General features: G+C 54.9%; 53 protein-coding genes (2 of these 53 running past the window's edge). 22 read left to right on the plus strand and 31 right to left on the minus strand.

The window, feature by feature from the left end; all coding sequences use genetic code 11:
* The 3 genes from KJS42_RS06140 to KJS42_RS06150 all read right to left on the minus strand — a co-directional run.
* Nucleotides 1-143 carry the 5' end (the start) of a heme-copper oxidase family protein gene (locus tag KJS42_RS06140; RefSeq protein ID WP_155604807.1) on the minus strand. Its footprint begins 247 nt before the window's first position, so only the first 143 of its 390 coding nucleotides appear in the window; the start codon lies at nucleotides 141-143; the stop codon falls past the left edge of the window.
* An 89-nt stretch (nucleotides 144-232) separates the two neighbouring features.
* The gene (locus tag KJS42_RS06145; protein ID WP_213622313.1) at nucleotides 233-2,560 is read right to left on the minus strand and encodes an ATP-dependent DNA helicase; all 2,328 of its coding nucleotides are present in this window, start codon (nucleotides 2,558-2,560) and stop codon (nucleotides 233-235) included.
* A 101-nt stretch (nucleotides 2,561-2,661) separates the two neighbouring features.
* Nucleotides 2,662-3,216, minus strand: a complete 555-nt coding sequence (locus KJS42_RS06150) for a GNAT family N-acetyltransferase (protein WP_239483804.1) — start codon at nucleotides 3,214-3,216, stop codon at nucleotides 2,662-2,664.
* Between the two features lie 126 nt (nucleotides 3,217-3,342).
* Between KJS42_RS06150 and pdxR the strand changes: the two genes are divergently transcribed.
* Nucleotides 3,343-4,818 (plus strand): MocR-like pyridoxine biosynthesis transcription factor PdxR, encoded by a 1,476-nt coding sequence (gene pdxR / locus KJS42_RS06155; RefSeq protein ID WP_213622314.1) that lies wholly within the window; start codon nucleotides 3,343-3,345, stop codon nucleotides 4,816-4,818.
* A 13-nt stretch (nucleotides 4,819-4,831) separates the two neighbouring features.
* Here the strand turns inward: pdxR and KJS42_RS06160 are convergent, their stop codons facing one another.
* Together KJS42_RS06160 and KJS42_RS06165 are read right to left on the minus strand one after the other, a co-directional pair.
* Nucleotides 4,832-6,325, minus strand: a complete 1,494-nt coding sequence (locus tag KJS42_RS06160; protein WP_213622315.1) for an FAD-dependent oxidoreductase — start codon at nucleotides 6,323-6,325, stop codon at nucleotides 4,832-4,834.
* A gap of 97 nt (nucleotides 6,326-6,422) precedes the next feature.
* Nucleotides 6,423-7,118, minus strand: coding sequence for a copper homeostasis protein CutC (locus tag KJS42_RS06165; RefSeq protein ID WP_213622316.1), 696 nt, complete (start codon nucleotides 7,116-7,118; stop codon nucleotides 6,423-6,425).
* Nucleotides 7,119-7,273: 155 nt separating this feature from the next.
* Here KJS42_RS06165 and KJS42_RS06170 point away from each other — a divergent pair, with 155 nt between their 5' ends.
* Nucleotides 7,274-8,047, plus strand: a complete 774-nt coding sequence (locus tag KJS42_RS06170) for a sporulation protein (RefSeq protein ID WP_213622317.1) — start codon at nucleotides 7,274-7,276, stop codon at nucleotides 8,045-8,047.
* Between the two features lie 129 nt (nucleotides 8,048-8,176).
* Here KJS42_RS06170 and rlmN read toward each other — a convergent pair whose 3' ends face one another.
* Entirely contained in the window at nucleotides 8,177-9,232 is a 1,056-nt protein-coding gene (gene rlmN, locus KJS42_RS06175) for a dual-specificity RNA methyltransferase RlmN (protein ID WP_213622318.1), read from the minus strand.
* Nucleotides 9,233-9,599: 367 nt separating this feature from the next.
* Here rlmN and KJS42_RS06180 point away from each other — a divergent pair, with 367 nt between their 5' ends.
* From KJS42_RS06180 to KJS42_RS06195, 4 genes are all read left to right on the plus strand, one after another.
* Complete coding sequence (locus KJS42_RS06180; RefSeq protein WP_213622319.1) at nucleotides 9,600-10,745, plus strand: MGDG synthase family glycosyltransferase; 1,146 nt, start codon at nucleotides 9,600-9,602, stop codon at nucleotides 10,743-10,745.
* A gap of 58 nt (nucleotides 10,746-10,803) precedes the next feature.
* Nucleotides 10,804-12,012 carry an MFS transporter gene (locus KJS42_RS06185; protein ID WP_155604799.1) on the plus strand — a complete coding sequence of 403 codons (1,209 nt, stop codon included), beginning with the start codon at nucleotides 10,804-10,806 and terminating at the stop codon, nucleotides 12,010-12,012.
* 103 nt (nucleotides 12,013-12,115) lie between these two features.
* Nucleotides 12,116-12,652: a phosphatase PAP2 family protein gene (locus KJS42_RS06190; RefSeq protein ID WP_155604798.1), complete on the plus strand. Its 537-nt coding sequence runs from the start codon at nucleotides 12,116-12,118 to the stop codon at nucleotides 12,650-12,652.
* A 199-nt stretch (nucleotides 12,653-12,851) separates the two neighbouring features.
* Nucleotides 12,852-13,445, plus strand: coding sequence for a YkoP family protein (locus KJS42_RS06195; protein ID WP_155604797.1), 594 nt, complete (start codon nucleotides 12,852-12,854; stop codon nucleotides 13,443-13,445).
* 5 nt (nucleotides 13,446-13,450) lie between these two features.
* Here KJS42_RS06195 and KJS42_RS06200 read toward each other — a convergent pair whose 3' ends face one another.
* The 7 genes from KJS42_RS06200 to KJS42_RS06230 form a co-directional block, all read right to left on the minus strand.
* The gene (locus KJS42_RS06200) at nucleotides 13,451-14,698 is read right to left on the minus strand and encodes a sn-glycerol-1-phosphate dehydrogenase (protein WP_213622320.1); all 1,248 of its coding nucleotides are present in this window, start codon (nucleotides 14,696-14,698) and stop codon (nucleotides 13,451-13,453) included.
* A gap of 22 nt (nucleotides 14,699-14,720) precedes the next feature.
* Entirely contained in the window at nucleotides 14,721-15,527 is an 807-nt protein-coding gene (locus KJS42_RS06205; protein WP_213622321.1) for an HAD-IIA family hydrolase, read from the minus strand.
* Nucleotides 15,521-16,315: a glycerophosphodiester phosphodiesterase family protein gene (locus KJS42_RS06210; protein ID WP_213622322.1), complete on the minus strand. Its 795-nt coding sequence runs from the start codon at nucleotides 16,313-16,315 to the stop codon at nucleotides 15,521-15,523. The genes KJS42_RS06205 and KJS42_RS06210 overlap by 7 nt, the downstream gene beginning before the upstream one ends.
* Before the next feature lie 17 nt (nucleotides 16,316-16,332).
* The gene (locus tag KJS42_RS06215) at nucleotides 16,333-17,673 is read right to left on the minus strand and encodes an ABC transporter substrate-binding protein (RefSeq protein WP_213622323.1); all 1,341 of its coding nucleotides are present in this window, start codon (nucleotides 17,671-17,673) and stop codon (nucleotides 16,333-16,335) included.
* Nucleotides 17,674-17,736: 63 nt separating this feature from the next.
* Complete coding sequence (locus KJS42_RS06220) at nucleotides 17,737-18,504, minus strand: carbohydrate ABC transporter permease (protein WP_418888780.1); 768 nt, start codon at nucleotides 18,502-18,504, stop codon at nucleotides 17,737-17,739.
* An 83-nt stretch (nucleotides 18,505-18,587) separates the two neighbouring features.
* Nucleotides 18,588-19,466 carry a carbohydrate ABC transporter permease gene (locus KJS42_RS06225; RefSeq protein ID WP_155604791.1) on the minus strand — a complete coding sequence of 293 codons (879 nt, stop codon included), beginning with the start codon at nucleotides 19,464-19,466 and terminating at the stop codon, nucleotides 18,588-18,590.
* Nucleotides 19,459-20,532 carry an ABC transporter ATP-binding protein gene (locus tag KJS42_RS06230; RefSeq protein WP_213622324.1) on the minus strand — a complete coding sequence of 358 codons (1,074 nt, stop codon included), beginning with the start codon at nucleotides 20,530-20,532 and terminating at the stop codon, nucleotides 19,459-19,461. The genes KJS42_RS06225 and KJS42_RS06230 overlap by 8 nt, the downstream gene beginning before the upstream one ends.
* A gap of 432 nt (nucleotides 20,533-20,964) precedes the next feature.
* On the opposite strand from KJS42_RS06230, the gene KJS42_RS06235 reads away from it, so the two are divergent.
* Nucleotides 20,965-21,726 (plus strand): DeoR/GlpR family DNA-binding transcription regulator, encoded by a 762-nt coding sequence (locus KJS42_RS06235; RefSeq protein WP_213622325.1) that lies wholly within the window; start codon nucleotides 20,965-20,967, stop codon nucleotides 21,724-21,726.
* A 134-nt stretch (nucleotides 21,727-21,860) separates the two neighbouring features.
* Here KJS42_RS06235 and KJS42_RS06240 read toward each other — a convergent pair whose 3' ends face one another.
* The 4 genes from KJS42_RS06240 to KJS42_RS06255 all read right to left on the minus strand — a co-directional run bounded on the left by KJS42_RS06240 (nucleotide 21,861) and on the right by KJS42_RS06255 (nucleotide 26,350).
* Nucleotides 21,861-23,555 carry a methyl-accepting chemotaxis protein gene (locus KJS42_RS06240; RefSeq protein WP_213622326.1) on the minus strand — a complete coding sequence of 565 codons (1,695 nt, stop codon included), beginning with the start codon at nucleotides 23,553-23,555 and terminating at the stop codon, nucleotides 21,861-21,863.
* Nucleotides 23,556-23,674: 119 nt separating this feature from the next.
* Nucleotides 23,675-23,953, minus strand: coding sequence for a hypothetical protein (locus KJS42_RS06245; RefSeq protein ID WP_193416981.1), 279 nt, complete (start codon nucleotides 23,951-23,953; stop codon nucleotides 23,675-23,677).
* Nucleotides 23,954-23,991: 38 nt separating this feature from the next.
* Entirely contained in the window at nucleotides 23,992-24,579 is a 588-nt protein-coding gene (locus tag KJS42_RS06250) for a class I SAM-dependent methyltransferase (RefSeq protein WP_213622327.1), read from the minus strand.
* Nucleotides 24,580-24,742: 163 nt separating this feature from the next.
* A complete protein-coding gene (locus KJS42_RS06255) occupies nucleotides 24,743-26,350 on the minus strand; it encodes a bifunctional metallophosphatase/5'-nucleotidase (RefSeq protein ID WP_244868396.1) in 1,608 nt (535 codons plus the stop codon).
* Between the two features lie 179 nt (nucleotides 26,351-26,529).
* Here KJS42_RS06255 and KJS42_RS06260 point away from each other — a divergent pair, with 179 nt between their 5' ends.
* The 4 genes from KJS42_RS06260 (at nucleotide 26,530) to phnE (KJS42_RS06275) (ending at nucleotide 30,116) form a co-directional block, all read left to right on the plus strand.
* Nucleotides 26,530-27,546 (plus strand): phosphate/phosphite/phosphonate ABC transporter substrate-binding protein, encoded by a 1,017-nt coding sequence (locus KJS42_RS06260; protein ID WP_213622329.1) that lies wholly within the window; start codon nucleotides 26,530-26,532, stop codon nucleotides 27,544-27,546.
* Nucleotides 27,547-27,655: 109 nt separating this feature from the next.
* Entirely contained in the window at nucleotides 27,656-28,456 is an 801-nt protein-coding gene (gene phnC, locus KJS42_RS06265; RefSeq protein WP_193416977.1) for a phosphonate ABC transporter ATP-binding protein, read from the plus strand.
* On the plus strand, nucleotides 28,456-29,307 hold the full coding sequence (gene phnE / locus KJS42_RS06270; RefSeq protein ID WP_244868397.1) for a phosphonate ABC transporter, permease protein PhnE: 852 nt from the start codon (nucleotides 28,456-28,458) through the stop codon (nucleotides 29,305-29,307). The genes phnC and phnE (KJS42_RS06270) overlap by 1 nt, the downstream gene beginning before the upstream one ends.
* Complete coding sequence (phnE, locus tag KJS42_RS06275) at nucleotides 29,304-30,116, plus strand: phosphonate ABC transporter, permease protein PhnE (RefSeq protein ID WP_155604784.1); 813 nt, start codon at nucleotides 29,304-29,306, stop codon at nucleotides 30,114-30,116. The genes phnE (KJS42_RS06270) and phnE (KJS42_RS06275) overlap by 4 nt, the downstream gene beginning before the upstream one ends.
* Before the next feature lie 377 nt (nucleotides 30,117-30,493).
* On the opposite strand, the gene KJS42_RS06280 is transcribed toward phnE (KJS42_RS06275), so the two are convergent.
* Nucleotides 30,494-31,168 (minus strand): hypothetical protein, encoded by a 675-nt coding sequence (locus KJS42_RS06280; protein ID WP_213622330.1) that lies wholly within the window; start codon nucleotides 31,166-31,168, stop codon nucleotides 30,494-30,496.
* 272 nt (nucleotides 31,169-31,440) lie between these two features.
* The gene (locus KJS42_RS06285; protein ID WP_213622331.1) at nucleotides 31,441-31,923 is read right to left on the minus strand and encodes a glutathione peroxidase; all 483 of its coding nucleotides are present in this window, start codon (nucleotides 31,921-31,923) and stop codon (nucleotides 31,441-31,443) included.
* Between the two features lie 200 nt (nucleotides 31,924-32,123).
* Here KJS42_RS06285 and KJS42_RS06290 point away from each other — a divergent pair, with 200 nt between their 5' ends.
* From KJS42_RS06290 to KJS42_RS06300, 3 genes are all read left to right on the plus strand, one after another.
* Nucleotides 32,124-32,588: a MarR family winged helix-turn-helix transcriptional regulator gene (locus KJS42_RS06290; RefSeq protein WP_155604781.1), complete on the plus strand. Its 465-nt coding sequence runs from the start codon at nucleotides 32,124-32,126 to the stop codon at nucleotides 32,586-32,588.
* Between the two features lie 62 nt (nucleotides 32,589-32,650).
* Nucleotides 32,651-32,833, plus strand: a complete 183-nt coding sequence (locus KJS42_RS06295) for a DUF2524 domain-containing protein (protein ID WP_155604780.1) — start codon at nucleotides 32,651-32,653, stop codon at nucleotides 32,831-32,833.
* 230 nt (nucleotides 32,834-33,063) lie between these two features.
* Nucleotides 33,064-34,263, plus strand: coding sequence for an MFS transporter (locus KJS42_RS06300; RefSeq protein ID WP_244868413.1), 1,200 nt, complete (start codon nucleotides 33,064-33,066; stop codon nucleotides 34,261-34,263).
* Nucleotides 34,264-34,447: 184 nt separating this feature from the next.
* On the opposite strand, the gene KJS42_RS06305 is transcribed toward KJS42_RS06300, so the two are convergent.
* The 6 genes from KJS42_RS06305 to KJS42_RS06330 form a co-directional block, all read right to left on the minus strand.
* Complete coding sequence (locus KJS42_RS06305; RefSeq protein ID WP_193416971.1) at nucleotides 34,448-35,470, minus strand: potassium channel family protein; 1,023 nt, start codon at nucleotides 35,468-35,470, stop codon at nucleotides 34,448-34,450.
* 277 nt (nucleotides 35,471-35,747) lie between these two features.
* Complete coding sequence (locus KJS42_RS06310; protein ID WP_193416970.1) at nucleotides 35,748-36,140, minus strand: DUF350 domain-containing protein; 393 nt, start codon at nucleotides 36,138-36,140, stop codon at nucleotides 35,748-35,750.
* Nucleotides 36,137-36,778, minus strand: coding sequence for a hypothetical protein (locus KJS42_RS06315; RefSeq protein ID WP_213622333.1), 642 nt, complete (start codon nucleotides 36,776-36,778; stop codon nucleotides 36,137-36,139). The genes KJS42_RS06310 and KJS42_RS06315 overlap by 4 nt, the downstream gene beginning before the upstream one ends.
* The gene (locus KJS42_RS06320; protein ID WP_213622334.1) at nucleotides 36,779-37,981 is read right to left on the minus strand and encodes a glutathionylspermidine synthase family protein; all 1,203 of its coding nucleotides are present in this window, start codon (nucleotides 37,979-37,981) and stop codon (nucleotides 36,779-36,781) included.
* Nucleotides 37,978-38,688 carry a hypothetical protein gene (locus KJS42_RS06325; RefSeq protein WP_193417142.1) on the minus strand — a complete coding sequence of 237 codons (711 nt, stop codon included), beginning with the start codon at nucleotides 38,686-38,688 and terminating at the stop codon, nucleotides 37,978-37,980. The genes KJS42_RS06320 and KJS42_RS06325 overlap by 4 nt, the downstream gene beginning before the upstream one ends.
* Nucleotides 38,689-38,778: 90 nt before the next feature.
* Entirely contained in the window at nucleotides 38,779-38,994 is a 216-nt protein-coding gene (locus KJS42_RS06330) for a hypothetical protein (RefSeq protein WP_155604771.1), read from the minus strand.
* A gap of 481 nt (nucleotides 38,995-39,475) precedes the next feature.
* Between KJS42_RS06330 and KJS42_RS06335 the strand changes: the two genes are divergently transcribed.
* On the plus strand, nucleotides 39,476-40,150 hold the full coding sequence (locus KJS42_RS06335) for a PDDEXK family nuclease (RefSeq protein ID WP_213622335.1): 675 nt from the start codon (nucleotides 39,476-39,478) through the stop codon (nucleotides 40,148-40,150).
* 328 nt (nucleotides 40,151-40,478) lie between these two features.
* Here KJS42_RS06335 and KJS42_RS06340 read toward each other — a convergent pair whose 3' ends face one another.
* Entirely contained in the window at nucleotides 40,479-41,897 is a 1,419-nt protein-coding gene (locus KJS42_RS06340; RefSeq protein ID WP_193417141.1) for a hypothetical protein, read from the minus strand.
* 94 nt (nucleotides 41,898-41,991) lie between these two features.
* Complete coding sequence (locus tag KJS42_RS06345) at nucleotides 41,992-43,806, minus strand: sigma-54 interaction domain-containing protein (protein WP_213622336.1); 1,815 nt, start codon at nucleotides 43,804-43,806, stop codon at nucleotides 41,992-41,994.
* 229 nt (nucleotides 43,807-44,035) lie between these two features.
* Between KJS42_RS06345 and KJS42_RS06350 the strand changes: the two genes are divergently transcribed.
* The 7 genes from KJS42_RS06350 (at nucleotide 44,036) to KJS42_RS06380 (ending at nucleotide 54,324) form a co-directional block, all read left to right on the plus strand.
* The gene (locus tag KJS42_RS06350; RefSeq protein WP_213622337.1) at nucleotides 44,036-44,950 is read left to right on the plus strand and encodes a proline dehydrogenase family protein; all 915 of its coding nucleotides are present in this window, start codon (nucleotides 44,036-44,038) and stop codon (nucleotides 44,948-44,950) included.
* 32 nt (nucleotides 44,951-44,982) lie between these two features.
* Nucleotides 44,983-46,554, plus strand: a complete 1,572-nt coding sequence (gene pruA, locus KJS42_RS06355; RefSeq protein WP_213622338.1) for an L-glutamate gamma-semialdehyde dehydrogenase — start codon at nucleotides 44,983-44,985, stop codon at nucleotides 46,552-46,554.
* Nucleotides 46,555-46,921: 367 nt separating this feature from the next.
* Complete coding sequence (locus tag KJS42_RS06360) at nucleotides 46,922-48,190, plus strand: Glu/Leu/Phe/Val family dehydrogenase (RefSeq protein ID WP_213622339.1); 1,269 nt, start codon at nucleotides 46,922-46,924, stop codon at nucleotides 48,188-48,190.
* Nucleotides 48,191-48,193: 3 nt separating this feature from the next.
* The gene (locus tag KJS42_RS06365; protein ID WP_155604764.1) at nucleotides 48,194-49,597 is read left to right on the plus strand and encodes an NAD-dependent malic enzyme; all 1,404 of its coding nucleotides are present in this window, start codon (nucleotides 48,194-48,196) and stop codon (nucleotides 49,595-49,597) included.
* A gap of 194 nt (nucleotides 49,598-49,791) precedes the next feature.
* A complete protein-coding gene (locus KJS42_RS06370) occupies nucleotides 49,792-51,600 on the plus strand; it encodes an S-layer homology domain-containing protein (protein WP_213622340.1) in 1,809 nt (602 codons plus the stop codon).
* A 133-nt stretch (nucleotides 51,601-51,733) separates the two neighbouring features.
* Nucleotides 51,734-52,945, plus strand: a complete 1,212-nt coding sequence (locus KJS42_RS06375; RefSeq protein WP_213622341.1) for a lysophospholipid acyltransferase family protein — start codon at nucleotides 51,734-51,736, stop codon at nucleotides 52,943-52,945.
* 11 nt (nucleotides 52,946-52,956) lie between these two features.
* Nucleotides 52,957-54,324 carry a sodium/glutamate symporter family protein gene (locus KJS42_RS06380; protein WP_155604761.1) on the plus strand — a complete coding sequence of 456 codons (1,368 nt, stop codon included), beginning with the start codon at nucleotides 52,957-52,959 and terminating at the stop codon, nucleotides 54,322-54,324.
* A 66-nt stretch (nucleotides 54,325-54,390) separates the two neighbouring features.
* On the opposite strand, the gene KJS42_RS06385 is transcribed toward KJS42_RS06380, so the two are convergent.
* The 4 genes from KJS42_RS06385 to KJS42_RS06400 form a co-directional block, all read right to left on the minus strand.
* Nucleotides 54,391-55,413, minus strand: coding sequence for an HAAS signaling domain-containing protein (locus tag KJS42_RS06385; protein WP_213622342.1), 1,023 nt, complete (start codon nucleotides 55,411-55,413; stop codon nucleotides 54,391-54,393).
* On the minus strand, nucleotides 55,391-55,747 hold the full coding sequence (locus tag KJS42_RS06390; protein ID WP_155604759.1) for a PadR family transcriptional regulator: 357 nt from the start codon (nucleotides 55,745-55,747) through the stop codon (nucleotides 55,391-55,393). Before KJS42_RS06390 ends, KJS42_RS06385 begins: the two co-directional genes overlap by 23 nt.
* A gap of 189 nt (nucleotides 55,748-55,936) precedes the next feature.
* Nucleotides 55,937-57,256 carry an ABC transporter substrate-binding protein gene (locus KJS42_RS06395; RefSeq protein WP_213622343.1) on the minus strand — a complete coding sequence of 440 codons (1,320 nt, stop codon included), beginning with the start codon at nucleotides 57,254-57,256 and terminating at the stop codon, nucleotides 55,937-55,939.
* Between the two features lie 24 nt (nucleotides 57,257-57,280).
* A protein-coding gene (locus tag KJS42_RS06400; protein ID WP_213622344.1) for an efflux RND transporter periplasmic adaptor subunit crosses the window boundary here: on the minus strand, nucleotides 57,281-57,671 show its final stretch. The gene runs 770 nt beyond the window's last position; the window shows 391 of its 1,161 coding nt (coding positions 771-1,161); its start codon lies beyond the right edge, outside the window — the gene reads right to left on this strand; its stop codon occupies nucleotides 57,281-57,283.

The following is a 57,671-nucleotide window of genomic DNA, read 5'->3' on the forward strand; positions in this document are numbered from 1 at the left end:
AGTGCGAAGGATGCCCAACCTAATAGATTTACATGGGCATGCACGCCCGCTAATGTATAGTCATGTTGCATGGACATGTACATGCCTAGCAATACACCGATGACAAAATAAACGACTGAAACCTTAAGATACGTAATCCCCATACCCGACGCCCCCTCCAATAGGAACAAGTTATCCTTACATGTTCAAAATATGTCACAATGGAAGGGAATATTCGAAGAGCTTCTAGGTTCTAGCGCCACTCTTCCGGCAGCAATCGCGCATAATGCGGCTGAAGGTAACGGTCGTCGATCAGGGCGAGGCGGCCCTGGTCGGTCTCCGAGCGGATCAGACGTCCTCCGGCCTGAAGCACCTTGTTCATGCCGGGGAATACGTAGGCATAATCAAAGCCGTTTCTCCCGGACGTCTGGAAGTAGTCGCGGATCAAATTACGCTCCGGGCCGATTTGCGGCAACCCGACGCCCACAATCGCTACTCCTGTCAGTCGATCGCCCACAAGATCGATACCCTCCGAGAAGAGGCCGCCCATCACGGCAAAAGCGATGAAGGTCCGACCCGGAGCCGGGTTAGGCACAAAGGCGGCCAAAAACTGCTCCCGATCCTCCTCGGTCATCCCGGATTGCTGCAAGAGCAGCTCCGTTCCTTCCTCCGCGACAGCGGCAAAGTCCTCGTAAATCATGTTCATATAAGCGTAGGAAGGGAAGAAGAACAGATAATTCCCGGGCCGGCCACGAGTTACTTCCTGCAAAGCGCGAACCAGAGGAACTCGGGTCTGCTCCCGATCCTGATACCTTGTCGAAAGCGGCAGCACAACCACCTCCAACTGGTCGCGGGAAAACGGCGAGGAGAGCGATACCGTATAATCGTCCGGCCCCGCCCCCAGCATATCGCGGTAATAAGCCATCGGCGATAACGTCGCCGAGAAATAAATGCGCGAGCGGAACCCCTTGCCCATCTCCTGCAGCAAATGAGAAGGATCTAGGCAAAACAACTTGATCCGCACGTCCTCCCGGGTGACCTCCGTATAGGTCACGAACCGTTCGTCGTACAGCTTGCCGATCCGGCCGAAATGCAGGGCCTCGAAATAAGCCTGGAGCAGCAGCTCCCGCGCGTCTGCTTCCGAACTCCCCGAGGAGCCGGTCTGCCCGGCGGCGGACGGTTCGAGTGCCAGTTCCCGTTCCGCCGCTTCGGCAAAAGCCTCCGCCCGCTCCAGCAACAGCTCTGGCGCGGCTAAATCGGTCTGGAACGACGATCCTTCCGCCCGCTTCTTCAGCTCGATAAACAAGGCGTTAACGGCTTTGGCTGCTTTCGCTACGGACGGGCTCTTCTCTTTATACGCTCGCTGCAGCGCCAGAAAGCCGGATTTTCGCAGCTCGGCGGAATACATCTCCCTCGCCCGGTCGACTAAATTATGGGCCTCGTCGATTAGTAGGGCAGTTTCCTTCTTCTGCTCTGCGAACATGCGTTGCAGGGACACTTTGGGATCAAATACATAATTGTAATCACAAATCGTGACATCGGCGGCATAAGACAAGTCCAACGAAAATTCAAACGGGCACACCCGATGCTTGCGGGCGTACGCCTCGATCACCGGGCGAGTGAGCTGTGTCTCATTCGTCAAGATATCCAGGATGGCCCCGTTGATCCGGTCGAAGTAACCATCGGCATAGATACAGTCTTCTTTGTTGCAGCGGACTTCTTCGCTGAAGCAGATTTTCTCCTTGGCCGTTAGGGTCACCACCCAAGCTTGCAGCCCCTGTGCTTCCATCAACGCGAAGGCGTTCTCCGCGGCGGTTCGGGTAATCGTCTTGGCCGTGAGGTAATACAGTTGATTCAATTTACCTTCGCCCATCGCCTTGAGCGCCGGAAATGTGGTGGAAATCGTCTTCCCGATGCCGGTCGGCGCCTGGGCAAACAAACCCACCGCTTCCTCGATCGTCTTGTATACCGCGCCCGCCAGTTTCCGTTGCCCGGTCCGGTAACCCGGAAACGGAAACGCCAGCTCCGCGATGCTCCGGTTGCGCTCGCGCCGATGGTCACGAAGCAAACGGGCGTACGGAGCATAGTGCCTTACGACGTCATGGATGAACGTCTCCAGCTCGTCCAACCCGGCCCGCATCCGAAATTGTTTGCGCTCCCCCGTATCCAGCTGCACATAGGTCAGCTGTACTCCCATCTCGCGTTGCCCGTTGGCTTTGGCGTACATATAGGCGTAGCACTTCGCCTGCGCCCAGTGTACGGGGTACGTATCTTCACGGATCGCCGCCAAATCGCCAGCCGTCGATTTAATCTCGTCGATCGTCCATCCGCCGTCCCCGCCAACTAACAGCCCATCGCATCGCCCGTCTACAACGAAGAGGAGATCCCCACAGGGAATCTCCGTCTTCAAGTACACTTCTTTCTGATCGCCTTCGCCGTATTGCTTCTGCACCTGCTGATGCGCCTTCGTGCCTTCCGTCAGCGAGACCGCCGTGCGGAAGCCGCTTTCCAAGCTGCCGCTGCGGAACACATACTCCACCAGAGGACGAACCGCGATATTTACCATGGATTCATTTGCCATTTGCTGTTTGTCACCGCCGATACTCTTGGAGAACATTTGTTCCATTAGTATACCATGACGAATGACAGATCGCTATCTACGGCGGCGCAGCCTAGATAAGCTTAGCGACGAACGTGGATCGCCCGAAACTCGTCTTCCAGTATGCTCATCAGAATCGAATCATGGTACGCATGATCGTAGAACAACGCTTCCCTCTGCACGCCTTCGCGTTTGAACCCTAACTTCTCGTAAACATGCATAGCCCGCCCATTATAGTCAAAAACATTAAGTTCGATCCGGTGCAGCCCCAGTACGCCAAATCCGTAATCCAGCATTAGCTTCATCGCCTCGCTGCCATAACCCTTCCCCGTGTCCGCCGTCTGGTTAATTGCAACTCGAATGTTGCAGCAGCGGTTACTCGGGTCGATGTCCTGGAGAGCGATATCCCCGATCGGCCGGTCATCCTCCCGCCGTACGATGGCCAGCAATACGCTGGAATCGTCCTGGCCTTTCCGCTCCAGATAGGCGGCGATGAACTCCTTGGTGAAGTGGCGCTTTGTCCCCGTCCATCTTCTCATTTCCGGCTCATGCAAATTTTGATAATACCAATCGACATCCTCCACGTTCATCGGGCGCAAATACACCTTGTCCCCCATTAAAAATCCTGCGTAACTCATCGTAATAATCTCCTTTTCCATCTCTCTTTTCGCATCTTAACACGGTACTGTATACTTAGAAATATACAAATAAATCTAAATTTAAAGGACAGTTTGGATGAAAAGTGACGGGAGAGATCCTAACCAATGTATATTTTACCGCAGCCCCACGACGGCAGTCTGGCCGGGCGGTCCTACCGATATGTCGAGATTTACGAAATGTTTAAGAGCGAGATTATCGCCGGATCGCTCCGCGAGGAACAACGACTGCCCTCGATCCGCAAACTGGCGGAGTTTCTGGGCATCAGCACAACCCCTGTCGAGTTGGCGTACCAGCAACTCATCGCCGAGGGGTTTATCGAGAGCCGTCCGAAACGGGGATATTTCGTCGTTAAGCTGCCGGAACCCTATCCGTCGTTTGCGCTGACCGGCAGAAATCCGGAACGCGAGCTTCCGCCTGATACGGATACTCCTATGCCAAAGCCAAATTCAGAACTAAATCCGAGGAGCCCCCTACCTCCTCTCTACGACTTCCATCTATCTAAAAATGATTTTAGCTTGTTCCCCTTTACGATATGGAAAAGGCTATACAACCAGCTCTTTCGCCCGGAAACCGCCGAACTGTTATTCTATGGGGACGCTCAGGGCGATCCGGAACTCAGGCGGGAAGTCGCCGAATATTTAAGCCGATTCCGCGGGGTCCATGCTTCCCCGGATCGGATCATCATCGGAGCGGAACAGCATTTGCTGCTTCTGCTGCTGGGTCAGATGCTGAACGCAGAGATCAACGCCGTCGCCGTTGAAGAACCCGGATACCGGATCGTTCCGGCTACCCTGGCTGCGCTCGGTTTCACGGTGCACCCGATTCCCCTCGACGAGCACGGCCTGCGCCCGGATTTGCTGAGGACTAGCGGAGCGCGAATCGCCAGCGTGTCGCCGTCCCATCAGTTTCCGACCGGCATCATTATGCCGCTATCCCGACGTCTGGAGCTGCTGGAATGGGCCAAGGCCGTCGACGGCTACCTGATCGAAGACGATTACGGCGGCGAGTTTCGCTATCAGGGCAAGCCGGTACCGGCGCTGCAAGGGCTCGTCCCGAACGACCGCGTCATCTATCTCGGCGGCTTCTCCCAGGTACTCGCGCCTGATCTCTGCATCCATTATCTCGTGCTGCCTGAGCATCTGGTGCCCCGCTTTCACGCCTTACGGCGCCACACCCTGTTTGAAGCGTCCGCGTCGGGGATTCACCAGCGCACCCTGCAGCGGTTTATGCAGGAGGGACATTTCGAGCGGCATATCCGCCGGATGAGGAACCTGTATCGCAAAAAAAATCGGCAGCTCGTCGCCTCCCTGACGAATCATTTCGGGAAGCGGGCTGCCGTTACGGGCGATAGCGCCGGTCTGCATCTCCTCTTAAGCGTGAAATCCAGCCTACCGGAGAAGGAGCTGCTGCGGCTGGCTCAGGAGGCCGGCGTGCGAATCGCCTCCGCTGCCTTCTACTGGAACGCGCCGCCGGAAACGGAGCAGAAGTCGTTTATGCTAGGTTTCGGCGGTATTGCAATGGAACGGATTGACGAAGGCGTATCCCGGCTATACCAGGCTTGGTCACCCTATCTTCATTGACCTTCAGCTCCCGTCATTGGTCGATTCGAATGTCGTAATCCTTCTTCAAGTACCGATGGATTCTTCGAAAATCGCCCGGGGTCAACTCGCTCAAGCGCTTGTGGCCCTGTTTCCATTCCCGCCCGAGCAGGATGCCCATCGTTTCCCCGGCCAACGCGGTGGTGGGAATGATGCGGGCACTTCCGTAAGCTTTGATCTCCGCGCCGATATTCTTGCCAGCCACCAGCACGTTGTCGTACGATTTCAGCTCAAAGGAACGAAGCGGGATTCCATATCGGTCCGGCTTGCCGTAGCCAATGCCTTTCTTCACGACGCGGGTGGCTTGCAAATCGACAGTATAACCCCCAACCGTCACGTTGTCCCAGAACATCCGGCCCGACATCACATCTTTATAGTTCAACACATAGTCCGTTTCATATCGATTATAGTCGCGGATGTACAAATAATCGGGGTACCCGTTCAGCTCGGCTTTACCGAAGCCGGGGATATGCTTGCGCAAGTATTTGGCAATATATGGGGCTTCCGCCTTCGCCCTTGCGACGGCGGAACGAACGGATTGCGGATCGGCCGGATCTACATCGTACACCAGCAAGCTGTTGATGATCACTTCGCCGTCCTTTTGATACATCGCGTTTAAGCCCCGGAGCATCAGATGGGAATCCCGTGGCCTGTAATTATAGGTCAGATTGCTGAAACCGGTGGCGAAATCCCAATCCACATAAGTGTTGGCGCCGTATTTCTTGACGACGTTCGTTAACGGATAATCTTCTAACACCGCTTGATGCAGTTTGTTCCAGTTCACGCTTTTAAACCGCAGCATGTAGGTAGCCGCCATATAATCCGGCTTCTTGCCGTTATACAAGCTTTCCATGCCCGGGATGCGTGGATTGCCAAGATGAACGGTCAGTGCGTTAAAATCCGTATTTTCCACAAAATACCCCGCCTGCACCTGATACAACTTGCCGTCCTTGGCCAGGTAAGTTATGGATTTCAGCGTTTTCCTTTGTTCTGTCCCTTGCCCGTCGGTATCTTCGATCTCCACCCCGTCGATGGTGATGCCGCTGCGCAGGGGGATCTCGCGAATCAGCTTGCGATAATAGCTTTCAAAGGCGGGCAACTTGCGAATGTTCCCGGCCTTATAGCCATCGTACAGGGGCTTCAGCTCGCCTTGGACCAGGCTGCGCTTACGGTTGTCGTTGGGCTCGTCCAAGACCAGCATCTGCCCTTGGATCAGCTCCCCGCCCGGCTTCTCGCGCGGATCAAGAATCAGCACGCTCAAACCCGCAGCATGCGCTTCCTTCGCCAATAACACCCCTTCGATTTCGCTGCCGATCACGACGACATCGTATCCAGTACAGCCCGGTCCACAGGGTGCGGAAGGTGGGGTCTCGCTCGCCGCCGATGCTGGCGCAGGAACACGAACCGTTTCAAGCAACAGCAAAGTACATAAGAACATGGATAGAAGCCGTAAAGCTAATGTCTTTTTTCTCTCCAAGTCAGTTGGCATAAGTTCTGGATAACTCTCCTCGTCATGGAGTATAATGACATTTTCTCTCCAATAAAGGTTTGGTATCCAGTACATATATGGTATATTATGGGGTTTCCTATTGATTGCGGTCGTGCAGCAAACGGGACAAGCTCAACAGCTTGGATGGATCTAGCGGAGCCAGCCCGTTCCCCTCTTGCCTCACGGCGGAGCCGAAATGCACCTCGGTAACGCCTGTATCAGCGACGAACTGAGAGACGGTCTCCAGAGTCAAACCGTAGCCGGCTAAAATGCGCAGCGAGCTGCCATTAGCGATCGCCATCAGCTCCCGGATTGCGGGAACCGCCTGCGGGGCCGGCCGCGTTCCGCCCGAGGTCAGTACCCGATTTACCTGCGGGTATTGCATCAGCGTACGCAATCCGGAGGGCAGGTCCGCCAATTCGTCAAACGCTCGGTGGAACGTTACGTTGAGCCCGACTGCCAGCACTAAGATCCGTTCTAACGCAGCCTCATCGATCTTGCGCTCGGTAGTTAGCGCCCCAAACACGATGCCCGCCGCCCCTGCATCGGCAATGGCCTGGACTTCCTCCTCCATAGTAAGCACGTCGGCTTCCCCGTACACAAAAGACCGGCTATGCGGACGTACCATCACGTGGACAGGAATGTCCACGGCCTTTACCACTTGTCGGACCATACCAATACCAGGGGTGAGTCCGCCTTCCGTTATCGCCGTAATCAGCTCCAGCCGGTCCGCCCCGTTTGCCTCCGCGACGATGGCGTCCTCCACACAGGTTGCTATGACCTCCAGAAACATCAGGAAACCTCCTTGTTATCAGTGATCCGATTATACGTCATATGTTAGCATAAACGAAACCGAAACCGCCCCATGGACGTATATAATTTCCATAAATCCTCGGCTTGATAAATCAGTCATTCATTACGAATACATGGTGAAGGAAGGGTGGAGTGATGTCCTTTTTCAAGAAGATGCTAGCCAGCGTGGGGATCGGTTCGGCGCAGGTCAATACGGAACTGGATGCGATCGAAGTCCGGCTGGGCGGCGAAATCAGCGGTACCCTATATGTGGAAGGTGGGCAGACCGACCAAACCATCGGCAACATTTATGTAAAGCTGAAAACCAACTACTTACGCGAGTCAAACGACCGCAAAATTAGAGCAACGGGTACGATCGCCAAATCCCTCGTCAACGAAGGTTTCCAGCTGCGGGCCGGCGAGCGCAGGCAGTTTCTGTTCCGATTCCGGCTTCCGGATCAAATGCCCGTGACGCTGCACAACGTGCCCATTTGGGTGGAAAGCGGGCTGGACATCGATCTGGCCGTGGATCCCAAGGACGAGGACCTGATCCATGTTTTGCCGGATGCGAAAATGCAAACCGTGTTGGACGCCGTCGAGTTGCTTGGTTTTCGCTTGCGCGAGGTGACAAACGACTATGCGCCGAGGCTTGGCGGTGCCCTGCCTTTCGTGCAGGAATTCGAATATGTTCCGGGTACGAAGTTCCGCGGGTATCTCGACGAGCTGGAGATCCTGTTCTTCCCGCGGGGGGAATCATTGGAGCTGGTGCTCCAGGTCGATCGCCGTGCCCGAGGCTTAAGCGGCTTATTCGCCGAGGCGATGGAGCTGGATGAACGATTCGTGCGGGTCCCTCTGTCGAAGGAGGAGCTCCAACGCGGACCTCAGGCGGTGGCTGCCTTGCTGGAGAACGTGATCGCTAGCCATCTATAGGGAAGCGGCAGTTGTGTGGCAACGCCACCTCTCGATGTCAATCCCGCCCCCTCCGGCTACTCGAAAAGAAAAGGACTTGGAGCAATGCTCCAAGTCCTTTTCTTTCAAAATTTCCGCCTTTTCGTTCGCTCAGCTTGGCCGCTTCAATTGCTTGCTGCGCAGCTGTCCGCAGGCCGCATCGATATCTGCACCATGCTCCAATCGAACGCTGACGCTGAGACCGCGTTTTTTCAGCACATCGTAAAAGGCCAGCACAGAATCCTGCTCGCTCCGTTGATACTGACTGTGCTCATCCACCGGGTTATAAGGGATCAGATTGACGTTCACAAACCGATCGCCCAGCAGATCGGCTAGTTCCTGGGCATGCTCGGCCCCGTCGTTAACGCCCTTCAGCAAAATATACTCCATCGTGAGCCGCCGGTTCGTTTGCTCCAAGTAATAGTCGATCGCCGCCATCAGCTTCTCGAGCGGAATCGCCTTATTGATCTTCATGATCCGCGTGCGCAGCTCATTATTTGGCGCATGCAGGGACACGGCCAAATTCACCTGCAGGTCGGAATCGGCAAATTCGATGATCTTGTCCGCCAGACCGCTAGTCGACACGGTAATATGGCGCGGGCCAATCGCAAGCCCTTTAGGGTCCTGGATAACCCTCAGGAAATCGGCCATATTATCGTAATTATCGAAAGGCTCCCCGATCCCCATCACAACGATGTGAGTTACCCGTTCACCATTTCCCATTCGATCCAGGTGCAATTGCACCTTCATCACCTGTTCCACAATTTCCGCGCTCGTTAGGTCCCGACTCTTCTTCATCAGTCCGCTGGCACAGAAGCTACAGCCGATATTGCAGCCGACCTGCGTAGTCACGCATACCGACAGGCCAAATTTGTGGCGCATAAGCACCGTTTCAATCAGATTGCCATCCTGCAGGCGGAACAGAAACTTGATCGTCCCGTCGACCGACTCCTGGCGGATATGCTCCTCCAAGGTTTCGATGGCAAATTTCCCTTCAAGCAGGGAGAGGCATTCTGGATGAACACCCTCCATCTTTTCGTAATCGGTAACCCGTTTGCGGTACAAGCCGTCCCAGACCCTCTCAGCCCGGCCTCGTTTATGTCCACGATCCAGCAGCCAAGCGGCCAGCTGATCCTTCGTCAAACCATAAATGGATTGTTTATTCATGCGTATCCTCTTTCTAAACAAACTCAAGTCATTTTCTAATTATACCTAATCCGTCATCCCGAATGCCACAGGTAAAAAAACGAATGCGCCGCGTCTTCGCCCCTACCCGTTTTACACAGATTGCCCTCCCTTTTAAACGAACGTTAACATTAGTGCCCTAAAGTGAAGATACGTTAAACTTTGACGAGTGCGAGAAACGACCCGGTCAACTCGCAAGCGGTCCGGCCTACAAACTGGACCAAGGTCGGAACCAAATCACGCCGCACGGCCGGTTTGATTCTTCCAGGCTTCCTATATACTGGAACTCGGAATGATTCGACGGAAGAACCCGTGCGTTTCTATTTCGGTGGAAAGGCGGCAGCTACCCATGAAGCAAAACATGCACATCGTCATCCTGACCGCCGGATACGGCAACGGCCATATCCAGGTGGCAAGGACGCTGAAGCAATCCCTTACCCTCTCGGGCGCTTGTACAGTCCGTGTGATCGATCTGTACCGCGAGGCCCATCCGGGAATGAATTCCGTCTCTCGGCAGCTTTATTTGTATAGCCCGTGGTTCTCCGCATATGGCCTGGACTATTACGGGTGGAGCTACTACGCGACCCGGGACCTCCAGCAGACGAGCGCCTTGGCCAAATGGGGGAATCAGCTAGGGATGAAAAAGCTGGTCAACCTGCTCCAAAAACAACGGCCCGACGCGATCATCAGCACCTTTCCTTTCGGCGGCATCACGGATCAGCTGCGGAAACACGGCATTCGGGTGCCGGTATTCACGGTTGTGACCGACTTCAGCCTGCACAACCGCTGGTTGTTCACGAGGCCAGACCGCTATTTCGTGGCGACAGCGGATTTGAAGCGGGAGATGATCGAACGCGGCGTGCCTGCGGAATCGATTGTCGTCAGCGGCATCCCGGTTCGGGAACCGTTTTATGAGCAGACGCGCTCAATGAGTCCGCAATCACTTCGATCCGCAGGTGGATCTCGATCCGTCCTGGTTATGATGGGCGCACATATTCCTTTACCAGACATCCAGCTCATCACCGCGAAGCTTCTGGCACTGCCGGATGTTCAAGTGGACATCGTCTGCGGCGGCAACGATAAGCTGCGGCGTCGCTTGGAGCGGCGGTTTGCCGGTCACGAACGGCTGCGTTTGTTTGGTTACGTCGAAGCGATTCATGACCGTATGCGACAAGCTTCCTGCATCGTGACGAAGGCCGGGGGCATCACATTGTCGGAGGCGATCCAAATCCGTACCCCCATCGTGGTCTACAAACCGTTCTCCGGCCAGGAGCGGGAGAACGCGAAATACCTCGAGCGTAAAGGCGCGGCAGTAGTAGCCTCTTCGCCGCGGGCTTTGACGGAGCAAGTGCATGAGCTAATCGATTCTGAAGTCCGCCGCGCCCGGATGCTCCAGCAGTATGACGAACTTGCTGCAGGATGCGCCACCGAGACGATCGTCCGGGATGTGCTGCGCCTGGCGGGCCGTCTGCCGGCGTTGGCGGACGGACATTAAATCTATCCCTGCCGCACAGCCGCCGGCACACGAATATGAAGCAAGGAGCTACGCCCATATGAAACGTACTGCTCGTTGGATATCAGGAAATCATTTGACACCTGCATTTCTGCACTGCGCCGCCATTTTGTTTATGACGGAAATCGCCCGCAGCGCCTTTCTCATCTCGTTTTTACCCGCTTATGCCAAGGAACGCCACATTACCTTAGCGGCAGTTGGCGTAGCCATCTCGGTCCACTATTTAGCCGACACGCTGATTAAAGTGCTCGCGGGTTACGTGCTGGACCGGTTCCCGGCTCGGCTGATCCTGAATATCTTTCTGTTGCTGGGACTGCTAGGCCTGTTTGTCTCCTATGGGGTCAGCGCCCCGTGGGCCATCGTGCTTGGGGCCGGTCTGATCGGGATCGGGGTGTCACCCGTTTGGCTGCTCTGCCTATCCGAAATTCGGGAGGACAGTCGCGGCTCACAGATGGGATCCATCTACACCATTTGGCTTGTTTCGCTGGGTCTCGGCCCGGTCGCCGTCAACTTTCTGATGGATCGCAGCTATACCTTATCTTTCTGGCTGTTGGCCGGATGCTGGACGGCCGGGTGGCTGCTAGCTGCCTTGAAACGGATGGATTTCTCATCCCGCCGATTGCTGGGAGACACGGTTCCGTTTAAGCAGCAAATGCGGCAAATCGGGAGTAAGCTGACTCAGATGAAGCCGCTCGTGCCCGGCATGATCGTGCAGACATTAGCAGCCGGCCTGCTGGTGCCCGTCCTACCGAGTTTTGCTTCTGAATATTTGGCGCTGGATTATTCGGGATATTCCATCGTGTTGATGGCCGGAGGCTGTATGACCGTATTATTGCTCATCCCGATGGGCCGGCTCGCCGACAAATGGGGTCACAAGTGGCTGTTGATCGCCGGATTCGGCGTCTTGGCCGCCTGCCTTGGACTATTGATCTACTCCCGGCAGATGTTCAGCACGATGCTGCTTGCTGTCTGTCTTGGCGCGGCATATGCTGCCGTACTGCCGGCATGGAACGCGATTCTGTCCCATTTTGTTCCCGATGAGCAGAAAGCAACCGGCTGGGGAGTCCTCTCCGGCATCGAAGGCATCGGAGTCATCCTGGGCCCGATTCTGGGCGGCTGGATGGCGGAGAGCTTCGACGTAACGGTTACCGTCGGGATTAGCGCCATGCTGTTGTTTGGCATCATGTTATTTTACTGGATCCGCCCGGTACGCCAGCATCCGCCCGCGCAGCAGCGGCAACATGGCTAGCAAAGACGCTCGTTGGTTCGGTCTCCGTGGTAAACGTTACCCTGGTTGAAGGACGAGGGGCCGATAGATGCCCATCATTTTTTAGGGAAGTGGAGGAGTTGGAATGAGACATCGCTATTATCTTCGGCTGCGCGAATACGACAACCGGCTGTTTCTGTGGTGCAATCATTCGCTGAGTCATCCGTGGCTGGATCGGATTCTGAAGGGTGTGACCCATCTAGGGAGCGCCGCATTTACGATCGCGTTAACCATCTCCGTGGTCGTCTTCGCTACCGGTTCCTGGCAACGGGCGGGTTGGCATAGCCTGATCGCCTTGACTCTCAGTCATCTGCTGGCAGTCCTGATCAAGAAGCGGTTCCAGCGTACCCGCCCCTACGAAGCACTGCAGAACGCGAGGATCTCCATCCATCCGCTCAAGGATTACTCGTTCCCGTCCGGACATACGACAGCAGCGTTCTCCACATTGATCCCGTTCCTATTCGCGGCCCCCGGTCTGGTGCAAGTGCTACTCCCGCTCGCTTTCATCGTAGGCCTGTCACGAATTTATCTCGGAGTCCATTATCCCTCCGACGTTCTGGCCGGCGGCCTGGTTGGAGCCGTAACAGCTCTCCTCGTTGTCTTGAGCGCAGGTCTGGCCTAGCTAAAAGGTACGGAAGGCTTAGCCAGTAAAGTAGGACGTGCATGGCCGGGGAGCCTGTAAAAATTCGCCGCTTGGTGCGAATCCGGCCCTGTCCACCCTAGAATGTTGCACCTTTCTACCGTAAACTTGGGGGAGAACGCACACTGCCGGATATTCTGATGTAAGCGCTTCACATTCTATAGAGAAAGCTGGGATATCGATGCAAGCCCAAACGATAATCAAGCAAGTCATCCAAGGAGTTTGGATGAGCTGGGAGCGAGTGTTCGATCTGTTCAGCCGAATGCGCTCCAACTACGCCGGAGAGTTCGGCATCTGCAAAATGTTCGTCACCAAATATCGCGGAAAAAGCATGCAATGCGAGGATGGCACATGGATTCAAGACGGCGATTGGATTGGAGAGCTCCATTTGGACAATCGCCAAATCCTCGCCATGCTGCAATCGAACGAGGCGAACCGCGTCGCCCTGATGACTGCCCGCCTCGCCAGAAGCGCGATGCGCCAAATATGCGCCGAAATGCAAAGAAACCCGCAGCTCAGCCAAGTGAAGGCGCTGCAGGGGATTACCTTATTGCATCGGGGCATCACACACGGACTAGGCTTCGAGACACATCGCGTCGAACAAGGTGCCTTCCGTACGTTGACGACCTCCTACCTCCGATTACTTCTCACCGTCTTCCATCCAAGCAGCCGCAAACGGATCGATGGCCATACGGACAAGCTGATTCCGCTGAAGCTGGTCATGACCCGCGCGACGCTGATCCGGCAATTTGGGGCGGAGAAGGCGCTCGTATAGGCGCCCTATTCGCTGCCGGGTGATTCCTCCGCAAACGTTTCGTTGATCTCGTTGTATGCGCGCAGCAGTGTGTGCCGACCCGGGCGTACCCGATGCGCCTCCCGCAAGCTACGTTCCAGCAGACCCGGTTCTACACCAAGCTGCTCCATGGTATTGGGGCCGCCAACGGCAGCCAACAATTCGCCAAGCTGGTGCGGATCCGGGATCAGTTGGATCTCCTGGCAGATCTGCTCCCAGCAGGCGGTGACTTGCGGCGGAACCGCCGCAGCAGGATGTATCCCCTGCGCCCCAAAGCCCTCATTGACAAGCCGGTGGTAGAGGCCCGCGATCTCCATACTGGCCACTCCTACTTTCGCTCCGTGCAGCAGTTGGCGGCGACCTAAACGCAGATACTCCATCTCCCAATAATGCGATAAATGATGCTCCGCGCCGGAAGCCGGATGAGACTGCCCGAACAGCAGCATCGCCAGACCGGATTCGATCAACGAGCTCATCAAGAGGCAAATCCCTTCCTCACTTCGATCTGCGATGGCATCTACCGAGGCGACGCATTTATCCAATGCCTTTCGGGTAATCTCCGCTGCCAGCTCCAGATAAGGTTCATCAGCCGTCCACGAGCCAAACCTCCAATCAAACAAGGAGGTGTATTTGCCCAACATGTCGCCGAACCCCGCCGCCACCAGCTCCGGCGGAGCTTGCACAAGGACATCGAGATCGGCGAAAATCGCCTTCGGACCGATGGCCGGGATCGTTTTCTTCTCCCCTCGCAGAAGGATCGGAGCCCCCTTAGAGTTAAACCCGTCGACAGAGGGTGCCGTCGGAACGGATACGAATGGAATACCCGTGGTGTAAGCGGCGTACCGGCAGATGTCATGCAGCGTGCCTCCCCCGCAGGCTACGATGACATTCGCCTCCCACCGCTGAACATCCAAGATCAGTTCGATCAGCGAGGCTTCATCGGCGATGACGTCACCTTCGGCATCAGGCTGGATCATCGTGGTATAAACGTCCACTTCCCCAGATCCGCGTTCCTTCTCCGTTTCCAAAAGCATTACCAATTGCTTTCCAACCGCTTCATACGTATTTTGATCCACCGCAACAATCACATTGCGGTAGTTTTTTTTCGTGACATAGTCGGCTGCCAGCTGAAGCGCCCCCGTCTCAACCCGGATTTCGTCCAGGTCGATTGCCTGACGGTAAGGCTCTCCCAGTCCAGCCGCGAGTTCCCTGATGCGATGCAAAATATCGGTCATAAGTGGCTTCCCTTCTCTTCCCTTAATTCATTTTCGAACGTTCAATCCCTAACACGGAACTCACATCGCGGATCGAATTCCAGATATACTCCGGCTGAATCGGACTTAATCTCACAGCCCCAAGATCGGTTGAACCCGTAAGGACCAAGGCAGTCCTCATTCCGGCCGCATGCCCAAGCCGGATATCCGACTCCAGACTATCGCCGATCACCAGGCAGCGTTCTGGCGGCAACCCCAACGTTTCAAGCGCGGCTTCCGCCATTAAAGAAGAGGGTTTGCCAACCACAATTTCCACATCTTGAGCCGTCGCATGCACGATCGCACCAATCATCCCGGCCACGTCAATACAGTCGCCCCCCTCTCCGGGAAACATCCGGTCGCTATTGGTAGCGATGATCCGCGCCCCGTGCCGCACCGCACGAAATGACAGATTCAAGTCCTGATACGTTAGCCGTTCATGCAACGTAATCAGCAGCCAACCTGCGTCTTCGGGCCGTTCGGCCAGAGGTACGCCCGCGATGCACAGCTCGTCAATCAATCCCTGCTCACCCAGCACCCAAACCTGGCGTCCCTCGCCATGGGCCCGCAAATATCGTGCAGCAATTGTGGACGCGAGGAGGATCTCCTCCTCGCTCACGTCCAGTCCCATGCCGCTCAGCTTCTCCCGGCACATTTTCCGGGATATATTCCCGCGGTTACTGAGAAATACAACCTTCGTTCCCGCGGCCTTCAACCTGCTAATCGTCTCAACGGCACCTTCGATGGCCTCGTTCCCTCGGTACACTGTACCGTCCAAGTCAATAACGAGTCCCTCGATCATCTCTACCATCGGGACCTGTCTCCTATCTCTGACGTCAGTATCTGCATGCCTCGGCGGAGATGCAGCGCGGGTAGCGGATTATTGCAGGTCATGCCGGTAACGCCACATTCAACGCTGTACCGCACCTGTTCCGGTTCGTCCGGACAGTAGCTCCAAACGAGCAAACCAAGCTCACGGAACTCCTGAACGCGCTCCGGTGTGAGGAGCTTCATTTCCAACCCTAACGCCCACATCTTGGAGTAAGTTCCGCCCTCCCCATACACAAACCCCGACATCAATTCCGCAGGAAATCCTTGCGTCTTCAGACCGTACGAATCGTGAATATACGTTAATACTTCAGCGTCGAAACAGGTGAACACCGCGCGCGGCAGGAAGCCCGTTTCATCCAACAAAGCGATCGTCAGGTCCGCTGCTTGTTTCGCGTTTGCCGCTGGCTTGATCTCGACATTAAGCAGTACATCGGGATAATCCGCCAGCAGCGCGATCAGCTCCGCGAGCGTCGGAATTTGCAGCCCGGCAAACTCTCGCCCAAACCAGCCTCCGGCATCCAGCCGCTTTAACTCCTCACAAGTATAATCGCCGACCGCACCGGACCCGTTTGTCGTCCGGTCTACTGTAGCATCATGAATCACCATGATCTCCCCGTCCTTGGACAGGCGAAGATCGAATTCCATCATATCGACACCCAAATCCAAGGCCTCGCGGAAGGCCAGCAGCGTGTTTTCCGGGTAAGCGGATTTATATCCACGGTGTCCCGCGATCATCAGTGACGCATCCTGGTTTAAACGCTCGATCATTGTTGTTTCTCCCTCCCTTACTCCGCCAAAATCCGTTCTGTCTCTTTGTTGAACGCATCCAGTGCAGCCTGGATGTCCTGACTGTCATACATGATTGCTTCGATAGTCGAAAAGAACTCGTGCATCACTTCAGGCCATGCAACATCATTGTTGGTATCGATGGCATATTGCAACTGGTCGTACGCCACTTTCCGGTTGGGTTCCTTTGCCCACAAATCCTGAATTTCCGGCGATTCCACCATTTTCTTCGTGAAGGGGAGGTAACCCGATTGCAAAATAAACTGCAGCCCGCCCTGCGGATCGGTTTCCATCCAGCGGATAAATTCCCAAGCGGCCTCTTTGTTCGAAGAACCGGCCATCAAAGCAACGTTTGCGCCTCCGGTAGGATTCGCGTAAACATCGTTTTTCGGCAGGAACGCCGTAACATAATCAAAGTCCACGGAGCTGCTCAACCCCCCGATCGAACCCGTGGATTGAAACATCATGCCGATCTTGCCTTCCACGAACATGCTGTTGACGATGTTCCCGGAATCCTGCGCCGGCGGATAATACAACGCTCCCGTGCCTTGCAGATCCTTCAGGTAGCTAAATACTTCCTTGCCGATACCGTTATCGATGAACCCGGTCGAGGTATTTTCGTCGTTAAAGAACTTCCCCCCGGACTGAGAAATCATGGCGATCGGATACCAGGTATCGTAAGGCATCGACAACCCGTAACGCGTCACTTCTTTCCCCTCTTTAACGACCAGCGCGTTGGCCACGGTTTTTAACTCTTCCCAGGTCGTTGGAACCGCCAACCCGAGTTCATCCAGCATGGATTTGTTGATGTGCAAAATGGGGGTCGAGCGGTTCAAAGGCAGCGAAACCAGTTTGTCGTTGAAATAGGAATGGCCCATTAGTCCTGTGGTAAAGTCGTCCGCACTCAGCCCCGACTTCTCCATAAATGGCGTCAGATCCTCCAACACGTCCGAGTCAGCGAACATGAGCACATAGGCGCGTTCCAGCATGCTCACATCCGGCGCGGTGTTGGAAGCGACCGCTTGCTGCAGCTTGGTTACGGTCTCGTCATAGCCGCCTTGATAAGTCCCTACGACTTCAATATCGTTATGAGATTCGTTGAAACGCTGGATCAACGCATCCATGTACTCCCCGTTTTTACCCCCCAGCGAATGCCAGAATTGTACGGTCGTTTTACCGCCGGCGTTTGCAGCTGCCGTTTCCGTTCCCGTCGTCGCCGGATCCGCGGCAGTTCCGCTCTGCGAGTTTCCTGAATTAGCGGTGGAGTTCCCTCCTCCACAGCCGGCTAGGATCCCCAATAACAGCGTTAAGACCACAATGAATTTCCCTTTTCTTTTCATCTTTTCGTTTCCCTCCAATGAATGAATTGTTGTTGTATTTGAAAGGGACTGCGACCGTTTGGCCTATTTAATCCCTGAGTATACGAATGCTTTGACGATGTGACGTGAACAGAATGCGTAAACGAGCAGAATAGGAACAACCAGCACAACGTTACCGGCCATGATAATATGCCAGTTGCTGATTCCCTCCGTCTCCCGCAGCATGGCGATTCCTAGCGTTAGCGGCCGGATCGCCTCAGAGTTCGTCATAACGAGCGGCCAGAAATACTCGTTCCAATGACTGACGAAGCTGAACAAGGCAATGGTCGCCAGCGCTGGCCCTGCCATGGGAAGCATGATTCTCCAAATCACCTTGATTTCCCCGGCATTATCCAATCTAGCCGCTTCAATAATCTCTTCCGGAATCTGCATGAAATATTGGCGCAGTAAGAAAATCCCGAACGCATTGGACATAAACGGGATGATCTGTGGCCATAACGTATGGATCAGCCCAAAGTCGGCCATCAACAGATATACCGGGATAAAGGTGATTTGTCCTGGAATCATGAACGCGAGGAGGACGAAACCAAACAGAACGCTTTTCCCACGAAAACGGTATTTAGCAAAGGCATACGCGGCTGGAATCATCACCGCAAACTGCAGCACGATGATGGACACCGTAATAACGACCGAGTTTCTCGCATACATCAAGAACGGCCCCGCGCTCATTGCTTCTACAAAGTTGTTCCACTGTGGGATTGCTGGAATCCAGGTCGGCGGAAAGGCCAGCGTCTCCCGAAACGTCTGCAGCGAGGTAGAGATCATCCATAGGAATGGAAAAATAAATACCATGACGACCGCTGCTTTCAGCAATACGCCCAACACCGAGGCCAGGCTTCTCCAATCAAATATTTTCACAAGCGGGCTCCCTTTCCTCATTGATAATGAACCTTCTTAGCCAGCAGTCTGAAATAGATCAGAGTCAGCACGCCGATGATCGCCATCAGAACCGTCCCGGTCGCTGCCGAATAACCGATGTTGGTCGTCCGGAATCCGTAGATATAATAAACCAGCGTATTGGTCGCATTGTTGGGGCCGCCCCCGGTCATGATTTTGACCGTATCAAACACTTTGAAGGACCCAATCGTCATAATGACCAGGATGAAAAATAACTGCGGCGAAATCATAGGCAGCGTAATCTTGGTAAACACCTTGAACCTGCTCGCGTTATCGAGCGCAGCCGCTTCGTATATGCTGGGTGGTACGCTCTGCAGCGCTGCTACAATAATGAGCGTGTAGTAGCCGATATTTTGCCATACCGAAACGATAATGACGGATAAGAGCGCCGTCTTGGAGCTTTGCAGCCAATCGGAAGCGGGCAGTCCAAAGGATTCCAACATAAAATTGAGCAGCCCCTGTTCAGGGTCCATCAACCACAGCCAAACCAGCGATATGGAGACGATAGAAACGATATGCGGCGTGAAAATCCCGGCCTGCACCAGGGAGTTAATGCGGCTTTTTTTGTTCAGCCAAACCGCGATGATCAGGGATAGCCCAACCGTTAGCGTGACGACGCCGGCGGTGTAAATGGCGGTATTCCCTAATGCTTTGTAAAAATCGCCCCGCGTTAAAATTTGCTGAAAGTTATCCCAGCCGATAAACTTGCTTTTGGCTTTGTTCATCAGGTTATATTTGTAGAAACTCAGATAGACGAGATACAGGACAGGGTAAATGACAAACAAACCGATGCCCGCCATTGCAGGCGCTATCAACACATAAGGCCGGAGCCGCTCCCACAATGGTCGTTTATCCATGGCTTTTCCCCTTCAGCGCCTCCAAATAACCAGCAATGCCTGGATCGTTAGCGGGGATACGCAACTCATCGGCTCCAAAGAAATGCAGCTTGGAGGCCTCAACGCCAAGTACGACCTCTTGATCGACGTGATACGCGTCTTCGGGGGATTTCACCATAAAGGACAAGTCTCTCGATCTAACTTGGTAGATCGTTTCGGCTCCTAGCATCTCGCGGGTGACGATGGTCCCTTGAAGGGAATAGTGCGGCGTTAGCCCCGAATGTTCCCGTGCAGCCGTTGCTGCCGACAAACCGGCGTTCTCGGGCCGGAATCCGAATTTCACGCCGTCCACGCCAAGATCGCCGATGTTCATGGACGGAACGCCGATAAACTGCGCCGTAAACAAATTGCTCGGCTGATGGTAGATCTCATGCGGCGGTGCCTCCTGCTGGATTTCCCCCTGATTCATCAGCACGATCGTATCGGCCATCGACATGGCTTCCACTTGGTCGTGCGTTACGTACACGAAGGTCGTGCCCAGCTTCTTATGTAGTTCGATCAGTTCAATGCGCATTTGCACCCGCAGCTTGGCATCGAGATTGGACAACGGTTCGTCCATGAGAAAAACGGACGGCTTCTTGACCATCGCCCGGGCCAAGGCAACGCGCTGTCGCTGTCCGCCGGACAAAGCGGATGGCTTTCGGTCCAAATAGTCTAGCAGGCCAACGGTTTCGCTAATGCTTTCCACGAGTTGTACCCGCTCCGCCTTGGGAATCTTGTTGTTTCTCAGACCAAACTCAATATTTTCCCGCACCGACATCGTGGGATAAATCGCATAGTTTTGAAATACCATCGCCACGCCGCGCTGGCCTGGTGGTATGCGAGAAACGTCCTTGCCGTCGATCAGCACCTGTCCGGAGGTTTGCGGGCCCAGCCCTGCGATCATGCGCAGCAGCGTGGTTTTGCCGCAGCCGGACGGGCCAACGAGCACGGTAAACGCTCCATCCTCAATCGTCAAATTGAGATTCTGGATGACTGCATTTTTCTCAAAAGCTTTGCTTACGTTCACAAATTGTATGGATGCCAAGTGCCATCCCCCTTATCCAAATTGTTGATGTGTATAGAAGTGAGCAGATAATGCGCAATTTCCGCTTCTTTTTGCTCACTTGAGCTTATCTCGATTGTAAGGATCATTCGTTTGGGGAGTATAAGACCAAATTCAAGGGGATGTAAATATGATCTTGGTGGCTTTGGCGGATTCGTAGAATGAAGAAATAAGCCCTCACTTAATAGGAAGGAAGATGACTGCCGGTAACGGAATGCCTCGTGAGAACTCCAGTAAATTCCCTGAATCGTCGAAAAATATAGCCGTACTTCCCCCGGAATCCCCCCTTGTTTGTTAACACGCAGAAAATATTTATTCGTTAGAATCAAGGGGAGTATCCCTATGAAAATCAAATCAGTTATTTGAAGAATTGCGCATTTTTGCGCATTTGATCTTGAGGAAGGAAGATGGAGCTTGCTGGCTGTGGATAGAAAACGACGCATTGTGGAGTATGTCAGACAGTACCGGACCGCTACGGTAGCGATGCTGGCTGCGGAATTTAACGTGCATAGCGCGACCATTCGCAGGGATTTGGCGGAGATCGAGCAGGAGGGCGCGCTGAGAAGAACGCACGGGGGCGTCATTATGGAGCAATGGACGCACGACGAGCCCTCTTTTCAAGAACGAAGAAATCAACATCTGGAGGAGAAAATCCGCATCGGCCGTCATGCAGCATCATTGGTAGAAGACGGAGAGAACATTATCATTGATTCCGGGACAACCACGCTGCACATCGCGACCCATCTCGTCAATCGCTCCAATGTCACGGTCATCACGAACGATATGAACGTAGCTGTCGAGCTGCGGGATGCGCCGGGGGTTAAGGTCATCCTCACGGGAGGAGAGTTGTATCCGTCAAGCTACATGCTCAACGGGATGTTCACGGATCATGTACTACAGTCCTTACATGTGGAGAAGGCGTTTATCGGAACGCCGGCGTTGCATCCCCAGCACGGTCTGATGCATCCTGAAGCGCTGTTGGTACCTGCCAAGCAGAGAATGATCAAGGCAGCCGGTGAAATTGTCGTCGTCTGCGACCATACGAAGATCGGTAAGCTCTCCCTGCATACCGTCGCCCCTAATAGTTCCATTCATACCTTGATTACGGGGAATGAGGCTACGGATTTCGACGTCAAGCCGTTTCAGGAGCGAGGGATCACCGTTCTCCAAGTGTAAACCGGGTATGCGTTAGGAAACCTGAGGAGCCGCCAAGAGACACCAAAACCGGGCTCCAAAGAGGAGACCCGGTTTCGCTCAAGCTATATTCGGCAGTCCGCGCAGCGGCAAATCGGCAAGCGAGACCGGCCTGTCTATCCCTTCACTCGAAACTTGCCCAACACCTGCTGGAGCTCGTCCGAAACCGCTGAAAGCGAGGCGCATGCGGCGTTGATGTCTGCGATGGCCGCCAGTTGACTCGCCGAAGCGCTGCTCACTTCCTGCGCGGCAGCGCCCGAGCTTTGGGCGATATCCGCGATGACGTGGACGGAAGCCGTGACTTCCTCAATCCCGGCGGACATTTGTTGGGCTGTCGCGGCGAGCTGCTCGATTTGGTCGGCGATTTGGCCGTTCGAAGCGGAGATATCCGCAAAGCTGCGATCCGTTTCCTGCGTTAACGCAAGGCCCGACTCGACCTCTCCGATCACAAGGTCCATCGCTTCCAGCGACTGTTTGATGTCCGTATCGATCTGCGACATGACCTCGACAATTCGTTCCGATGAAGCCTCCGACTGCTCAGCCAGCTTGCGGACCTCGGAGGCGACGACAGCGAAGCCGCGCCCTTCCTCGCCGGCACGAGCCGCCTCGATCGACGCATTGAGCGCGAGCAGATTCGTCTGCTGGGAAATCCCGCGGATCGCCTCTACCATCAAGGCAATTTCCTGCGATTTGTCGTTCAGCAGACGGACCAGCGAACTGCTGGCCTGAACAGAACGGTCGATCGATTCCATCTGTTCGACCGTCCTGCGAACTTGCTCGCCGCCGTCAACCGCCTGCTGTCTGGACTGCCCCGCCAGCTCGGCGGCTTCGGAGGCATGCTCGGCGATATGCTGGACGCCGATCGCAATCTCCTCCATAGCGCGGGCATTCTCCGCCGTGCTCATCGTCTGGCTCTCCGCCCCTGCGGCAACCTGCTCGATCGAGGCCGCGATCCGAGCCGAGCCATCGTTGGTTTGCTCCGCGATCGTCAGCAGCCTCCGGGCAGCTTCAGTCACTTTGTCCGAGGCGAGCAGCCCTTGCTGCACCAGCTGCTGCAGATTTGCACCCATCTGGTTGTACCCGGCGCTCAGCAACCCGATCTCGTCCCGCGAATCATCGCGGATAGTCGCCGTAAAATCACCGGCACCGGCTTGTTCCATCGCTTTGGCCAACCGGCTAAGCCGTTTTTTCATGCCACGCATATATCCCAAGATCAACGCGATAGAGATGACGAGCGCCCCCGCAAAAACAACGGCAAAACGCTGAATAAATGTTCCGCGGATGGTATCCATTAAGTGCTGCGACGCCCCCACGTACAAGATGCCGATAACCTCGCCGCTCTTCGATTGGATCGGCTGATACGCAGCCTGATACGTTTGGCCGACCACCACCGCTTCCCCGTAGTAGCTGCTGCCACCCTTGAGGACGACATCGGCCACTTTATCGGACACCTTCGTACCCACGGCCCGTTCTCCATCCACCATCACGTTGGTCGACACGCGCGTATCCCCTTGGAAAATCGTCACCGTGTCCTCCGTTAATCCCCCGATTTCATCCACGATTTCGAAATTCCCGCTAATCACGGTTTCGCCTTTGTAGAACCGGTCTCCCTCAATGCGCCAAGCACCGGGGTACTTGCTGTCCAGATAGCGGTTGACCAGCTCCAAATCGCTTCGCGCTTTGGCCGTAGCGAACGTCTTAATGCCGCTCTCCATTTGTTTAACCGCTACATAGCCGATTGTTCCTGACACGACCACTAAAATGCCGACCACAATCAGATTAATTTTTGTCCCGATGCTTCGAATACGCATAGTTTTCGCCTCCTTACAACTTTCACTAAATCATAAGGGGTCCCGTAGGTTTTGTGTAGAAAAGGAAAGCCCAGCGCCCCCAGTATTTAGGGGCCTGGGCCATATTTATTTTCCGCTAACTAATCGATGTATCCGGCGAGTCCATGCTCCGTCAAATAATCCATTTCCAAATCGAGGATGGTTTCCACCGTCAATTCGTCGAGCTTCACGTCGCTCCGGCTCAGGACATAATCCACCAATTCGTCCCCGTCGATCTCTACCTCGCCATCGGCATTTTGCTGGGCTTGATTGATGAAATCCGCTTCATGCTTGAGCACCAAGCGAATGCTGTCCAGACTCGATTTCGACCGGTCGGCGATAAACTGGACCAGCTCCTGTTCATTGATTTGATCGCTCACAATCGTTCACTCCTGCCATATTGGGTTCAATTTGTTTCCTAGTCTGTCTCGTAGATGTAAATTTTAGTACGGTACATATCTCGGCAGGTGACGACCTCCGTCGGCTGCCAACCCGGTAGGGCAAAACACACACTGATCACCCGCGCCCCCGGGGTTAACCGCGCTCGAAGCAAGGGATCCAGCCGCCGCATCGCTTCAGGGTACAGGTAACAGATGACCGTACCCGCAGTTTCGTAAGGGAACTTGTATAAGTCTCCTCGCAAAAATTGCACCTGAGAGTAAGCCCCCATCCGCAAGGCCAATCGAGAAAACAACCAGGGAACCATTGAGTTCTCGATCCCAACGATTCGTAGGCGGGGATCAGCCCCGGCGATGGCCAGAGCCAAGGTTCCCCAACCTGCTCCCGCTTCGACGATAGGGCAGACAGGAACGAGCGGAGCCGCCCTATTAGGGGCGGCAGTACGTTCCAACCGCATAAGCTCCCGAACGACCGTCCGCCGGACGGCGGCAGATGCAGGCATCGGCGAAATCCCGTTTCTCCAGCTCCAATAGACGATCATCGCGGCCGCAACTAGCAGGAAGATTAGCAAGACGGCGGTCAGGATCGGGGTAGCGAAAGCGGGCATGGGGACATCTCCTCGTGGTGATCTGGATCCTCTTATTGTAACAGACCCTGTCGCTGCGCTCCATGAGGGACGCCAGGAGTGACATGGATCGGTGAATAATATCCGATAGGTGCCTGACCCGAACGACATTCCCAAACGGTTCACCGGATGAATTTCTGATAATTTATAGCCCGGACACGCCGTTGACAATCTTCCAGTTCCCGTCGCAGGCAGCCCGAATCGTCCCGTGCCGCTCGAGGAACTCCGCCACCAGATCCGCCATATCGGCCTGGATCTCCCTAACCACCGGCTTGCCCCGGTACATGTCATAATCGCCGCCCCCGCCGGCGCGGTAATTGTTCATAACGACATCGACCTCCGTCTCGTCTTGCAGCGGCGCCCCGTTCCGGATCAACTTCACGACCCGCTGCCCTACGGGTTTGGCGACGTCCAGCTCGTATTCAATCCCTTCCCACATATCATAATTGTAATGCTGCGCCTTAGGTTCGAGATAAATCGGATTAACCGTGATTACGCCATCCTCTCCCAATACAAAATAGTTTGCTGTCTGCTCCAGCGCCTCTCGGATGTCCCGCCCGGCCAGACGCAGGACGGTCAACGTGTTCGGGTACATAAAGTTCGTCAGCACATCCCGCAGCGTAATCCTGCCGGCAAACCCCTTGGATTGTTCGCTCAGCAAAGCTGCATTGGAGACGTCCACGCCGGCCGCCTCCATCTGCACCTGATTGACGAATTCCATAAACGGATTGTCCGCCAAGCGGCAAGCGAACGGACTCTCGATCGTCATATCCCCGTCAACAAGACCGATTGGCTGGTCCAGCCACGCTTGCGTGGCCGATTCCATTGGCCGCACCAGCTCCAGCACCTCGGGTTCGGCCGCCACGGCGGCATCGGGAACGAGCAGCTCGGCCGTTTTCTCGCGGACGGCCCATCGGCCGTCGGCCCCGCGCTGGAAACAGACGGTGATTTTGCCTAAAGCTTTTCCCCCCGTCCCCGGCTGGATCACCGTCACCCCACCAACCTCGCCTGCGATCATCCGATGCTGATGGCCTGTAATCAACACGTCGACGCCCGGAACCTCTAGGCACATCGCATAACCTTGATTTTCGCCGGTCAGCCGTTCCGTCGCTGCTCCTGTCGCCAACTCTCGCTCGAAACCGCCGTGGTAACTGACCACCATCAAATCCGGCCGCTCTTCCTCCCGAATGCGGGGAACCCAGGTCTTCACCGTATCCAGCGCGTCTCGAAACGCCCAGCCCGCAATGTGCCGAGGATGCTCCCAATGCGGAATGTAATGGGTCGTGACGCCCAAGATGGCGATTTTGACCCCCTCAGGGGTTGTCTTTACAATATACGGCTTGCCAAACGCCGGCTCTCTCTCATCTCCCGCATTCACAATCCCCGCCGACAGCCACGGAAACCGCGAGTCTTTCATGACCTTGCGCAACAGCTCCTGCCCATAATTAAATTCGTGATTGCCCGGCACCGCTGCATCATAATTCAGCAGATTCATGGCCGCGATCGACGGATGAACGCCATCCAAATTTTCTTTGACGTGTAAGGTGCATAGCGGGGTGCCCTGAATGATATCTCCGTTGTCGACCAGCAGCAGGCTGGGCGTCTGCTCGCGTTCGCGCCGAATGAGCGTAGCCAGCTTAGCCAGACCGATTGGACGTTCCTCGGACGTGCGGTAATCCGTCGGATAGATGAAGCCATGTACGTCGCTCGTGATCAAAATTTTGCAGACTGCTTCCTCCCTAACCTTATCCATGTCATCCACCTCTGATTTCATCTTATTGCTTTCCATTCTAGCAACGAATATCGCAAGTTTTGTAAACTCCTGAAAATTAGGATTTTACAAACTTCAACTTCACCTCTGACGGCAGGTTAATAAAACTCTTTTATAGTAATCACGTAATCCAAAAATGAGATTAAGTGGAGGTCATACGCTTGAACAAGATTGCCAAGTTTGTTTTGCCTTTATTCTTGACGTTTTCCGTCATCCTGAGTGCTTGCGGAAACAACGCTCCAGTTAACACCAGCGGGAACGCATCGGCCGAATCCGGCCAAACCAATGCTACCGCTGCAAACGCAGGTACTAACGCAGCTACCGATGCTGCGGAAACCCCTGCCGAAACCGGCTACGTACCAGAAACGCTGACCGTACAATTCGTGCCTTCGCAAAATGCCGATACGCTTGAAGCGAAAGCGAAGCCGCTGGAAAAATTGCTGTCCGACCGCTTAGGTATTCCCGTGAAGGTCAGCGTGTCGACCGACTACAATACGATTATCGAAGCCATGGCTTCCAAGCAAGTAGACGTTGGCTTCCTGCCTCCAACGGCCTATGTGTTGGCAAAGGAGAAAGGCGCAGCTGAGGTTATTTTGCAGGCGCAGCGCTTTGGGGTGCAAGATGATACCGGCGCACCTACGGATCAATTGGTTGATTTCTACAAATCGATGATCATCGTGAAGAAGGATTCCGACATCAAATCCGTCGAGGACCTGAAAGGCAAAAAAATCGCCTACCAAAACGTAACGTCTTCCGCGGGCTATGTATGGCCGGCCGCCAAGCTCCAAGAAGCTGGCTTAGATCCGCTGTCTGACGTAGAACCAATCACGGTGAAAGGTCATGACCAAGGCGTCATCGCGGTTCTTAATGGCGATGTAGACGCTGCTGCCATCTTCCAAGATGCCCGTAACACCGTGGTTAAGGATTATCCGAAGGTATTCGAGGATACTCGCGTACTGACATACACAGAGCCGATTCCAAACGATACGATCTCCGTTCGTTCCGACATGAACGCGGAGTGGGTTCAGAAGCTGAAGGATGCCTTCATCGAGATTGGCAAGGATACGGAAGGCCATCAAATCATTGCGGATATCTACACGCATGAAGGTTATGTTGAATCAAACGACAGCGTGTTCGACATCGTCCGCGAATATAACGAGAAAGTCAAAACGGAATAGGCTTTGAACGAAATTTGACGAATAACCCCCTGCAAGCCAGTCGAAGCGCCCTGCGCTCCCGGCTGGCTGTGCGTTTTTCCAGAATATTTTTCTCAAAAGGAGTCCTAACGTGATAGAACTGCGCAATGTATCCAAAACGTACCCGAATGGCACCAAAGGGCTGGACCAAATCAACCTGAAGATTGAGCCCGGTGAATTCGTGGCCATCGTTGGTTTGTCCGGCGCTGGCAAATCGACGTTGCTGCGGTCCATGAACCGGCTGCACGATATCTCCGAAGGCGATATCCGGATCGACGGCAAGTCGATCACGCAAGCCTCCGGCAAATCGCTGCGGATGATTCGCCGCGACATCGGCATGATCTTCCAAAGCTTCAATCTCGTGAAGCGTTCCTCCGTGCTGCGCAACGTACTCGCCGGTCGGGTCGGCTACCATTCCACGCTGCGCACCCTGTTCGGCCGATTCCCGGAGGCCGACGTGGAGCTGGCCTTCCAGGCGCTGGAGCGCGTGAACATCGTGGAAAAAGCGTACGCTCGGGCCGACCAACTCTCCGGCGGACAGCAGCAGCGCGTAGCGATTGCCCGCGTACTCGCACAGGAGGCAAAAATTATCCTCGCGGACGAGCCGGTGGCATCGCTAGACCCTCTGACAACCAAGCAGGTCATGGATGATTTGAAGCGCATTAACGTCGAGCTTGGCATTACGACGATTGTGAACCTGCATTTCATCGATCTGGCGCGCAGTTATGCCACCCGGATCATCGGGCTCCGCGCGGGTCAAGTAGTCTTCGACGGCCCCGTATCGGAGGCAACCGACGAGCGATTCGCGCAGATCTACGGCCGCGCCATCGACCAGGATGAGCTGTTGGCTACCCGACTCCCGGGACCACGGGTGCTGGAGGCGCAGGCTTGATGAACTTGAACCCGAATTCACATCGAGGTGCCAAACCCAATGCCAATGTTAACGCCGCCGGTCAAGGCAATTTGCACCGGAATCGCCCTCAAGCTCCCGGCAAGCTGAAGCAATATTTGACCGCCGTGATCATTCTGCTCCTGCTGTGGGGCAGCTCCGTGGACACGGAGGCCTCGCTGGGCAAGCTGATCCAAGGCTCGCCGAACATGCTTGACCTGCTGCGGGAGATGTTCCCGCCGAAGTGGAGCTACTTCGACAACATCGTCCCGGCGATGCTGGAGACGATCCGCATGGCGTTGATCGGCACGACCTTCGGCGCGATTCTCGCCGTACCGGTGGCGCTGCTTTGCGCCTCCAACCTTAGCAGCAGCGCCTGGATTTACCAGCCCGTCCGCTTCCTGCTGAATCTCGTGCGGACGATTCCGGACCTGCTGCTGGCGGCGATCTTCGTTGCCATCTTTGGACTCGGTCCGCTACCCGGCATGATGGCGCTGACGGTGTTCTCGTTCGGCTTGATCGCCAAACTAACCTACGAAGCGCTGGAGACGATCGACCGCGGACCGCTGGAGGCGATGACGTCCGTCGGGGCCACCTCGGTTCAGCGCATCATCTTTGGCGTCGTACCGCAAATTCAGGCCCACTTCATTTCCTACGTGTTGTACACGTTCGAAATTAACGTGCGCGCCGCGGCGGTGCTGGGTCTGGTTGGGGCCGGCGGGATCGGCCATTACTATGAAGTTACCTTGGGTTTCCTGGAGTATGACAAGACGTGCATGATCATTTTGTTCACGCTCGCGGTTGTACTACTGATCGACTATGCAAGCACCAAATTGCGGGAGAAATTATTATGACGACAAATGCTACGACTTTACGGCACAAAGTACAGAAGCCCAAAAAGAACCGTTATCGCTGGCTAATCTATCTGCTGCTCCTTCTCTTATATATATGGGCGTTTGCCGGCATCCCGTTTGACGGAATCAAGGAAACGGCCGGCCAAATTACGAAATCGATCCTCTCGGGGTTGTTCTCGCCCGATTGGGATTACGTTTATTTGCCGGACGGCGAGGATTTGCTGCGGGGACTGCTCGAGACGTTGACCATCTCGATTCTGGGCACCTTCGTATCCACACTGGTCTGCCTGCCGTTCGCCTTCTGGGCGGCAGCCAATCGGAGTAAGCCCCGTTTCGTCTCCGGTTCGGGCAAAATGCTGCTCAGCTTTATCCGCACCTTCCCGGAGATCGTGATGGCGCTGCTGTTTATCAAGGCTGTAGGGCCAAACGCCTTTGCCGGTGTGCTGGCGCTGGGGCTGCATTCGGTTGGGATGCTGGGCAAGCTGTTTGCCGATGAGATCGAGAACATGGATCACGGCCCAACCGAAGCGCTTGTCGCTGCGGGGGCGAGCCGCCTGCAAATTCTGTGGTTTGCCGTGCTGCCCCAGGTGCTTCCGGGCTTTCTGTCCTACACGCTTTACCGCTTCGAGATCAACTTGCGTTCCGCCACGATCCTCGGCGTGATCGGCGCCGGCGGTATCGGTACTCCGCTGATCTTCGCCCTCAGCTCGCGGGATTGGGATCGCGTCGGCATCATCCTGCTCGGTATTATCGTGATGATCACCCTCGTGGATTGGATATCCGGTTTCCTACGGAAAAAGCTCGTTTAACCCCGCTGCTCCACCAACACGCGGCGTATTTTATATGATTTTTCGAATACATTACGGCGAATCATCGCCAAATGGCTCATTGTATATGAAATTTCGAATAGAATGAGCCACTTTGGCCCTAAGGCAGCCCATTCTATATGATTTTTCATATAGAATGGGCCTTTTCCACCCTCCGCTGAGCAAATGTATATGATTTTTCGAATATATTACGGCGAATCATCGCTAAATGGCTCATTGTATATGAAATTTCGAATAGAATGAGCTACTTTGGCCCTAAGCGACCCATTCTATATGATTTTTCATATAGAATGGGCCTTTTCCTCCCTCAGAGGAGCAAATGTATATGAAATTTCGAATATATTCATAGCACCTAGCACTCAAACCAAATCCGGGCTCAATACCGAGCCCACATACTCATAAGAAGTAACGCGGCCGGAAGCCCCTTTCGCTATTGCGCGGAGCTTGCCCTTTTCCACGAGGATGCGGCAGTACTTAATGACCGTCATTGTGTGCAGCTCCAGCTCCCTCGCCACCTCCGTTGGGCGAAGTATCCGTTGATGGCGAATGGCGGCACGCAACAGATCTCTTTCCATCTTGGTATAGGTTCGTACAGACCTCCCCTGAACGATAGACAAGTAAGGTGACAGAATACTCCGCAAGGATGAGAGAATAAACGTGGAGTTCTCCTTCAACTCATCCAATGCTATGTAGTAGATCAGACAGTCCTGGGATTGCAGAAACAACCCCCGGTTCAAATCCATTCGATATTTGGTCCGATCTGTACCGTGGGAGCCATAGTCCATAATCTCGAATACAATCCGCGCACCTCCAACCACCCATAGAAAATCGACAAAATAGGATCTCCCCCGCCAATCCTTCACTTCATATTCCGGATGAAATCCGTCAAAGTGCCCCACCAGCGGCCACCATATCAGCTCGACGAACAACTGATTCCCGTACCCATGTCCTCGCCGAAGCGCATCCAGACGCTCACCGGCTCTTCGTTTCATATGCTCCTGAATCCACGTATCGTGCTCCCTTTGAAACCCCATGTTACAACTCCCTCCACAATTTCATAGTGAAAAACAAAAAGCCCCGCTCCTCTCCATCCTGGAAAGGAAGCGGGGCAGGCTTTGCCTCACGTAAGTTGCTTATGATACTCCTAGTGTGACACATGAGAAAAGTTAGCGCAATAGGAACCTGTGCGGCCGTCCATTACACCGCATTGTTCTTCCGCATTGTGCCGGGTTATGCCGCATTACGCCGCATTACGCTGCATTACGCTGCATTGTGCCGCGTTATGCCACAATATCCCGCGCTCCACTTACACCCCAAGCAGCTCGCGAATTTGCCCTTCGATGCTCTCGGGTTCGTCCGTCGGACCGAAGCGTTTGACCACCTTGCCTTCCTGATCTACGAGGAACTTCGTAAAGTTCCATTTGATCAGCCGGGAGCCAAGCAGGCCGGGCGCTTCCTTCGTCAGGTGTTTGAACAGCGGATGAGCGGTTTTCCCATTCACATCAATCTTCGAAAATAACGGGAACGACACGCCGAAATTCAGTTCGCAAGCTTGCGCTACTTCCTCGTCCGTCCCCAGCTCCTGGTTCGCGAATTGGCTTGAGGGGAAGCCCAACACGGAAAATCCTTGGTCCTTGTATGTGTCGTGCAGCTTCTGCAACCCTTTAAATTGCGGTGCAAACCCGCATTTGGTCGCCGTATTCACAATCAGCATCACCTGACCGCGGTAGGGCTCCAACGTTTGCACTTGGCCTTGAATCGTTTTGACTTCAATATCGAATAATGACATTCACGGCACCTCCAGCACCTTTTTAAATTAAGTGTAATTTAATTGTATACAATCTTTATCGGAGTGTCAATTTCGATTCACTTGCTATCGCTAGACTTCCTCCCCCACATCCCAGGCCACTTTACGTGAAAAGGAAAGCAATGCTATAATAGCTCAACAGCAAAATAAATTGCATACAATTAATTGGCAGGTGGATATAGATGAACACGGAAGAATTGATGAAACTGGATAATCAGCTTTGCTTTGCTTTCTATACGTGCTCCCGGGAGATCATGAAATTGTACCGGCCTCTGCTGGCCGAGTTCGGATTGACCTACACGCAGTACATCACGCTGCTCGCGTTATGGGAGCGGGACGGTGTCACCGTCAAGGAGCTGGGCGCCATGCTATACCTAGACTCCGGCACATTAACTCCGTTGCTCAAGAAACTGGAGCAGATGAACCTGGTCACCCGGACGCGAGACAAAGCGGACGAGCGCAGCGTCATCATCGAACTAACTCACGAAGGCAAAGCCCTGAAGGACAAAGCCTGCACCGTACCGATGCGGCTGTTTGCCGGAACCGGTGCCGAGGTAGAGGATATCACCGCCATGCATCGGCAGATCAACGAATTCATGCACAAAATCGGCGGCGGCAGCTCTACCCAGCCTGAACAGCCTGAATAACCCCTCCCTAAATCCTCCATAATAGGGAAGAAGCACGGAGTAATCAATGGAGGAGAATCAGCATGCTGGATAATCTCGAGAGTAACTATAACTGCGCCAACGCAGGCGAGGACTTACACCGACTAAAGCAAGAACTAGCCTCGATGCGGGGGATGGGCCAGGCCGATCCGGAAACGCAGGAGCAAATCAACCGGCTTGAGAACCAAATCGCGTTTATCATGAACAAATGTGACATCAACCATTAAGAGGAAAGGCACCCGTTTATGCCGCTAGACAAGCGCGCAGGAAGCGGGTGTTTTTTTGTCCGGAGGATAGATAGGGGCCCGAAAGTGTGTTACGATTTGGCTGTTCGGCGCTTATTCACTTTAGGACATCAGGAGGATATGCCTTGAAATCGCCATCTCAACCTGGAGCGGAGACGACGGAAGTCCGCGCCGCCCGTTCCGCTTTTGCCAAACGAAATTATGTTTTCCAATTGTTAACCGTCTTTATCGGATTCTTTATCTTCGGCTTCTCGGAAAATATTAAAGGACCCGCCATCCCGCGCATCCAAACCGACTTCGGGATCGATGAGATGCAGATTGGCACGCTCCTGTCGCTTAACTCGCTGGGGTACCTGCTGGCTTGTTCCTTTACGGCTTACCTGACCCGCAAATGGGGCGCCAAAACGGTGACGATGCTTGCGTTCGGCTCCATGGCCGCGTCCGGCGTTCTGATCTTCGCTTCGCGCAGCTTTCCGGCGTTGTCGGGTTCCTATTTCCTGATGTACATCGGCAACGGGATGCTTGAAATCGCGCTGGCTATTCTGGCCGCCCGCATCTTCGTCGGCAACACCGGCACGATGATGAACCTGTCCCATTTCTTCTATGGGCTGAGTTCCACGGTAGCGCCGATGATCGCCTCAGGGCTCATGACCGTCTCGATCGGCGGGCATGTGCTCGATTGGCGCGGCATGTACCTGATCATGTTATCCCTCTCCGTCATCCCGATGATCCCAACGCTGCTTAGTCGGTTTCCGGGCGAAGAAGAACACGGTGGCGAGCGGGTTCCGTTCACACGGCTGATGCGCGACCCGGCCATCTGGTTGATCGTCCTGGTGCTCTCCTTTGGCGTTGTATCCGAGATGGCCGTTGGCGGCTGGCTGGTCAACTTCCTGGAGAAGGCCTACCACTGGAACACTACCAACGCTTCCGGCATGCTGTCCGCCTTCTTCTTGTGCTTTACGTTCGCGCGGCTGGCGCTGGGACCCATCACGGATAAAATCGGCTTCACGCTCTCGCTGATTTTGTTCTCCGCCTTCTCGGGGATTTGCACCTTGATCGCCATAGCGGTCGGCGAATCCGGGGCCTTTCTGTTCGCGGCGGCCGGCATCGGCATCGCCCCGATCTACCCGACGGTCATGGCGCTGATCGCCAAGAAATACCGCTCCTCCAGCGATTCCGCCATCACCTTCATTGTTACGCTGATGGGGGTTGGCAGCGTCATCGGCAACTATTTGATCGGCGCGATCACCGACGGGATCAAAGAGCTGGTTGCCGGCGGTGCCGACACCGGACTGGGCTTGCTGCGCGGCCTGCAAGCCGGTTACGCCTTCATTGGCGTGTGCGCCTTGTTATGTGCGGTATGCAGCGTCATTTTGTACGGCTATCTGCGCAAACGCAACGAACTGCTGTAACGGAGCCGCGCTCGCACATCACCAGGCCCTACGCAAAAATCCCCCGTATCCGCCAAGCGATATCCGTCGGCGAAATACGGGGGTTTCTTTTAATTTTGAGAATCTATACTTATAGTCGATTCCCGGATCATTAATTCCCCGGGGAATATTTTGTGCGTAACGTCTCAGCGCCTCAGTTTGCGGCTTAAGACGATAAGCCGGCTATCCGCCGATACGTAGCGTCATCGGCTACGACGTAGAGCCGTGCCTCTGGGGGAATCGGTTGATTCAGCTTGCGGTTGATGCCCAAATCGCCACGGTCTGCCAGCAAGGTTGCCCCCTGCCCCAGCAGGGCTTCAAAGGCTTCTCCATACGTGTGCCACCCGTGCTGCACGGGGATTTCGTAAATATCGTCGCCGTATTGACGGCTGAGCAGTTGGCGAATCACCTCAGAGTTGCCTTCCTGCAGCGCGGAGCGAACCGCCAATCGCGAGATGGCGTCGTGAGACAATACAAATTCATTCACTTGAACGTGGCGGAAATTCTGGATATGTTTTTCCTGCATGATTTCTACGGTTGTATGTACCTGCGGCGCCAATCGTTCAATGCTGGAAGCAATCAACAGAGACTTGCCGTCAATCAGCGAATATTCCTCAATCCGCGCATCCGCAAAAATGATGGCGGCCTTCGCCTTGTCGATGCCGGCTTTCATCAAGATTTCGTCCGAAGCCGGATCCCCGCTGACGAAATGGACTTGGTGCATCGACTCCAGCGGATGTCGATCCATCTCGTCGATGATCACGATGCGGCACTTGGGAGAATAACACAGGATTTCCTCCACCGCCGAGTGCGCTTTTTTGCTCCAATTGATCAGAATGATCTGGTCTTCGCCTCGAAAGTTCAAAGCCCCCGCTCCTCTCTGCCGTTGAAGGGTTCCGATGGAATCGATGACCTTCCCGATCACCAAGCTCAGCAGCCCAATTCCGAAAATGTACAAAAACATCGTAAATACTTTACCCTGGACGGTCTCCGCAAAATAATCGCCATAACCCACCGTGGCCATGGTGGTCATCACCCAATATAGCGCGTTAAACCAATTACCGAAAGTTGCGGGCTCCAGGCCGTAAGCCACCGTTGCGCTTAGCGTAACAAATAACAGGATAATCAGTCCGATTGACGTTTTGCGTAAACGCATCAAGCGCGTCGTGATTTTGAGTAAAAAGTGCATGTGACTGCCCCTTTTTCAAATTCATGGTTCAAAAAGTCAGGTTATCAGCACCGAAGCTTAAGCTTCCGATGTGCGTTTTTTCAAAACGCTTTAGGTTGGATGAATCTAGGGACTGAGTAGCGCAGCGTAGGTGTGCCTACGTGAGCAACTGAAATGGTTCCGCAGGAAACATGCTTCGGAAGCGTATGCTTGGCCCGGGTGAATTCAAGATTCGACGCCGAACCTACTTCCTGCATGAGCTTCGTGATGGGAAGATGACTTTTTGAACTACCTCTGACTAGATGATCAGGCTGCTGACGGCGAACGCCATACCAATAAACACTAAGCAGAGCAAAGTGCCTACCGCGACATTCCCCTTCTTCAGCTGGTCAGAGATATTAAATCCCGGCGTCACCAACTCAAAGATCCAGTAAGACGCCACGAGGCACACGTAACCGACAGCGAACCACAGAATCATATGCAAGATGGAGGTGTTCGTGAAGGCGGACACCCCCAGAATGATGGCCGTGCCCAGGAATTTGCCGCCCAGCGCGAGGGCTACGGCGACATTCCCTTTCTTGAGCTCTTCCATATCGCGGTACGGGGTCATCCAATTGAAGACCACCATCCCCAGCAGTTGCAGCAAAATCATCACAACGACACTAACTACAATATTCACTACGATCGTCACTTCGCCCACCCCCGAAATTTCGCAAATGCCAAATCATAATCGGCAAAATCATGCACTTCCTCCAGCACGACCGTTGCCGTCTTCGCTTTCTCCAACGCAGTGTATCGCGTATCGTCGATCGGCTGCTTGATCCGGTTCCCGGTCGGCAGCTCCAAGACGGCGAAATTCCGCGTTTTGCCTTGGTACTCCGTTTTGTACACGCCAACCAGATCGACATCGGTCGTGACCGACACCTTCAGCTCGGCCAGATCCTTCTCGGCGGACGCCTGATCCGGATAAGACTTCAACGTCGTCCAGGAGGACAAGCGTACCTCGTTCTTCTGGTTCTCGTCCGTGGTCATCTCGGCATCCATGAATTGCAGGATCCAGATTTTGTCCCCGGTGGCGTAATTGTTGTCATTGGGCAGCAAGTCGTTATCGGGCAAAATCGTCATGTCGCTGCCCACCAGATCGCCGACCGTCGCTTCCACGATTTTATAATCCCAAGGTACTCGGGCGGTCGCTAATTCCGACTCCGAACCGGTATCGGTGGAGAAGACGCTGGTCGCATTGCCGCAGGCTCCGAGTACCGTCACGGACAACACCAACATCAGCGTAACGAGGAATCGCCGTGCCCAAGGCTGCTTCGAATATTGCATTTATTTCACTCCTAACGCGATAAAATGACTGGTATTGCCGGTAATCGGTCCGCCGGCCCGCCCCAGCAGGCCGCAAGGGGTCCCGTTCAGGACGAACATCCCGGTCAGCAAATGGCGCTCGCCAACGATCGTGTCGATTCGCGCCAAATCGGCTCTTTTTTGATATACCGTAGGGAACAACACGCTGCTGTCAAAGCCCTCTTGATCCTCCAGCTCCAGCCTGCCCTCCTCATCGAAGAGGCGCACCGAACCGCCTTCGCGACCAAACATTGATTTGGACACGAAATCACCGGAGAAGACCGGCTTGTTGTAGGTCGGCAGCACGTATTTGGCAATGGCCTGGCGTTCGTCTTCATCAAAGAGCAAACCCAGCTCGTAAAGCCCCCAGACCGCGGCAAGCAATCCTTTGGATTGCAGCAAAATACTATGCGGCCCATTGAAAATGGTCAGACGACCGGTTTCAATGGCATAGCTCAGCGCTTCGCCGGCATCGTCCACCGCCATCCATTCCTTCGGATATAACGCAAACATTCGCTCAATGATACGCCCATCCTTATTCTTCAGCGTTCCCTCGTCAACCCAAAGCTCCAAGCAATCTTCATAGTGGAGATCCAGTCCGCTGTGACGTCCTAATGCCTCGATTGTGCCGGAATCCTCGAGATGCCAGCCGTAATCGACGCAGGCAGCGGTATCCGGCCGCTCAAGCGCCCAAGCTTCGGCCACCAGGTCCTTCATCCGCGTATTGGGCGAGGCGTACCCCGCCTGCTCCATCAGCCACGGGGTGGCGATCGAAGCTTCGACATAACCGGTCGGCGTATCGGCGTTCAGCTCCAGCAGCTTGATGGTGCCGTCGTTCGCCACGGCAAAATCAAAACGCGCGTAGCGGCTGATCATGCCCGGCTCCGGCAACGGGAACTGATCGAGCATCGTCCAGAGGATCGGCGGGATGCCGATCAGCTCATACAAATCAGGCCGGCGATGAACATAGCGCACGGCCTTATCGAGAATGCGCCATAGAGCCGTGGCGGCCTGTTCCAGCTCCTCGTAGATCGCCTTCGGCATCAACACCAGCTGGTCGATCCAGTACTCCTCTTCCTCGAGATCCGCCCAGGTGAACCCCAGCTCGGCTAACTTCGCGACCCGCTCGCTCCGGTCGGGATGCGGCAGGCCCATGATTTCGAAAATGCCGTTTCCGTCCGTCATCCGCCGAAAGACCCCTTACTGGTCCCGCTGGATCTCGATCCGGAAAAGGAGCTCTTGGAGGATTTGGACGACGAACTCGAAGACGACGAGCCCAGCGAGCTCGATTTCCCGCCGATGCCCCCAGCCTTCGATGAAGTGGAACGCCGAACGATTGAGCCGGTGGATGAGGTCGAGGTTTTGGGTCGAACGACCGAACCGGACATCGGTTTATTTTGGAACGTCTCGCTGGAATACGATTTCGGTTTATACGGCGTCGACGAACCTGCATAGTAACCACGATGGTTGTCGTACCAACGGCCAGAAGAATAGCTGGATCCGTTGTTGAACAGCAGGTGGTACAACAGCATATCGTCCCAACCGAAACCGCCGCCGTAATGGTTGATGACGGTGGTGCCCCCCGAGCCGTCCGAGCTGCTCGAACTGCCCGAGCCGCCGGAACCGGAAGCCCCCTCGGCGCCCTCTCCATCCTCCTCCAACGGAAGTGGGATGTTCCAGTCCACATTCTTGTCGAAGTACTGTTTCACTTCTTCCGTCGACCAGGCGACCAGCTTCGGTTCATCCGCCGACGAACCGTTCCCCGAGGCCGTTGCTCCGGCACCCGGAATCAGGAAAGCGTTAGCCAGCAGCGCGATGCCAAGCGACGTCGACAAGACGCGGATGGGCTTGCCTTCCGGAGTAAAAAACTTCGATGCGAACGGTTCTTTCACCGGGGCTGCCTCTTTCGCAGCGACCGTATCCGTTCGTGTTACTTCGTCTTCTTTTGCCAAGACCGATTCCCTCCTTACGAAAAAAACCTCTTATTCATGCACGATCGGAACGAGCAGCAGCTCCAGCTTGCCCTCGTCGACGTTGAGTCGGCCTTCCACGGTTTCAAACTCCCGGTTGCCGACGACCAGGTAGTTCACATGCTCCAACGCGGCCACCATATTCGCGCTCCAAACGCGCTCTTCCAATTCCCGCAGCTCGCCATCCGGCAGCTTTTCGTACAACTTGACGCTCAAGCCGTTGTCCAATGCATTTCACCCTTTCCATGTACACACTAAGTAATGTTACGCATCGGTTCCCGCATAGTTTCATCCTTTGTGCAGGGAGAAAGAGGGAATGAGCGGGGAAGCGGGATGCCTCTAGCATAAGGAACGCCATGAGTTTCCCAAACAAGTCGTCCATCTTTAAATTTGGCAAACCCTTCCACAATCCTCCCATCAGCTTACGTCCGTTGCATAGGAAAAGCAATGACAAAATGCGCGGGAAGCTCTTTGCGCGGCGGGCGTATTCACTCTCGATTGGTCCTCCACGCTGGACGGACCCGGCAGCTGGCACTATACTGGACCTAAGACGAAGCACGTCCCGTACCACTCCGGTTTGGATGATCATCCATGGCGGGCACCCTAACCTTTAGGTTAATGGCGCTCCCAAGCGATTGAGGACCAAACTTTAAGGAGCCAATGCGGGGCGTTTTACTTTAATTAGGGAAGGTGGAGGAGGATGAGTTCGATGCGTTTTGAGGAAAATTATGCGGTGTTTCTGAAGTCCCATTTGGCACAGAGATCAGGGGAACGACGAGGACGTTTGGAGCGTGGACATGCCCATGCGGAGTCCCAGTTCCTGCGAAATGTCTGGTGGCCGCTGCACGGTGACTTCGAGGGCCTCCATCCGGAGTACGAGGTCAGCGATTGGCGGGGGCGGTCGTATTTTGCCGATTTCGCCTGGCTGCCGGGGGACGGCGAGTTGAAGTTGCTGTTCGAGATTAAAGGCTACGCCGCGCACGTTCGCGACATGGACCGGCAAAAGTACTGCCATGAGCTCAATCGCGAAACCTTCCTGCACGCCATGGGTTACCAGGTGATCTCCTTCGCCTACGACGACGTGGAGCAGCGCCCGGAACTTTGCATCAACCTGCTGCGCATGGTGTTCAGCCGTTACCACCCGGAGCGCGCCCCCGTGTCGCGCGGCCTGCTGGCGGAGAGGGAGCTCATCCGACTCGCCGTGCAGCTCGCGCGGCCGATTCGGCCGGTGGATGTTGAAAGACATTTTGAGTTGAATCATAAAACAGCAGTCCTTATGCTGCAGAAGGTTACCGCTAAGGGGTGGTTGAGGCCGGTTCACCGTGGGAAAGGAGAACGCATTGTAAGCTATGAGCTGGTTCGGGGCGTGATGGACTATTTGTGATGGGGACGGGGTTGGATTTAGCGGGATTTGAGGTAGGCGGGGGTGTTGGAATAAATTAACGGTAAAAACTGCTGTTAATTTAGGAGGTCAGCATAGATTTGTCCAGATTAACGGTAAAACCTAATGTTAATTAGGTCAAAATGGCGGCATGGTGAGAAACATACAAAATTAACGGTAGGTTTTACATGTAATTTGTTATCTTAGATCGAACTTTAGATATTAACAGTAGATTTTGGAGGTAAATTAGTTTAACAACCGTCAGCGGAGAGAGAGGACCTTCCACACAAAAAAGAGGCGGAAACCCGCCCCCTTCTTTGAGTTCTGCTCGTTACACCAAGAACATCGCAACCACGGTGGTTACGGCGAGGCCGATGAGCACCGGCTTCAGGTTGCGGCGGGCGAGCTCGAACGGGCTCACGCCGCAGATGGCGGCGGCCGGGATGAGCGCCCACGGGATCAGCGTGCCGCCGCCGACCCAGATGGCGGCGACCTGCCCCAGCGCCGTCAATACGGCCGTGCCGGAGCCGATGGCGGTGCCAAACAGCTGGGCGATCGAGCCGGCCAGCGAAATGCCCGAGAAGCCGGAGCCGTCCAGGCCGGTGATCGCTCCTGTGACGGCGAGGGTCACGGCGCCGACGATGCCGTTCAGCGGAACGACGTCGGCCAGGGCCACGCCGAGGTCGTTCACGATCCCGTGCGACGTTTCGGGGAGTACCTGCCCGAACAGCTCCTTAAACGCCGCGTCGCCAAGATAGAAGAACGCGGCGATCGGAATCACGGGGCCAAACACCTTAAAGCCGAAGGTCAACCCTTCAATCAGGTACGTGGTGACCTTCTCCAGGCCCCGGTTCCGGTGAGCCAGCAGCGTCACGCCGATGAGGATCAACACCGCCGTGCCGCCAACCAGCGCCGTCGCATCGCCACCCTGCAAATCCAGCAGGAACATGGCGACGACATCGACGGCGAAGAGCAATGGAATCAGGATGGCCAGCCATTTTTTGGCCCGGGAAGAGATGGCTGCGCGATCCTCTTTGCTCGCTGGATGATCCTCGCCAAGCACGCCGCCCGTGCCCTTCCCGGCGACCAAGCCGTCACGCCACGTCCCGTTCCGCTGATCGCGGCGCATCAGCCAAAAGGCGGTCACCGTGCTGACCAAGCCCATGACAAGAACCAGGGGCACACTGGCCGTCATGACGCTGCTCACCGGCAGGCCCGCGGCATCCGCCGTCAACTTCGGCGCTCCTTGAATAATATAGTCCCCGGACAAGGCAATGCCGTGCCCGAACAAGTTCATCGCCACCGCCGCCCCCAGTGCCGGCAGCCCCACGCGAATAGCCACGGGCAGCAGGACGGCCCCGATCAGCGCAACGGCAGGCGAAGGCCAGAAGAACAAAGAAGTCACCATCATAATGATCCCAATGCCCCAATAAGCCATCGTTGGCGTTCGGATGAACCGCGTCAAGGGCGAAACCATCGTCTCATTGATGCCCGTACGAATCAGCACCCGGCTCATGGCCACGATAATCGAGATAATCATGATCGTACCCATTAACTCTTTGGTTGCGTAGATAAACGAGTTGAAGATCCCTGACACCGATCCGCTGAGCGTTTCCGTCGCCAGCAGCCCCAGTGTAAAAATCCCCACCACGCAAATCATAGTCGTGTCGCGCCGCTTGATCAGCAATGCCATAATCAAGACGATAAACGCCAGGTATACATAATGAATCGCCGACAATTCTATCCCTATCATGGAGTCACGCCCCTATTCCTGCAAATGTGCTATATGCTATGCAGGAGCCCAAGCAAGGGTTCGGCCCATGACGTGGCGGAAGTCTCGTCTTCTAAACTAAATTATAGTCGCGGATTTTTTTATAGAGCGTCCCACGGGAAATGCCCAGCAGTTTGGCTGCGTTGCTCTTATTGCCCGACGTTCGCTCCAGTGCCTCCTTCATAAGTTCCATCTCTTCTTCGGGGGTGATCCGCGGACGCAGCATCTTGTCCAGCCGATCCGTTTGCTCCGTCTTGGTCGTGGCGGAACCGTCCGCGGTACCAACAAACATCGTATCCGCGTTTCCCGTCGCCGCGTACTCCAGCTGCGCTTGCCGCCGCTGCAGTACCTCCGGCAAATGCTCCAAAGTAATTTGCTCATTGTCGCTTAAGATCACGCAACGCTCGATCACCGCCCGCAGCTCGCTCACGTTCCCCGGCCAGTCGTAATTCGCGAACGCCAACATCACCTCTGGCGAAACGGTCGGCAGCGCTTTCTGATATTGAAGCGAAAAAACGCGCAGATACATTTGCACGAGCGCGCCCAGATCCTCCCTCCGCTCGCGTAGCGGGGGCACCTTCAACGACACCACGTTCAGCGCGTAATACAAATCGGTCCGGAATTTGCCCTCCCGCACAAGCTGCTCCAGATCCTGACTGGTGCCCGCGAAGATCCGCACCGAGACCGGCACCACTTCCGAAGCTCCAATTCGCGTCACCTTATGCCGCTTGATGTATTGAGCCAGCTTCTCCTGCACGTCCGGCGGCAAGCATTCAATTTCATTCAGGAAAATAGAGCCCCCATCCGCAGATTCCAGTCGGCCGGCTTGCCCCGATGGCTGTCCCGAGAAGGCGCCGCCCTGATAGCCGAACAGCTCAGCTTCGGCTAGGCCCGCCGGCACGGCCCCGCAGCTTAGAGACAAGAAGGGTCCCTCCGCCCGCGCGCCAGCCCGATGGATGACTTTCGCCAACTGTTCCTTGCCCGCCCCGGTCTCCCCGATCAAGAGCACGGCGGAGTCGTTCTCCGCTAGCTTCTTGGCCAGCTTGATCACCTTGCCCATACTCTCTCCGCGACCGCTGATCAAGGCGAACGGATCCTCATCATGGGCCCGCTGGGTTAACAGACGGGATGCCGCAACCGTCAGCTCGTCGTTCAACTTCACGAGATGCGTGATGTCCTGCTCGGTCGCCACGCCCCCGATAATTCCGCCGCCCGGCTTTACGATCGGCGACGCATTAATCAGCACATGCGTGCCTTCCCGCGGACGGTGGTAAGCCCCGCGCAGCCGACGGCCCTCGTCCAATATGCTTAACACGACCAGCGCGTCCGGATCAAAATGCTCGCCGATCGTGCGGCCAACGATGTCCCTCTTGGCGATGCCGTACACCTCCTCCGCCACCGCGTTCCAGCTGATCACCGTCCCGTTCCGGTCGACCACGGTCACCGCATCGCTCACCGTCTCCAGCAGTGCATCGAAATACGCCTCTGCTCGCTGCTGCCGGTCTGCCGCCAGCTTCAGCAGGTCCACCAGCGGGAGATAACCGATCGGCTCCAACTCGTCATTTACGACCAACGCGGGTCGCCCACTCGCATCAGCACCATACCACCGTGACGCCAGTTCATTGACCGGGAGAGCCAGGTCCGACTCCCGAAACACAGTCGAAACGGCGAATCTCGTTCTGTCAAGCCGCAGACCTTCGCCGATACTCCCCCCGCCAAAAGCTTCAAGCAGCCCGGCGTCATCCGGCGTCAACAAATAGGGGATCCGGCCCAACTCAACGGTCGACGCCTGGCCGCCTTGCAGCGCCGCCAGCAGCACACTCATCTTCTCGTCCGGCTCGAAACGGGTCAGCTCCCGCCGGAACCATATTCGTTCATGATTGAACATAATTACCTCGCACGTTGTGAAATTTTACTTGTAAATCTAACACGAAAGCAGGCGGGGTTCAATATTCCAACCCTAAAGATACATACAAATTTATTATGAAAGTGTTCAATAATGAACATATTTGCGATACTTAAAAACTTTTTTGTTCATTTTTTCAATTTATATTGTTCAAAAATCTAAAATATTGTATATTTTGTGTACAATGAGAAATGGAAAAGGATGGATGCCTATGGATGCGTTACTCCGAACCCTGTTTCAATCCTTCGCCAAAAGCCAATCCGTGGGCCGCATGGCTCGCCGATACGGCCTCCGCTTCGGTGCCGGCCGGTTTGTGGCCGGGGAGACCATCGAAGGTGCGATCGATGCAGTGCGCGCGCTGAATGCGACCGGCCGAGAGGCCACCCTCGATCATCTCGGCGAATTCGTCTCCACGGAGGCCGAAGCTGAACTGTCTACGCGGATGTGCCTGAAGACGCTAGATGCCATCGCCGATGCCGGCGTTAAAGCCAACCTCTCGCTGAAGCTCACATCGCTGGGGCTTGGGATCAGTGAACAGATATGTCTGAACAACCTGACCACGATCTTGAACCGGGCTCGCTTGCACGGCTTGTTCGTACGCATCGATATGGAGGATTTTGCCCAATGTGAAAAAACGATCTCCCTCTACAAACGCCTGCGCGAGCAAATCGATAACGTAGGTATCGTCATCCAAGCTTATCTTTATCGCTCCCTAGACGACATCGCAGAGCTCAAGTCCTTGAAGCCCAACCTTCGCCTCGTTAAAGGGGCCTACAAGGAATCGCCTACGGTCGCCTATCCGGCCAAGCCGGACGTCGACGAAAATTTCAAACGCCTCATTTCTACCCACCTCAAGAACGGCGGTTATGCCGCCATTGCAACCCATGACTCCCAGATCATCGACTATGCCAAGCAAACGATTCAAGAATTCGCTGTTCCGCCTGACCGCTACGAATTTCAAATGCTGTATGGGATCCGCGAGGATTTGCAGCTTACGCTCGTCCACGAAGGTTATAGGGTGCGCGTGTACGTCCCTTTTGGCAGCGACTGGTTTGGTTACTTTATGCGCCGCCTCGCCGAGCGTCCCGCCAATGTGTGGTTTGTGTTGAAGAACTTATTTAAGTAATCCGAAAATCCACCCGCAAAGGAGCACGCCCTATGAGCACAATGGCAAAACTGGAGGATTTCCGCAACGAACCGTTTACTGACTTCCGTCAGAAGTCGGCCCTGCTGGCGATGGAGGAAGCAATCTCCCGCATGAAATCGGAAGAGCTGGGACGGGAGATCCCGTTGAGGATCGGCGGCAGAGATATTTTTACGGATGCAAAAATCCGCTCGATCAACCCCGGCAATCTCGATGAAACGATGGGATGGGTCAGCAAAGCCGATCGGGAGCTGGCCGAGCAAGCCATGCAGGCTGCTCTCGATACGTTTGAGTCATGGAAAAAGGTCACTCCCCGCGAACGCGCGCAGTACCTGCTGAAGGCCGCCGCGCTCATGACCGAGCGGAAACACGAGTTCTCCGCCATGATGGTCCTGGAAGCCGGCAAGAACTACGCGGAGGCCGACGCCGATACGGCGGAAGCGATCGACTTCCTGAATTTCTACGCGCGCGAAATGATCCGTCTGAGCGAGATCAACGAAACGATGCCGCTGACTCCGGTCCCTGGGGAGCATAATCGGTTGACCTACATCCCGCTGGGCGTGGGTGTCATCATTCCGCCTTGGAATTTCCCGCTGGCGATCTGCGTTGGAATGACCTCGGCGGCGATTGTTGCCGGGAATACCGTGCTGCTCAAGCCCGCCTCCAACACACCGGTCATTGCCTACAAGTTTGCCACTTTAATGGAGGAAGTCGGGTTACCGGCCGGGGTGCTGAACTTTATACCAGGCAGCGGCGCCGAGGTTGGCGATTATCTGACCACGCACCCAAAAACCCGGTTTGTCAGTTTCACCGGTTCGAAGGAGGTTGGGCTTCGCATCAGCAAATTGGCGGCTGAGACGGCCTCCGGGCAAATTTGGATCAAGCGGCTCGTCGCCGAAATGGGCGGGAAAGACGGCATCGTCGTCGATGAAACCGCGGACTTGGATGCGGCTACGCAGGCGATCGTCGCTTCGGCTTTTGGCTACCAGGGGCAAAAATGCTCCGCCGGTTCGCGTGCTTTAATCGTAGAGTCCGTCCATGACGAAGTCGTGGAGAAAGTCGTGCGATTAACGAAGCAGCTTGAGATCGGCTTACCCGAGGAGAATAAGGCGGTCGGACCGGTGATTGATGAAGCTTCCTTCCGAAAAATCCTCGATTACATCGAGATTGGCAAACAGGAAGGGCAGCTGCTCGCCGGGGGGCGGCAAGCCGAAGGCAACGGCTACTACATCGAGCCCACCGTATTCGCCGGCGTCGCTGGCAAGGCCCGTATCATGCAGGAGGAGATCTTCGGGCCCGTGCTGGCTATCGGTAAAGCGAAGGATTGGCGCGAGGCGATCGCGATGTACAACGACACCGAGTTTGGGCTGACGGGGGCGTTCTTTTCCCGGGAGGAGGACCGGATAGGTGAAGCGCTGGAAACGATGCACTGCGGCAACCTGTACATCAACCGCAAATGCACAGGGGCGTTGGTCGGCGCCCACCCGTTCGGCGGCTTTAATCTGTCGGGAACCGACTCGAAGGCCGGCGGCTACGACTACCTGCTGCTGTTCACCCAAGCCAAGCTGACTTCGCGCAAACTGTAGGAACCCCCTACTCACTAGCCGCTTACCCGGTGCCCCTGCTCTAACGCTGATGAGGAACGCTATTGTGGCAATTTCGGCCCAACAAATATTCTAACGACGCTGAGCCACGCTATTTCAGCGAAAACGCCTATATTCGCCTGCAAAACCGAGCAATAAGCTCTGTGATCAGCGTTAGAATCGAGAAGCGGCGATTTTAGCCGGTTTAAGGTTTGTGATAAGCGTTAGAGCTACAACGGCAAGTTAGCAAACCTAAGATTTATGGCAAGCGCTAGAGCTCCAACAGCGAGTTAGTAGACTTCATGGCAATGAGCTGTTTGCTGAACCACCTTAAAAATTGCCCCAACACGGGACGGAAGAAGGGTAACCCATGATCATGAACGGGAAACGCAAACTTTCGGAAAATACGGACGTCTTGACCGGCACCCAGCAGGTCATCCGGATGGCGCTGGAGACCATGAACGAGCCACCGGCCATGTTCGACCTGCTCAAGGAGCCGCTGCGGATGTTGACCGTGCGCATTCCGGTGAAGATGGACGATGGCTCGGTTCAAGTGTTTACCGGGTACCGCGCGCAGCACAATGACGCGATCGGGCCGACCAAAGGCGGCGTGCGGTTCCACCCCGATGTCACGGCCGAGGAAGTGAAGGCGTTGTCGATGTGGATGAGCATCAAGTGCGGCATCGTGGCGCTGCCCTACGGCGGCGGCAAAGGCGGGGTCGCCTGCGACCCGCGGACGATGTCGATGCGGGAACTCGAAGCGTTAAGCCGCGGGTATGTCCGGGCGATCAGCCAGATGGTTGGGCCGGCCAAGGATATCCCGGCGCCTGATGTGTACACCAACTCGCAGGTGATGGCCTGGATGATGGACGAGTATAGCCGGATCCGCGAATTCGATTCGCCTAGCTTCATTACCGGAAAACCGCTGGTGCTTGGCGGTTCCTATGGGCGGGAATCGTCGACGGCGCTCGGCGTGACCATCGTGCTGAAGGAGGCCGCAAAAATGGCCGGTATGGAGGTGAGCGGCTCGCGTATCATCATCCAGGGCTTCGGCAATGCCGGCAGCTACCTGGCGAAGTTTCTGCACGACGCCGGGGCGGTCATCGTTGGCATTGCCGATGCTCGAGGCGCGCTATACGATCCGAATGGGCTCGATATTCTCGAGCTGCTGGATCGGCGCGACTCTTTTGGCGCGGTAACCCACCTCTATCCTAACCGGATCACGAATCAGGAACTACTCGTGAAGGAATGCGATATCCTCGTACCCGCAGCGATCGAGAACCAGCTCACCGAGCAAAATGCCCCGAGCATCCAAGCGAAGCTGATCGTTGAGGCGGCCAATGGGCCAACGACCTATGCGGCAACCGAAATTTTGTCCAACCGCGGGGTTCTGATTGTGCCGGATGTCCTAGCGAGTGCGGGCGGCGTGGTCGTATCCTATTTTGAATGGGTGCAAAATAATCAGGGTTACTACTGGCCGCTTGAGGAAGTGAACGCGAAGCTGGAGCAACTGCTGGTGGACGCTTTTCACAAGGTCTATCAGACCTCGGCAACTCGCCGGGTGAACATGCGTCTCGCCGCGTATATCGTTGGGCTGAAGCGAATGACTGAAGCGGTTAAATGGCGGGGGTGGATTTAAGCAATGGCACGTACATTAATTATTATCCGGTTGGAGCTCGACCATAAGCAGGCTAGCTTCGGCGATGTTGCCGCTGCGGTGAGCGGTGCAGGAGGCGATATTACGTCGATCGATGTCATCTCCTCGGCCAAAGGGTCTTCGGTGCGCGACATTACCGTCGATACCGGAGATCGGGAGGAGACGGATTTCGTTAAGGCGCTGCGCAAGCTGCATGGCGTCCGGCTGATCAACGTCTCCGATCGCACGTTCCTCATGCATCTCGGCGGAAAGATCACGATTGAGCCAACGATGCCCATTCGTAACCGCGACGATCTGTCGCAGGTGTACACACCAGGGGTCGCCAAAGTCTGCACGGCAATCCACGAGAGCCAGAATAAGGCGTTCTCGCTGACGATCAAGCGCAACACCGTGGCGGTCATCACGGACGGCACTGCCGTGCTGGGGCTCGGCGATATTGGCCCGTACGCGGCTGCGCCGGTGATGGAGGGCAAGGCGATGCTGTTCAAGCAGCTCGCCGGGGTCGATGCGTTCCCTCTCTGCCTCGATACGAGCGATACGGAGGAGATCATTCGTACCATTAAAGCGGTTAGCCCGATTTTTGGCGGAATTAATCTGGAGGATATCAGCTCACCGCGGTGCTTCGAAATTGAGCAGCGGCTCGCGGAAGAGCTGGACATCCCAGTCTTCCATGACGATCAGCACGGAACGGCGGTTGTCGTGATCGCGGGGTTGATCAACGCGCTAAAGGTCATCGGTAAGTCGATCTCCGAAGTTCGGGTCGTGGTGAGCGGTGTCGGCGCAGCGGGTGTCTCCATATGCAAAATGCTGCTCGCCGCCGGCGTGACGAAGCTCGCCCCGGTGGACAAGGAGGGGGCGATTGTCCGAGGCGGAACGTACCGCTACCCGATGTGGCAATGGCTGGCCGAGCAGCCGCAGGTGGAAAGTCAGCCCGGCTCGCTGCAAGACATCCTGCCCGGTGCCGATGTGTTCATCGGCGTTTCGGCAGGCGGCCTGCTGAACGGTGAACACCTCCGGTCCATGAACGAGCAGCCCATCGTGTTTGCGCTCGCCAACCCGCAGCCCGAGGTGGATCCCGAGGTAGGGTTGGCGCATGCGGCCGTATTTGCGACCGGACGGAGTGATTACCCGAACCAGATCAACAACGTGCTCGTGTTCCCCGGCGTGTTCCGAGGCGCTTTGGATTGCCGGGCGCGTGTGGTCAACGAAGCGATGAAGCTGGCCGCCGCGGAGGCTATCGCCTCCGCCGTCACGGACGAAGAGCGGAATGAGCAATATATTATTCCGAGTATTTTTAATGATCAGGTCGTTCCGCTTGTGCGTAAAGCGGTCATTGAGGCGGCCATTGCCACTGGTGTGGCCCGGCGGGTTCCGCCGGATTTCCGATAACGATAGTTCGTTAGAGGCACCCTCTCCTTCTTCTTCCCCTTTATGCCCTTCTGCCTTTCGCAGTAGGGCTTTTTTAGCGCTCACAAATAGATGGATCAAAATTTGATTGCATGATTTCAAATTTAATATATATTATTTTTAGACAAATATTGAGACTTCATGGTAAATCTTCAGGGAATGAAAGGGGAGTATTAATGAACAAAAAGCTTTATATCAAAGTCATGGCCAGCGCCGCCTTGCTCAGTGCAATCGCGTTGCCTGCCCAAGCAGTAACTGACTTGACGGACATCAATGGTTCTTATGCGAAAGATGCCATTCAAGAACTGGTCAACGCGGGGATTCTTAACGGGAAAGGAGATGGGAAATTCGATCCCTCAGGGAAGATCGAGCGACAGGATTTCGCGATCATTCTTGCTAAAGCCCTGGGTTTGGAGTTGGATCAAGTCCCGGCATCTACGACATTTACGGATGTTCCTACAAGTCACTATGCATTTAATTATGTCGAAGCGGCTGCGAAAGCTGGCTTAATCACCGGTTATGGTAATGGTGTATTTGGGACTGGGAATAGTCTGTCGCGGCAGGATATGGCAGTCATTTTCGTGCGTGCCCTCGGTGTTGATGCCACCGGCAAGGGTGCCGACCTGGAGTTCTCCGATGCTGGCCAGATTGCTGATTATGCCAAGGACGCGGTTGCCGCAGCGGTAGAACTCGGTTTAATTGCAGGCGCTGGGAATGGTCAGTTTAACCCAACCGGAACGGCGGAAAGACAAGCCGTTGCCTTGGTCGCCAGCAACTTCCTGAAGAAATCGGAAGAAATCAAGAAGCAAAACGAAGGCGGCAATCCAGCTTCCCCGGGCGATACGCCCGCTCCAACCCAGCCGGACAAGCCTACGACACCGACGACACCGACGACTCCATCGACACCATCGACACCTAGTTCTGGAGGAAGCAGCGGCGGAGGAAGCAGTTCTCCTCAGCCTGATACGACTGCACCGACGGTGACACTCGTGTCTTCTTCGCCCGTTACGATCGGTGATACTGTGGTTGCCCGAAGCAGTGAGTCAGGTACGCTCTATCTCATTTCTGCGAACTACACGCCGCGGACGAAGTCAGAGTTGGATTCTCTCAGCTCCAACCGGGGTGTCGCTGCCGCTTCGGCCAATATCAACACAAATATTCCGACAACCGGACTGGCTACAGGCGATTATCGGATTTTTGCGGTTGATGCCGCAGGGAATGTATCCGCTCCCTCCTCTGGAATTGAACTTATTGAAGCTTCCTCCTCCTTAACCCTGTCACTGAAATCGGGAGCGAAGATTTGGCTGAACAGCGGAGCTACCCTTTTGGATCGTACATCTGACTCTTCTAGCCCAAACACTCGGAATATGAACAATTGGATTGAAATTACGAATGGATCAACCCCTTTGCAGATTGGTAACTATTTAGGCTCAAATTGCTTCACCGTTGTGGATTCAAATAACAATCCGGTAGCAAACCTTGTTATCGATTCATCAAGCGACTTGCTTCAATGGAGCGAAGATCCGAACAATTTAGGCCCCATCGTCATCCCCGTAGCGGCCGCGGATGAGCATAGTGTCGCCTCCCTTGATTTCACGCTCTGGGATAATCACGGAGGTAACTTAGGTAGTGTACAGGTTCCCATTATATTCGACAAAATCAAGCCAACCGTAACCGCTGCCACCTATACAGATGGATCGATCACCTTGACTTTCAGTGAAGACATGCCTATCGAGATTAATGCGCCGAGCATCACGTTGGATTATTCTGCAATCGGGGACTTCACCGATAGCGAGCCCTTCTCTTCTGAAGCCGCTTATACCGTAACCGTGTTGAATAGCAAGCAATTCCGGATTGACCTCACGCCTTCCGCCATTGCTAAGCTGACTTCCGTCGGAAAGTTCCGCATCCTTGCATTGGCACCAACCGATTATGCCGGCAATCCAATCGATCTAAACGGGGGCATCCAAATCCCATCTATTTAAGCCTCCCCCCGAGAACGGCCCCCGGCCGTTCTTTTTTTCTGCGCCGATAGGTTCTCGCCGACGAATGAAACCAAAATATGATATAACAATATTAATGTGTTTATTCGAAAATGACCCTTCAGGAAGTGAACCAGTGAGCATAGAGAAAAAACCGGGGAAACTGGTGCAACGGGTGTTGTTGTCCGTGGCGTACGCGATCATCCGGAGCCGTTCCCGGATCAAAATCGAGCGAAATGACACGGTGGGTCTGAAGCCGCCTTATCTGATTTTGGCGAACCATGTCACCAACTGGGACCCGCTGTACATCAACTGCTACGTGGATGAGCCCATCAGCTTTGTGGCCGGAGCGTCCCTGTTCCGCAACCCGATGCTCGCCAAGCTGCTGAATTATACCGGGGCGATCCCCAAAACCAAATATAAAAATGACACGCGAACGATCCGCGGCATGCTGAAGGCCAAGCAGCACGGACGGGTTATCGGCTTGTTCCCGGAAGGCAATCGGAACTGGGATGGGACGACGGAACCGTTGATTTTCTCCACTGCCAAGCTGGTAAAGCTGTTGGATCTTCCGGTGGTCGTCGCGACCATTTCCGGCGGGCATCTCTCGTTCCCTCGTTGGGCGGAGAGCCACCGCAGGGGACCCATTCGCTTATCCCTCGTGAAAAAATGGGAAGCCGGCACGTTCACGAACCACACGCCGGAGCAGATTCATGAGATGCTGACCGAGGCGTTGGCTCATGACGATGCGGAATGGCAGTCTCATACCGGAGCCGCTTATTACGGCAAAGCTCCGGCACATTATCTGGAGCGCCTGCTGTTTATCTGCCCGCACTGCGAGGCTCCAGGCCACCTCCGCTCCGAACAAGATCTGTTCGGCTGTACGGATTGCGGCTACACCGTGCGTTACACGCACCAGGGCAAGTTAGCCCCGTTCACCCACTCTTTACGTTTTTCAACTACGCGGGACTGGAACCGCTGGCAGCTGAAACGCCTGGAGCAAGCGATACAAGAACCGGGACATCTGGCAATCTGGGAGCAGGTCATGCGCGATCCCGTACATCTGTATGTTTCGGAAGGGGAGCTGCCCTTTCAATCGCTGGGAACGGGACAACTGCAATGGAGCGCAGATCAGGAAGCTGCCCTTTCCTTTCAGGGAGAGAGAGGGCAGACCTATTCCTTTCCGTTTGCCGAGTTGGAGGGCTTGAATGTGCAGCTTCACCACAAATTTGAATTTTACTTGGGGGACAAGCTGTACCGATTCTTGTTTTACCAACCGAGAACTTCAGCCTATAAATGGCTCAAATTTATTACCGCGCTGGTTCAGCGTACACCACGGCTCAACTAGGAGGTTCCCCATTGGATCATTCATGGTCTTTCGTGATCGACTTTACGCTTCTCTCTTTGCTGATGGTCGTGTCAGCCATCCTCAAGGCCCGTATTCCGCTGCTGCGCAAAATTATCGTGCCGACTTCTATGGTCGCCGGAATCCTCGGTCTGATCGTCGGCCCGGAGCTGCTCGGCTGGCTTCGATTTGATATCGACCGCCTGGGTCAGCTCGTCTACCACCTAATGGCGATCGGCTTCATTGCGCTCTCCCTCAAAGAGCGAGAGGTGTCCAACAGTCCGGCGGTCATGAAATCCGGCATGTTAATCGTATCAACGTACCTCATTCAAGGATTGGTGGGGTTCGGGCTCTTCCTGCTGCTGACGGAATTCTTCTATCCCGGCATGTTCCCAGGTATCGGCCTGCTGCTTCCTCTGGGCTACGGGCAAGGTCCGGGACAAGCCTATTCGATCGGCAGCCGCTGGGAGGCGCTCGGACTCGAAGGCGGCGGAAACCTTGGCCTGACGATTGCCGGGTTCGGCTTTATTTGGGCGGTCATTCCGGGGATCATCCTGATGAATTACTTGATCCGCCATCCCAAATACAAGCAGAATGCCTTCCATTCCCGCAAAGAACGAACCGAGGTCACGGAAAAGTCGGAGGAAGGCGAAATTCCGCTCAGCGACGCGATTGACAAGCTGACGTACCAAATCGCGCTCATCGGCTTCATTTATCTCGTCACCTACTTGACGATACGCGGGCTCGAAGCGGTGTTGACGCCTCTTGGAACGTACGGCGAGACGCTGGCCCAACTGCTGATCGGCTTCCACTTCCTGATCGGCAGCCTTTATGCGATGTTGTTCCGGTGGATCCTGAATCGCTGGAAGCGAGCGGGCTTCCAATTGGAGCATTCGCCCAACAACTACCTGTTGCAGCGGATCTCCGGGTTCTCTTTCGATTACATGATCGCCGCTTCGATCGCCGCGATCTCGATTTACTCGCTGAAGCAATACCTGACGCCGGTGCTCATCCTGACGACCGTAGGCGGGTTAATCACCGTGTGGTTTATGGTGTGGTTAGTGCCGCGTGTACTGCCGGAGGATAAGCTGCCGAATATCCTCGGTTTCTACGGGATGCTGACCGGAACGATCTCCACGGGCCTCGCGCTTGTCAAAGCCGTCGATCCGAAATTCCAGTCGAATACGACCGATAATTTGGTTATGGGCAGCGCAACCGCGATTATGTTTGGGTTCCCGCTGCTGCTGATTTTGAACATCCCGATCGTCGGGTACCTGCAACAGCAGCCGGTGATGTACTTATACACCTTCGCCGCACTGTTCTTGTATTTCGCCGTCCTGTTAGGCATACTGCTTTATCGATCCCGAAAAACATCGGCTTAAGCCAAGCTCACAAATGAATAATCCCCGCCCTCTTTACCATAGAGAGCGGGGATTTTTGATGTCGTGTTATTTCACCGGTTTGGAGATATTGGCTTTACGGAACCCTTGGTAACTGTCGAGCGCCGCAGCTAACAGATAGGCGAACAACGCCAACCACATGACCCATTCGGAATTGAAGCCGGACACGCCTAAGGATTGCGGACCGAAGATCTCCTCCATTTTCGTAACAAAACCCGGGGCAAGCAGTTCGGCATTGCGAATCATCACCCCGAACACAACTGCGGAGAGGACATGATTCGCCACGTTGAAAAACGCGATGGGTACGGTCCATTGGGAGACAACCCATTTATAGATCGCCAAGGCGACATCGAGAACTAGAATGAGTACGATAAACGGCCAATAGGATAGCAGCACTTCCTGATTAAAGACTGGCGTTGTCATTTCAAACCGGCCGTTCTCATACACGCCTATCAGCCTATCCGCATTAAAATACACGCACCCCCAGATCGCCGTCCACATGAGGTTGAAGAAAACCTCGCTTTTCTTGATCACTTTCTCCTTAGGGACATAGCGGGCATCCTTCAAATCATCCGGCGTCCAAGCCTTGAATTTGCCGTTCAGCGGCAATTCCTTGCCGGTTCCCGTACGTTCTAGAATGACAAACACCAGGGTAATCCAAAATACGGTCTGTACACCTATGCCAAGCACCGTCTGTATGGCCTTGCTGAGCAAGCTCGCCGCGGCATCCACCGGAGCCACTTCACCTGAATACGTGATGATTTGGTTCGCAATCAACGAAAGGAGGGCAATAACGACCGCAATCGGGATAACCATTTTCATCACTTGAACATAGGAATCAAAATATCGCGGCCCGATCAGATACGCTGGCTGATCCCGGTACTGTGCGGCCAGCGCCGCCGGATCTCCTAATTGGCTTAACGCCTCCTTCACTTCGGCTTCGCCGTAATCCTCCGGCAGCATATCCTCGATCGTGGAGCGCAGCTCCAGCGCGATGTCTCCCCGGCTCTGTTCCGGCAACCGGCGAGTAACTTCGTAAATGTAAAGCTCAATCAGTTCCGACTGACTCATCATCCTTCTCCCCCTTTAACAATGTGTACAGCTCTTGGGAGGTCTTCTCCCATTCCTGCTTCAACTGCTCGAAAATCTCCAAACCAAATGCGCTCAGCACATAATAGCGGCGCGGTCGGCTCTCTGACGTGTCCCAACTGCTGGTCACCAGCTCCTGCTTCTCCAACCGGCGCAGCAGCGGGTAAAGTGTGCTTTGATCAATGACGATCCCTGACTGCTCCAACCGTTGAACCAACGAATACCCATATTGCGGCGTCCGTAATTGGCTTAGCACGGCCAAGGTCAACGTTCCGCGACGGAGCTCTGTGATCAATGAATTCAGTAAGGCGTTCATCCTTTCACCTCATTGTCTGATCCTATTTGTCGTATACTGTGTGTCATACAATATGTTTTATACTATGCATCATACACTATTGTTTATTCGCCAGCAATAGGCAACAAACAATATTAACAAAAAAAATCCCCGCCTCCTTCCGAGGCAGGGATTCCAGAATGTTCAAGAGATACAAACTTCATACCCGTATTATTCGTTCAAAAAGGTAGTTACGCGGTTCTGAATCAGCTTGGCGGCTTCCTCTGCGGATTTCTGCCCGCTAAAGTAAGCTAACGACTCCTCGCCTACGATAGCGATCACTTTCCCGTCAAGCTGCGAGAATTGGTCGACCGTATCCAGCATCTGCCCGAACCGGACGAATTCTTCATCCTCCGCCTGCACGGTTGTTCCGTCAGGCAGCTTGTAGCTGCCGTCCGCGACTTGCTTCTGGATCTCGTCCAACTTCTCTTCGTTCACCGATTTCAGCAGCGAAAATCCACTGTGCTCCGGCAACTTTTGTACCTCCTCCGATAAGAGGAAGCTAATCAACTTCCACGCTTCGTCCGGAACCGCTGTGTTCGCGCGGATGCCAAACTGGGAGGAGGGTACGATCCGCATCGTGCCCGATTGTTCCGGTTGATGCGGCTTCTGCATCAGCATCGGATGCTCGAAGTACATATGCGGCACCTTAATCACGTCAGCCGGCTCGAATAACACGGTGGAATAAAACAATTGCTTCCCGGGGCCGGCCGATTCGGCGGTCATCACGCCATCGTCGTACATTTGCTTGACTTGGTGCAGCAGGGCCACAAATTCCGGGGAATCGAATTTGGCTTGCTTGGCTGTCGTATCCACATAGGTCTCATAGTTATCTACCGTCATCTCCTGCATCAGCATATCCGGCGGATACTCCGCCATCGCAACCCCTTTGTCCTTCCCCTGCGTCAGCGTCTTCGCTTTCTCAGCAAAATCCTGCCAAGTCCACGTTTTTTCCGCAATGCCGGCGTCTTTCAATACTTGGCCGTCAGCGATAAATGCCCGCAGCGAGTATCCGCCTGGGATGGCGTACAACCCGCCGTTCACCCTGGTGGCCTCCAAGATATTCACTTGAAGATTCTCCTTCTGAATCGACGTATCCTCGCTAAGCAGGGAATCCATGTCCTGTAGTTGACCTTTGGCGACATAATCACCGATCGGCAGGCTGTTCATCTCAATGACGTCCGGCCCCTGCCCCGAGAGCAGCGCCGTATTGATCGATTTCTTGTACTCCTCCATCTCTCCGGGTTTCCACTGTTCCCCAGCCTGTTTGTAGGCTTGGACGGTTAAATCAATATCCGGGTATTTCGCTTCGAACTTTCGTTCCAACGCCTCGTAAAACGGGGTTGCCTCCTGTACCGATAAGATAAGGGCGGCTTTCCCTCCTTCCGAAGCCGTCTTCCCCCCGGCGCTCTCCGTCCCGGAGCCGCAAGCGGTTAATGCGATCATTATCATGATTGCCAATCCTATTGTCATTCCCATCCGTTTCTGCATGGGTCAAGCCTCCCTAGATCAAATTTATTGCAAACGAACCCGGTTCCCATCCTGCAGCGGTTCACTGCTTTCCAGAATAATTAGATCCCCCTCATACAGGCGATCCGCCGGAATCATCGTTTCTTCTTCATTCCCTGCGCTTGCTTCAATCGTCACCTTACGAGCGATAAACTCGTTACCCAAGGCCCCGCGCCGCTCCTCCACCTTGAAAATAAACCGCGTATCGCCGTCGCGATGAATCGCTTCGTTCGGAAGGAGCCAACCTTGGTCCGCGGAAGTCTGATCCAGCTTGATCGAGACCTGCTCACCCCCTTTCAGTACGGGATCGGCCACCTGGACGCGCAGCCGTTTCAGCGGAACCGCCGCCGTCGTTCCGGCAGGATCCTCCGCTGATCCGGCGATACGTGATCCTGCG

Source organism: Paenibacillus sp. J53TS2, assembly GCF_018403305.1.
Lineage (GTDB): Bacteria > Bacillota > Bacilli > Paenibacillales > Paenibacillaceae > Fontibacillus > Fontibacillus rhizolycopersici.

Excerpts from the sequence above, each read along its gene's own strand:
- KJS42_RS06180 (WP_213622319.1), top strand. The coding sequence starts at position 9,600 with ATGAAGCAAAACATGCACATCGTCATCCTGACCGCCGGATACGGCAAC.
- KJS42_RS06195 (WP_155604797.1), top strand. The coding sequence starts at position 12,852 with ATGCAAGCCCAAACGATAATCAAGCAAGTCATCCAAGGAGTTTGGATG.
- KJS42_RS06285 (WP_213622331.1), bottom strand. The coding sequence starts at position 31,923 with ATGTCATTATTCGATATTGAAGTCAAAACGATTCAAGGCCAAGTGCAA.
- phnE (WP_155604784.1), top strand. The coding sequence starts at position 29,304 with ATGACGACAAATGCTACGACTTTACGGCACAAAGTACAGAAGCCCAAA.
- KJS42_RS06200 (WP_213622320.1), bottom strand. The coding sequence starts at position 14,698 with ATGACCGATATTTTGCATCGCATCAGGGAACTCGCGGCTGGACTGGGA.
- phnE (WP_244868397.1), top strand. The coding sequence starts at position 28,456 with ATGAACTTGAACCCGAATTCACATCGAGGTGCCAAACCCAATGCCAAT.
- KJS42_RS06205 (WP_213622321.1), bottom strand. The coding sequence starts at position 15,527 with ATGGTAGAGATGATCGAGGGACTCGTTATTGACTTGGACGGTACAGTG.
- rlmN (WP_213622318.1), bottom strand. The coding sequence starts at position 9,232 with ATGAATAAACAATCCATTTATGGTTTGACGAAGGATCAGCTGGCCGCT.
- KJS42_RS06280 (WP_213622330.1), bottom strand. The coding sequence starts at position 31,168 with ATGGGGTTTCAAAGGGAGCACGATACGTGGATTCAGGAGCATATGAAA.
- KJS42_RS06360 (WP_213622339.1), top strand. The coding sequence starts at position 46,922 with ATGATCATGAACGGGAAACGCAAACTTTCGGAAAATACGGACGTCTTG.
- pruA (WP_213622338.1), top strand. The coding sequence starts at position 44,983 with ATGAGCACAATGGCAAAACTGGAGGATTTCCGCAACGAACCGTTTACT.
- KJS42_RS06315 (WP_213622333.1), bottom strand. The coding sequence starts at position 36,778 with ATGCAATATTCGAAGCAGCCTTGGGCACGGCGATTCCTCGTTACGCTG.
- KJS42_RS06295 (WP_155604780.1), top strand. The coding sequence starts at position 32,651 with ATGCTGGATAATCTCGAGAGTAACTATAACTGCGCCAACGCAGGCGAG.
- KJS42_RS06165 (WP_213622316.1), bottom strand. The coding sequence starts at position 7,118 with ATGTTTCTGGAGGTCATAGCAACCTGTGTGGAGGACGCCATCGTCGCG.
- KJS42_RS06320 (WP_213622334.1), bottom strand. The coding sequence starts at position 37,981 with ATGACGGACGGAAACGGCATTTTCGAAATCATGGGCCTGCCGCATCCC.
- KJS42_RS06365 (WP_155604764.1), top strand. The coding sequence starts at position 48,194 with ATGGCACGTACATTAATTATTATCCGGTTGGAGCTCGACCATAAGCAG.
- KJS42_RS06370 (WP_213622340.1), top strand. The coding sequence starts at position 49,792 with ATGAACAAAAAGCTTTATATCAAAGTCATGGCCAGCGCCGCCTTGCTC.
- KJS42_RS06160 (WP_213622315.1), bottom strand. The coding sequence starts at position 6,325 with ATGCCAACTGACTTGGAGAGAAAAAAGACATTAGCTTTACGGCTTCTA.
- KJS42_RS06290 (WP_155604781.1), top strand. The coding sequence starts at position 32,124 with ATGAACACGGAAGAATTGATGAAACTGGATAATCAGCTTTGCTTTGCT.
- KJS42_RS06215 (WP_213622323.1), bottom strand. The coding sequence starts at position 17,673 with ATGAAAAGAAAAGGGAAATTCATTGTGGTCTTAACGCTGTTATTGGGG.
- KJS42_RS06390 (WP_155604759.1), bottom strand. The coding sequence starts at position 55,747 with ATGAACGCCTTACTGAATTCATTGATCACAGAGCTCCGTCGCGGAACG.
- KJS42_RS06255 (WP_244868396.1), bottom strand. The coding sequence starts at position 26,350 with ATGGATAAGGTTAGGGAGGAAGCAGTCTGCAAAATTTTGATCACGAGC.
- KJS42_RS06145 (WP_213622313.1), bottom strand. The coding sequence starts at position 2,560 with ATGGCAAATGAATCCATGGTAAATATCGCGGTTCGTCCTCTGGTGGAG.
- KJS42_RS06335 (WP_213622335.1), top strand. The coding sequence starts at position 39,476 with ATGCGTTTTGAGGAAAATTATGCGGTGTTTCTGAAGTCCCATTTGGCA.
- KJS42_RS06150 (WP_239483804.1), bottom strand. The coding sequence starts at position 3,216 with ATGAGTTACGCAGGATTTTTAATGGGGGACAAGGTGTATTTGCGCCCG.
- KJS42_RS06210 (WP_213622322.1), bottom strand. The coding sequence starts at position 16,315 with ATGATCGAGCGTTTAAACCAGGATGCGTCACTGATGATCGCGGGACAC.
- KJS42_RS06225 (WP_155604791.1), bottom strand. The coding sequence starts at position 19,466 with ATGGATAAACGACCATTGTGGGAGCGGCTCCGGCCTTATGTGTTGATA.
- KJS42_RS06220 (WP_418888780.1), bottom strand. The coding sequence starts at position 18,504 with ATGGTATTTATTTTTCCATTCCTATGGATGATCTCTACCTCGCTGCAG.
- KJS42_RS06350 (WP_213622337.1), top strand. The coding sequence starts at position 44,036 with ATGGATGCGTTACTCCGAACCCTGTTTCAATCCTTCGCCAAAAGCCAA.
- KJS42_RS06395 (WP_213622343.1), bottom strand. The coding sequence starts at position 57,256 with ATGCAGAAACGGATGGGAATGACAATAGGATTGGCAATCATGATAATG.
- KJS42_RS06240 (WP_213622326.1), bottom strand. The coding sequence starts at position 23,555 with ATGCGTATTCGAAGCATCGGGACAAAAATTAATCTGATTGTGGTCGGC.
- KJS42_RS06170 (WP_213622317.1), top strand. The coding sequence starts at position 7,274 with ATGTCCTTTTTCAAGAAGATGCTAGCCAGCGTGGGGATCGGTTCGGCG.
- pdxR (WP_213622314.1), top strand. The coding sequence starts at position 3,343 with ATGTATATTTTACCGCAGCCCCACGACGGCAGTCTGGCCGGGCGGTCC.
- KJS42_RS06185 (WP_155604799.1), top strand. The coding sequence starts at position 10,804 with ATGAAACGTACTGCTCGTTGGATATCAGGAAATCATTTGACACCTGCA.
- KJS42_RS06305 (WP_193416971.1), bottom strand. The coding sequence starts at position 35,470 with ATGCACTTTTTACTCAAAATCACGACGCGCTTGATGCGTTTACGCAAA.
- KJS42_RS06190 (WP_155604798.1), top strand. The coding sequence starts at position 12,116 with ATGAGACATCGCTATTATCTTCGGCTGCGCGAATACGACAACCGGCTG.
- KJS42_RS06250 (WP_213622327.1), bottom strand. The coding sequence starts at position 24,579 with ATGCCCGCTTTCGCTACCCCGATCCTGACCGCCGTCTTGCTAATCTTC.
- KJS42_RS06345 (WP_213622336.1), bottom strand. The coding sequence starts at position 43,806 with ATGTTCAATCATGAACGAATATGGTTCCGGCGGGAGCTGACCCGTTTC.
- KJS42_RS06385 (WP_213622342.1), bottom strand. The coding sequence starts at position 55,413 with ATGAGTCAGTCGGAACTGATTGAGCTTTACATTTACGAAGTTACTCGC.